General features: G+C 67.7%; 55 protein-coding genes (1 of these 55 running past the window's edge). 22 read left to right on the forward strand and 33 right to left on the reverse strand.

All coding sequences use genetic code 11. From position 1 onward, the window contains the following. Positions 1-121: 121 nt before the first annotated feature. From BLQ77_RS10520 to lpdA, 4 genes are all read left to right on the forward strand, one after another. Positions 122-355, forward strand: a complete 234-nt coding sequence (locus BLQ77_RS10520) for a hypothetical protein (RefSeq protein ID WP_089958666.1) — start codon at positions 122-124, stop codon at positions 353-355. Further along, positions 352-744: an MAPEG family protein gene (locus BLQ77_RS10525; protein ID WP_008883056.1), complete on the forward strand. Its 393-nt coding sequence runs from the start codon at positions 352-354 to the stop codon at positions 742-744. Before BLQ77_RS10520 ends, BLQ77_RS10525 begins: the two co-directional genes overlap by 4 nt. 2 nt (positions 745-746) lie before the next feature. Next, a complete protein-coding gene (locus BLQ77_RS10530; RefSeq protein WP_089958669.1) occupies positions 747-1,136 on the forward strand; it encodes an MAPEG family protein in 390 nt (129 codons plus the stop codon). 100 nt (positions 1,137-1,236) lie between these two features. Beyond that, entirely contained in the window at positions 1,237-2,631 is a 1,395-nt protein-coding gene (gene lpdA, locus BLQ77_RS10535) for a dihydrolipoyl dehydrogenase (RefSeq protein ID WP_089958671.1), read from the forward strand. Positions 2,632-3,125: 494 nt separating this feature from the next. Here lpdA and BLQ77_RS10540 read toward each other — a convergent pair whose 3' ends face one another. The 4 genes from BLQ77_RS10540 to BLQ77_RS10555 are packed head-to-tail and all read right to left on the reverse strand — an operon-like array spanning position 3,126 to position 6,028. Then, complete coding sequence (locus tag BLQ77_RS10540; RefSeq protein ID WP_008883226.1) at positions 3,126-3,728, reverse strand: pyridoxamine 5'-phosphate oxidase family protein; 603 nt, start codon at positions 3,726-3,728, stop codon at positions 3,126-3,128. Next, complete coding sequence (locus BLQ77_RS10545; RefSeq protein ID WP_089958674.1) at positions 3,715-4,449, reverse strand: lysophospholipid acyltransferase family protein; 735 nt, start codon at positions 4,447-4,449, stop codon at positions 3,715-3,717. Before BLQ77_RS10545 ends, BLQ77_RS10540 begins: the two co-directional genes overlap by 14 nt. After that, positions 4,449-5,354, reverse strand: a complete 906-nt coding sequence (locus BLQ77_RS10550; RefSeq protein ID WP_089958677.1) for a cell division protein FtsX — start codon at positions 5,352-5,354, stop codon at positions 4,449-4,451. The genes BLQ77_RS10545 and BLQ77_RS10550 overlap by 1 nt, the downstream gene beginning before the upstream one ends. After that, the gene (locus BLQ77_RS10555; RefSeq protein WP_008883248.1) at positions 5,351-6,028 is read right to left on the reverse strand and encodes a cell division ATP-binding protein FtsE; all 678 of its coding nucleotides are present in this window, start codon (positions 6,026-6,028) and stop codon (positions 5,351-5,353) included. The genes BLQ77_RS10550 and BLQ77_RS10555 overlap by 4 nt, the downstream gene beginning before the upstream one ends. A 130-nt stretch (positions 6,029-6,158) precedes the next feature. Between BLQ77_RS10555 and BLQ77_RS10560 the strand changes: the two genes are divergently transcribed. After that, on the forward strand, positions 6,159-7,079 hold the full coding sequence (locus tag BLQ77_RS10560; protein ID WP_242661683.1) for a zinc-ribbon domain-containing protein: 921 nt from the start codon (positions 6,159-6,161) through the stop codon (positions 7,077-7,079). A gap of 19 nt (positions 7,080-7,098) precedes the next feature. On the opposite strand, the gene BLQ77_RS10565 is transcribed toward BLQ77_RS10560, so the two are convergent. From BLQ77_RS10565 to BLQ77_RS10575, 3 genes are all read right to left on the reverse strand, one after another. After that, positions 7,099-8,364 carry an ABC transporter permease gene (locus BLQ77_RS10565; RefSeq protein ID WP_089958681.1) on the reverse strand — a complete coding sequence of 422 codons (1,266 nt, stop codon included), beginning with the start codon at positions 8,362-8,364 and terminating at the stop codon, positions 7,099-7,101. Then, positions 8,361-9,179, reverse strand: coding sequence for a taurine ABC transporter ATP-binding protein (locus tag BLQ77_RS10570; RefSeq protein ID WP_089958685.1), 819 nt, complete (start codon positions 9,177-9,179; stop codon positions 8,361-8,363). The genes BLQ77_RS10565 and BLQ77_RS10570 overlap by 4 nt, the downstream gene beginning before the upstream one ends. A gap of 116 nt (positions 9,180-9,295) precedes the next feature. After that, positions 9,296-10,288, reverse strand: coding sequence for a taurine ABC transporter substrate-binding protein (locus BLQ77_RS10575; RefSeq protein ID WP_089958688.1), 993 nt, complete (start codon positions 10,286-10,288; stop codon positions 9,296-9,298). Positions 10,289-10,617: 329 nt separating this feature from the next. Here BLQ77_RS10575 and BLQ77_RS10580 point away from each other — a divergent pair, with 329 nt between their 5' ends. Together BLQ77_RS10580 and BLQ77_RS10585 are read left to right on the forward strand one after the other, a co-directional pair. Then, the gene (locus BLQ77_RS10580; protein ID WP_089958692.1) at positions 10,618-12,006 is read left to right on the forward strand and encodes an aminotransferase family protein; all 1,389 of its coding nucleotides are present in this window, start codon (positions 10,618-10,620) and stop codon (positions 12,004-12,006) included. A gap of 13 nt (positions 12,007-12,019) precedes the next feature. Then, positions 12,020-12,718 (forward strand): GNAT family N-acetyltransferase, encoded by a 699-nt coding sequence (locus tag BLQ77_RS10585; protein ID WP_089959103.1) that lies wholly within the window; start codon positions 12,020-12,022, stop codon positions 12,716-12,718. Between the two features lie 3 nt (positions 12,719-12,721). On the opposite strand, the gene BLQ77_RS10590 is transcribed toward BLQ77_RS10585, so the two are convergent. Beyond that, positions 12,722-13,147: a MarR family winged helix-turn-helix transcriptional regulator gene (locus BLQ77_RS10590; protein WP_278184694.1), complete on the reverse strand. Its 426-nt coding sequence runs from the start codon at positions 13,145-13,147 to the stop codon at positions 12,722-12,724. A gap of 129 nt (positions 13,148-13,276) precedes the next feature. Between BLQ77_RS10590 and BLQ77_RS10595 the strand changes: the two genes are divergently transcribed. Next, positions 13,277-13,705, forward strand: coding sequence for an organic hydroperoxide resistance protein (locus BLQ77_RS10595; protein ID WP_089959106.1), 429 nt, complete (start codon positions 13,277-13,279; stop codon positions 13,703-13,705). A 140-nt stretch (positions 13,706-13,845) separates the two neighbouring features. Here the strand turns inward: BLQ77_RS10595 and BLQ77_RS10600 are convergent, their stop codons facing one another. The 3 genes from BLQ77_RS10600 to BLQ77_RS10610 all read right to left on the reverse strand — a co-directional run bounded on the left by BLQ77_RS10600 (position 13,846) and on the right by BLQ77_RS10610 (position 16,867). Next, the gene (locus tag BLQ77_RS10600) at positions 13,846-14,133 is read right to left on the reverse strand and encodes an HU family DNA-binding protein (RefSeq protein ID WP_008883113.1); all 288 of its coding nucleotides are present in this window, start codon (positions 14,131-14,133) and stop codon (positions 13,846-13,848) included. A 140-nt stretch (positions 14,134-14,273) separates the two neighbouring features. Further along, positions 14,274-15,758: an AMP nucleosidase gene (locus BLQ77_RS10605; RefSeq protein ID WP_089958700.1), complete on the reverse strand. Its 1,485-nt coding sequence runs from the start codon at positions 15,756-15,758 to the stop codon at positions 14,274-14,276. 239 nt (positions 15,759-15,997) lie between these two features. Continuing rightward, complete coding sequence (locus BLQ77_RS10610) at positions 15,998-16,867, reverse strand: branched-chain amino acid aminotransferase (protein ID WP_008883276.1); 870 nt, start codon at positions 16,865-16,867, stop codon at positions 15,998-16,000. A gap of 184 nt (positions 16,868-17,051) precedes the next feature. On the opposite strand from BLQ77_RS10610, the gene BLQ77_RS10615 reads away from it, so the two are divergent. The 6 genes from BLQ77_RS10615 to dxs all read left to right on the forward strand — a co-directional run bounded on the left by BLQ77_RS10615 (position 17,052) and on the right by dxs (position 22,361). Further along, positions 17,052-17,564, forward strand: a complete 513-nt coding sequence (locus BLQ77_RS10615; protein ID WP_089959109.1) for a MarR family winged helix-turn-helix transcriptional regulator — start codon at positions 17,052-17,054, stop codon at positions 17,562-17,564. Beyond that, a complete protein-coding gene (locus BLQ77_RS10620) occupies positions 17,561-18,265 on the forward strand; it encodes a response regulator (protein WP_008883333.1) in 705 nt (234 codons plus the stop codon). Before BLQ77_RS10615 ends, BLQ77_RS10620 begins: the two co-directional genes overlap by 4 nt. A gap of 110 nt (positions 18,266-18,375) precedes the next feature. After that, positions 18,376-19,302, forward strand: a complete 927-nt coding sequence (locus tag BLQ77_RS10625) for a histone deacetylase family protein (RefSeq protein WP_089958703.1) — start codon at positions 18,376-18,378, stop codon at positions 19,300-19,302. Continuing rightward, entirely contained in the window at positions 19,299-19,544 is a 246-nt protein-coding gene (locus tag BLQ77_RS10630) for an exodeoxyribonuclease VII small subunit (RefSeq protein WP_008882980.1), read from the forward strand. The genes BLQ77_RS10625 and BLQ77_RS10630 overlap by 4 nt, the downstream gene beginning before the upstream one ends. 6 nt (positions 19,545-19,550) lie before the next feature. Beyond that, the gene (locus BLQ77_RS10635) at positions 19,551-20,420 is read left to right on the forward strand and encodes a polyprenyl synthetase family protein (protein ID WP_089958707.1); all 870 of its coding nucleotides are present in this window, start codon (positions 19,551-19,553) and stop codon (positions 20,418-20,420) included. A 15-nt stretch (positions 20,421-20,435) separates the two neighbouring features. Then, positions 20,436-22,361, forward strand: a complete 1,926-nt coding sequence (gene dxs / locus BLQ77_RS10640; RefSeq protein ID WP_089958710.1) for a 1-deoxy-D-xylulose-5-phosphate synthase — start codon at positions 20,436-20,438, stop codon at positions 22,359-22,361. A 24-nt stretch (positions 22,362-22,385) separates the two neighbouring features. On the opposite strand, the gene BLQ77_RS10645 is transcribed toward dxs, so the two are convergent. Then, positions 22,386-23,243 (reverse strand): SDR family oxidoreductase, encoded by an 858-nt coding sequence (locus BLQ77_RS10645; protein WP_089958714.1) that lies wholly within the window; start codon positions 23,241-23,243, stop codon positions 22,386-22,388. Positions 23,244-23,393: 150 nt separating this feature from the next. Between BLQ77_RS10645 and BLQ77_RS10650 the strand changes: the two genes are divergently transcribed. Then, positions 23,394-23,876, forward strand: coding sequence for a lytic transglycosylase domain-containing protein (locus BLQ77_RS10650; protein WP_165617074.1), 483 nt, complete (start codon positions 23,394-23,396; stop codon positions 23,874-23,876). Between the two features lie 357 nt (positions 23,877-24,233). Here the strand turns inward: BLQ77_RS10650 and BLQ77_RS10655 are convergent, their stop codons facing one another. The 5 genes from BLQ77_RS10655 to BLQ77_RS10675 all read right to left on the reverse strand — a co-directional run bounded on the left by BLQ77_RS10655 (position 24,234) and on the right by BLQ77_RS10675 (position 30,902). Then, complete coding sequence (locus tag BLQ77_RS10655) at positions 24,234-25,484, reverse strand: PAS domain-containing protein (protein ID WP_008883169.1); 1,251 nt, start codon at positions 25,482-25,484, stop codon at positions 24,234-24,236. A 121-nt stretch (positions 25,485-25,605) separates the two neighbouring features. Continuing rightward, positions 25,606-26,796, reverse strand: coding sequence for an ABC transporter permease (locus BLQ77_RS10660; RefSeq protein ID WP_008883051.1), 1,191 nt, complete (start codon positions 26,794-26,796; stop codon positions 25,606-25,608). 4 nt (positions 26,797-26,800) lie between these two features. Further along, positions 26,801-28,444, reverse strand: coding sequence for an ABC transporter permease (locus BLQ77_RS10665; protein WP_089958722.1), 1,644 nt, complete (start codon positions 28,442-28,444; stop codon positions 26,801-26,803). Between the two features lie 108 nt (positions 28,445-28,552). Further along, positions 28,553-29,659, reverse strand: a complete 1,107-nt coding sequence (locus BLQ77_RS10670) for an extracellular solute-binding protein (RefSeq protein WP_008883510.1) — start codon at positions 29,657-29,659, stop codon at positions 28,553-28,555. Positions 29,660-29,801: 142 nt separating this feature from the next. Continuing rightward, positions 29,802-30,902, reverse strand: a complete 1,101-nt coding sequence (locus BLQ77_RS10675; RefSeq protein WP_089958725.1) for an ABC transporter ATP-binding protein — start codon at positions 30,900-30,902, stop codon at positions 29,802-29,804. Between the two features lie 418 nt (positions 30,903-31,320). Here BLQ77_RS10675 and BLQ77_RS10680 point away from each other — a divergent pair, with 418 nt between their 5' ends. Genes BLQ77_RS10680 through BLQ77_RS10690 form a run of 3 tightly spaced genes read left to right on the forward strand, consistent with a single transcriptional unit; the run spans position 31,321 to position 34,314 of the window. Further along, positions 31,321-32,517 (forward strand): M24 family metallopeptidase, encoded by a 1,197-nt coding sequence (locus BLQ77_RS10680; RefSeq protein WP_089958729.1) that lies wholly within the window; start codon positions 31,321-31,323, stop codon positions 32,515-32,517. A gap of 4 nt (positions 32,518-32,521) precedes the next feature. Continuing rightward, complete coding sequence (gene argE, locus BLQ77_RS10685; RefSeq protein ID WP_089958733.1) at positions 32,522-33,676, forward strand: acetylornithine deacetylase; 1,155 nt, start codon at positions 32,522-32,524, stop codon at positions 33,674-33,676. Continuing rightward, the gene (locus BLQ77_RS10690) at positions 33,673-34,314 is read left to right on the forward strand and encodes a GntR family transcriptional regulator (protein WP_089958736.1); all 642 of its coding nucleotides are present in this window, start codon (positions 33,673-33,675) and stop codon (positions 34,312-34,314) included. The genes argE and BLQ77_RS10690 overlap by 4 nt, the downstream gene beginning before the upstream one ends. Positions 34,315-34,597: 283 nt before the next feature. On the opposite strand, the gene BLQ77_RS10695 is transcribed toward BLQ77_RS10690, so the two are convergent. Together BLQ77_RS10695 and ribA are read right to left on the reverse strand one after the other, a co-directional pair. Next, positions 34,598-35,119 (reverse strand): L,D-transpeptidase family protein, encoded by a 522-nt coding sequence (locus BLQ77_RS10695; protein ID WP_089958740.1) that lies wholly within the window; start codon positions 35,117-35,119, stop codon positions 34,598-34,600. Positions 35,120-35,140: 21 nt separating this feature from the next. Continuing rightward, entirely contained in the window at positions 35,141-36,235 is a 1,095-nt protein-coding gene (gene ribA, locus BLQ77_RS10700) for a GTP cyclohydrolase II (protein WP_089958744.1), read from the reverse strand. A 154-nt stretch (positions 36,236-36,389) separates the two neighbouring features. On the opposite strand from ribA, the gene BLQ77_RS10705 reads away from it, so the two are divergent. After that, the gene (locus BLQ77_RS10705; RefSeq protein WP_008883035.1) at positions 36,390-37,076 is read left to right on the forward strand and encodes a response regulator transcription factor; all 687 of its coding nucleotides are present in this window, start codon (positions 36,390-36,392) and stop codon (positions 37,074-37,076) included. Positions 37,077-37,290: 214 nt separating this feature from the next. Here BLQ77_RS10705 and BLQ77_RS10710 read toward each other — a convergent pair whose 3' ends face one another. Beyond that, positions 37,291-38,805: a catalase gene (locus tag BLQ77_RS10710; RefSeq protein WP_089958747.1), complete on the reverse strand. Its 1,515-nt coding sequence runs from the start codon at positions 38,803-38,805 to the stop codon at positions 37,291-37,293. Between the two features lie 822 nt (positions 38,806-39,627). Here BLQ77_RS10710 and BLQ77_RS10715 point away from each other — a divergent pair. After that, complete coding sequence (locus tag BLQ77_RS10715; RefSeq protein WP_089959112.1) at positions 39,628-40,449, forward strand: DUF2711 family protein; 822 nt, start codon at positions 39,628-39,630, stop codon at positions 40,447-40,449. A 90-nt stretch (positions 40,450-40,539) separates the two neighbouring features. Here the strand turns inward: BLQ77_RS10715 and pnp are convergent, their stop codons facing one another. Then, positions 40,540-42,690: a polyribonucleotide nucleotidyltransferase gene (gene pnp / locus BLQ77_RS10720; RefSeq protein WP_008883484.1), complete on the reverse strand. Its 2,151-nt coding sequence runs from the start codon at positions 42,688-42,690 to the stop codon at positions 40,540-40,542. Between the two features lie 247 nt (positions 42,691-42,937). Continuing rightward, positions 42,938-43,999 carry a DUF3616 domain-containing protein gene (locus BLQ77_RS10725; RefSeq protein WP_089958751.1) on the reverse strand — a complete coding sequence of 354 codons (1,062 nt, stop codon included), beginning with the start codon at positions 43,997-43,999 and terminating at the stop codon, positions 42,938-42,940. A gap of 123 nt (positions 44,000-44,122) precedes the next feature. Here BLQ77_RS10725 and BLQ77_RS10730 point away from each other — a divergent pair, with 123 nt between their 5' ends. After that, positions 44,123-44,632: a DUF3280 domain-containing protein gene (locus tag BLQ77_RS10730; protein ID WP_008883386.1), complete on the forward strand. Its 510-nt coding sequence runs from the start codon at positions 44,123-44,125 to the stop codon at positions 44,630-44,632. A gap of 81 nt (positions 44,633-44,713) precedes the next feature. Here the strand turns inward: BLQ77_RS10730 and rpsO are convergent, their stop codons facing one another. The 3 genes from rpsO to BLQ77_RS10745 form a co-directional block, all read right to left on the reverse strand. Continuing rightward, positions 44,714-44,983: a 30S ribosomal protein S15 gene (gene rpsO, locus BLQ77_RS10735; protein ID WP_008883314.1), complete on the reverse strand. Its 270-nt coding sequence runs from the start codon at positions 44,981-44,983 to the stop codon at positions 44,714-44,716. 155 nt (positions 44,984-45,138) lie between these two features. Next, a complete protein-coding gene (locus BLQ77_RS10740; RefSeq protein ID WP_089958757.1) occupies positions 45,139-46,188 on the reverse strand; it encodes a calcium-binding protein in 1,050 nt (349 codons plus the stop codon). A gap of 97 nt (positions 46,189-46,285) precedes the next feature. Next, positions 46,286-46,816, reverse strand: coding sequence for a DUF1643 domain-containing protein (locus BLQ77_RS10745; protein ID WP_089958761.1), 531 nt, complete (start codon positions 46,814-46,816; stop codon positions 46,286-46,288). Between the two features lie 113 nt (positions 46,817-46,929). Between BLQ77_RS10745 and BLQ77_RS10750 the strand changes: the two genes are divergently transcribed. Next, positions 46,930-47,901: a threonine ammonia-lyase gene (locus BLQ77_RS10750; RefSeq protein WP_089958765.1), complete on the forward strand. Its 972-nt coding sequence runs from the start codon at positions 46,930-46,932 to the stop codon at positions 47,899-47,901. Between the two features lie 22 nt (positions 47,902-47,923). Here BLQ77_RS10750 and BLQ77_RS10755 read toward each other — a convergent pair whose 3' ends face one another. From BLQ77_RS10755 to BLQ77_RS10790, 8 genes are all read right to left on the reverse strand, one after another. Beyond that, on the reverse strand, positions 47,924-48,139 hold the full coding sequence (locus BLQ77_RS10755) for a Trm112 family protein (protein WP_089958768.1): 216 nt from the start codon (positions 48,137-48,139) through the stop codon (positions 47,924-47,926). After that, positions 48,136-48,783 (reverse strand): LON peptidase substrate-binding domain-containing protein, encoded by a 648-nt coding sequence (locus tag BLQ77_RS10760; protein ID WP_040383630.1) that lies wholly within the window; start codon positions 48,781-48,783, stop codon positions 48,136-48,138. The genes BLQ77_RS10755 and BLQ77_RS10760 overlap by 4 nt, the downstream gene beginning before the upstream one ends. A 27-nt stretch (positions 48,784-48,810) precedes the next feature. Continuing rightward, positions 48,811-49,725, reverse strand: a complete 915-nt coding sequence (locus tag BLQ77_RS10765; RefSeq protein ID WP_008883320.1) for a thioredoxin family protein — start codon at positions 49,723-49,725, stop codon at positions 48,811-48,813. 120 nt (positions 49,726-49,845) lie between these two features. Then, positions 49,846-50,523: an endonuclease/exonuclease/phosphatase family protein gene (locus BLQ77_RS10770; RefSeq protein ID WP_089958772.1), complete on the reverse strand. Its 678-nt coding sequence runs from the start codon at positions 50,521-50,523 to the stop codon at positions 49,846-49,848. Between the two features lie 10 nt (positions 50,524-50,533). After that, positions 50,534-51,955 carry a cardiolipin synthase gene (gene cls / locus BLQ77_RS10775; protein ID WP_089958776.1) on the reverse strand — a complete coding sequence of 474 codons (1,422 nt, stop codon included), beginning with the start codon at positions 51,953-51,955 and terminating at the stop codon, positions 50,534-50,536. Between the two features lie 145 nt (positions 51,956-52,100). After that, a complete protein-coding gene (locus BLQ77_RS10780; protein ID WP_089958780.1) occupies positions 52,101-52,889 on the reverse strand; it encodes an exodeoxyribonuclease III in 789 nt (262 codons plus the stop codon). 135 nt (positions 52,890-53,024) lie between these two features. Beyond that, a complete protein-coding gene (locus BLQ77_RS10785) occupies positions 53,025-53,927 on the reverse strand; it encodes an EamA family transporter (RefSeq protein WP_089958783.1) in 903 nt (300 codons plus the stop codon). A 251-nt stretch (positions 53,928-54,178) separates the two neighbouring features. Beyond that, positions 54,179-54,666, reverse strand: the 3' portion of a protein-coding gene (locus BLQ77_RS10790; protein WP_089958786.1) for a pseudouridine synthase. It continues 52 nt past the right edge of the window; only the last 488 of its 540 coding nucleotides appear in the window; its start codon lies off the right edge, out of view — the gene reads right to left on this strand; the stop codon is at positions 54,179-54,181.

The following is a 54,666-nucleotide window of genomic DNA, read 5'->3' on the forward strand; positions in this document are numbered from 1 at the left end:
CCAAACTACTCGGTTGCATAGGACATCTCATTGGAGCTGTCGGGTCGGATTTCACACTCTCCGGCGTGTGCCGCGGACTAAAGAGAACCCTTTGCACCCAGTCCAGATCGGAGACCACCGCATGAACCAGCTCCTTCTCCGCTACACCAGCTTCGACGCCGGCCAATTCGACGGCGACGCCGAGAACCGCGGCAACGCCGGGCTCACCCTGCTGCAACGCTGGCAGGAGACCGACGGCGCCGCCACCTGGCTGCTCTTCAGCATCAACGATGCCGACAAGGCCAGGTCCTGGCTGAGCCAGGCCGACTCGCTGGGCCACGCGCCCGCCGAGGCCCATTTCCTGAGGACCGCATGACCCCGGAACTCGCAGCCCTCGCCGCCACGGCCTTCATCCACCTCGCCGCCGTGCTCTGGTCGCAGCGGGCGCTCGAGGCCGATGTGGGGCGCGACGGCAACACCGGCCCCCGCGACGGCGTCGAGGCCCGCCTCTCCGCGCACACGCTCCGCCTGCGCCGCGCGCTGGCCAACCACACCGAGAACATCGGCCTCTTCATCATCGCCGTGGCGCTGGTGCAGTTCACCCAGAGCAACGGCTGGCTCACCGCCATCGCCGCCTGGGTCTTCGTCGCCGCCCGCGCCCTCTACCTGCCCGCCTACGCCTTCGGCTGGGTACCGTGGCGGTCGCTGATCTTCTCGGCGGGCCTCGTCTCCTGCTTCGTCATGATCCTCGCGAGCCTGCTCTGACCATGACCCCTGAACTCACCGCCCTCACCCTCGCCGCGCTCCTGCAGGTCCTGCAGATGATGCTGTTCTCGATCCTCGCGCAGAAGCAGGTGGGCAGCAAGTACGCCGCCTCCCCGCGCGACAGCAGCCGCGAGCTCACCGGCCTCGCCGGCCGTGCGCAACGGGCGATGAACAACCACTTCGAAGGGCTGATCCTGTTCGGCATCGCCACCATGGTGGTGACCTACGCCGACAAAAGCAGCGCGCTCACCGTGATCCCGGCGCTGCTCTACCTCGGCGCCCGCGTGCTCTACATCCCCGCCTATCTGCTCGGCTGGGCGCCGTGGCGCTCGCTGATCTGGGCGGTCGGGCTGTTCTCGACCGTCGTCATGCTGGTGGCGGCGCTCCTGTGACCTTCATCTTGCCAGATAAACTCCGGGGGTGAGGCGCGGCACGCGCCGAGGGGGCAGCGCCCCCTCCCCCTCCGAACCGACAACAGAAAGGACAAACGAAATGGCACAATACGACGTCATCGTCATCGGCGCGGGCCCCGGCGGCTACGTCGCCGCCATCCGCTGCGCCCAGCTCGGACTCAAGACCGCCTGCGTCGAGGGCCGCGAGACCCTCGGCGGAACCTGCCTGAACGTGGGCTGCATCCCCTCCAAGGCGCTGCTGCACGCCAGCCACCAGCTGCACGAGGCCGAGCACAACTTCGCGGCCATGGGCCTCAAGGGCAAGGCGCCCACCGTCGACTGGAAGCAGATGCTCTCCTACAAGGACGACGTCATCGGCCAGAACACCAAGGGCATCGAGTTCCTCTTCAAGAAGAACAAGATCGACTGGATCAAGGGCTGGGCCAGCATCCCCGAGGCCGGCAAGGTCAAGGTCGGTGACGAGACCCACGACGCCAAGAACATCATCATCGCCTCGGGCTCTGTGCCCGCGTCGGTGCCCGGTGCCGACGTCGAGATCGACGAGAAGGTCGTGGTGACCTCGACCGGCGCGCTCGAGCTGCCCAAGGTGCCGAAGAAGATGATCGTCATCGGTGCCGGCGTCATCGGGCTCGAGATGGGCTCGGTCTACGCGCGTCTCGGCGCCGAGGTCGAGGTGATCGAGTATCTCGACGCCATCACCCCCGGCATGGACGCCGAGGTGCAGCGCAGCCTGCAGAAGCTGCTGTCGAAGCAGGGCCTCAAGTTCACCCTCGGCGCCGCCGTGTCGAAGGTCGAGACCAAGGGCGGCAAGGCCACGGTCACCTACAAGCTGCGCAAGGACGACAGCGAGCAGTCGGCCGAGGCCGACGTGGTGCTCGTCGCGACCGGTCGCAAGCCCTACACCGACGGGCTGGGCCTCGACGCGCTCGGCATCGCCACCACCGACCGCGGTCAGATCAAGACCGACGGCCACTGGCAGACCAGCGTCAAGGGCATCTACGCCATCGGCGACGCGATCACCGGCCCGATGCTGGCCCACAAGGCCGAGGACGAGGGCATGGCCTGCGCCGAGGTCATCGCCGGCAAGCATGGCCACGTGAACTATGGCGTCATCCCCGGCGTGATCTATACTTGGCCCGAGGTCGCCTCGGTCGGCGCCACCGAGCAGGAGCTCAAGAACGAGGGCCGCGCCTACAAGGTCGGCAAGTTCTCGTTCATGGGCAACGGCCGCGCGAAGGCGGTCTTCGCGGGTGAAGGCTTCGTGAAGATCCTCGCGGACAAGGAAACCGACCGCATCCTCGGCTGCCACATCATCGGCCCGTCGGCCGGCGACCTGATCCACGAGGTCTGCGTGGCGATGGAATACGGCGGCTCGGCCGAAGACCTGGCGCTGACCTGCCACGCCCACCCGACCTTCTCGGAAGCGGTGCGCGAGGCGGCTCTGGCCTGCGGCGACGGCCCGATCCACTCCTGATCCCGACGCTCCCGGCTCTCGCGGCCGGAGGGACCGGCAAAAAAGGGGCCCCCGCGCGCTGCGGGGGCCCTCTTCGTTTCGGCGATCACGCCCGCCTCGCTCGCGATCCAGTCGTTGCCATTCACGGGTGTCGCGCTCGCCGCTTCGGTCGTTGTAGGGCGCCACGCTCAGGGACGGGTACTGGTTCAGCGCATCGGGGAAGACGATCTGGCTGGTCGGGACGGTCCTGTCGTCGACCTAGTAAGGGCCCTCGGGCATCCCCACGCGCACGGTCGGCGTCAGCAACCCTGCCGATTGCGCCTACGCGCGCGCCCGCGGGAAGGCGCCGACACCGGCGGCACACACGGGAGAGGCGGCGAACCCGGCGAACAGAGCGCGGCGGGTGGTGAGGACGGGGTCCTTGGGCATGATGTCTCCTGAGTTCCTTGACGTCAGGAGTTCCGCCCGTCCGGCCGGCGGTTCCGTTTCCGGAACCGATCACGGCGTCGAGAGGGTCACCAGAGCGTCTGCCTGGCCCGCTCGGGGTAGGTGCGGTCCCAGGCCCCTGCCTCGATCTCGCCGCTGGTCATCTCGTCGAGGATCTCGCCCAGAGACGGGGTCTCGGCGCTGTCGTCGCGGCCCCAGAGGCCCGAGCGCAGCAACGCCTTGGGGCATTGCGCGTAGACCTCGGCGATCTCGATCACCGCGACCGTGGCGGGCAGCATGCTCTTGCGCGCGAAGCGGCCGCGCAGCGCCTCGTCGTCGGTCAGCCACGCCTTGCCGTTCACCCGCACCACCGAGTTGTCGCCGGGCACCATGAACATCAGCGAGATGCGCCCGTCAGTGACGAGGTTGCGCAGGCTGTCGAGCCGGTTGTTGCCGCGCCAGTCGGGCAGCGCCAGCGTGCCGGGGTCGAGCTCGAGTACCACCGGGCCGTCGTCGCCGCGCGGCGTGCCGTCGGTGCCGTTCGGGCCCACGGTCGAGACGACGCAGAAGCGCGAGGCGGCGATCCACTTGCGATAGGCGGGCGTGAGCCGCCCCGCGACCTTGCGCAGCGACGCCTCGGACGGCGTCCCGTACAGCGCCTCGAGCGCCGCGATGTCCTCAATCCTTCGCATACTGCATGGCCTCCTCGTAGAGCCGGTCGCTGGCGGTTTCGACCTCCTGTTCCAGCTGACCGAGGAACGCGTCCTTCGACAGGCCGGGTTCGATCACGGGCAGGAACTCGACCACGGCGAGCCCCGGCTTGCGGTAGATGCCCTTGCGCGGCCAGAACACGCCGACGTTGGTGGCGGCGGGCACACAGGGCTGTCCGGACTGGCGGTATAGCAGCGCCGCGCCCACCTTGTAGGGCATCTTCACCTGCGGGGCGACGCGTGTTCCCTGCGGGTAGATGATCAGCTGTCCGGGCGCGGCGGCGCCCTGCGACACGTCCCTGAGCATCTTGGCGATGGCCGCCCCGCGCTTGCCGCGGTTGACCGGCACGCATCCGATCCGCAGCGCGTACTGGCCGAGGACCGGCGCCCAGAGCAGCTCGCGCTTCATGATGAACTTTGCTGCGGGCACCGCGCTGAAGATCATGATGATGTCGAGGAAGCTCTGGTGCTTGGAGGCGACGATCACCTCCTCCGTCGGCGGCGTGCCCCGGACCTCGGTCCGCAGTCCCACCATCCAGGCGGCGCACCAGCGCGTCCAGCGGCTCCAGGAGACACAGGCGACCCGCGCTCCGTGGGTCGACAGCATCGCCCACGGGAAGAACAGGATGCCGATCACCGCCATGCCACCGTACATCGCGACGAGAAAAACCAGCGAGCGCAGCCACTGGATCGCGTAACCCATCAGCTCAATCCTCCGAGTACGCGGCGCGCGGCCACCGCGGTTGCGACGAAGGCCACCGCCGCGGCCAGCGGCGGGACCAGAAGCGGCACCACCCAGTGCCAGCCCCGGAAGCCGAGCCCGGTCAGGAAGCTCGCGGTTTCGCCCGCCGGGGGCATCAGCAGCACCGCCCCGATGCCCAGCACCGTCCCCGCCGCGGCGCCCGAAAGCGCCCGCAGGGTGAAGCGCCGCACGAAGGCGCGGGCGATGTAGGCGTCGGTGGCCCCCACGAGGCGCAGCACCGCGATCACCTGCGCGTTGGCCGCCAGCGCCGCGTTGGCGGCCAGCGTCACCATGGCGCCCACGGTGGCGGCGATCATCAGCGCCGAGGCCCAGCCCAGCAACCGCAGCCGCGAGGCCGCCGCGATCAGCGGCTTGCGCCAGCGCGCGTGGTCGTCGAGCACCGCGCCGGGCACCTCGGCCTGCAGCCGCAGGCGGAGCCCGTCGGGGTCGTAGCCCTCGGGCGTTTCCAGCACCTCGATGAGCTGCGGCACGGGCAGTTGCGCCACCGGCAGGTCCGGCCCGAACCACGGCTCGAGCAGCGCCTGCTGCTCGGCCTCGCTCAGGGCGCGGGCCGAGGCGACACCGGGGGTCTGCTGCAGCAGCCGCAGCGCGGTGGCGGTCTGCTCCGCCATCTGCCCGTCGGGCGCCGAGATCCGCACCGTCGAGGCCCTTGCAAGCTCGTCGCCCCAGCTCGTGGCCAGCCGTGCCGCCGCCAGCGACAGCGCCAGCGCGAAGACCGCGAGAAAGGCCATGGCGGCAGCGGCGAAGAGCGTCAGCCGCGCGGTGAAACCGGTGGGCGGCACGACCCGGTCGGCAGCCTTGTCGCCGCGGCCGAGCGCGAACAGCGTTTGCAGCGTTGCCTTCACAGATCGACCCCCGCCGCGTTCAGCCTGCGGTTGGCGATGCGCAGCACCCGCGCCTGCACCTGCGACTTGGCGGCCCGGATGAGCTGCAGGTCGTGGGTCGCGATCAGCACCGTGACGCCCATGCGGTTGAGCTCGATCAGCAGGCGCAGCAGCCGCTGCGACATCTCCCAGTCGACGTTGCCGGTGGGTTCGTCCGCCAGCACCACCTCGGGCGACATGATGACGGCGCGGGCCAGCGCCGCGCGCTGACGCTCGCCGCCGGAAAGCTCGGGGGGCAGCGCGCCGGCGCGCTCGGTCAGCCCGACCCAGGCCATCAGCTCGCGCAGGTTGTCGTCCTGCTCGGGCATCGCCTGCCCCGCGACGGCCATCGGCAGCGCGACGTTCTCGGCCACCGAGAGGTGGTCCAGGAACTGGCAATCCTGATGCACCACGCCGATGCGGCGGCGGCTCATGGCGATGTCGTCGCGGTCCATCTGCCGGACATCCTGCCCGAACAGACGCGCGACGCCAGCGGTGGGACGCAGCGCGCCGTAACAGAGCTTGAGAAGGGTGGTCTTGCCCGCCCCGGACGGGCCGGTGAGGAAGTGAAACGACCCCGGCGCCAACTGCAGGGACAGCTCGCTCAGAAGCTCGCCGCCGCCATAGCTGTACGCCACGTTGTCCAGTTCGATCACGCCCGTTCCATCCCCGGAAAAACTCGGCCTGTTGTGCATGAGCCGCGCCGCATATGCAATCCGCGCCGCCCCGGGAAAATGGGCTTTTCCCATAGGGGTCGGTAACCTATTGTCGGCAAAGGAACGAGGCGTGAACGGTGCAGTTGATCATGGGGACGAGATGCGGCTGATTTGCCCGAATTGCGGCGCGCAATACGAGGTGCCAACGAACGTCATCCCCGAGGGCGGGCGCGATGTGCAATGCTCGAACTGCGGCCACACCTGGTTCCAGGCCCATCCCGATGACGACGCCGATCTGACGGGCGAGCTTGGCCACGGGCTTCCCGACGACGACTGGAAGGCCGACCTTCCGCCCGAGACCCCCGCCCCGGAGCCCGAGGCGGAGCCGGACCCCGAGACCATCCCCGAGCCTGACCCCGAGGAAGAACCCGAGCCGTTGCCCGTGGCCCCGCGCCCGCGCAAGCCGCGCAGCCTTGATCCCTCCGTGGCCGAGGTGCTGCGTGCCGAAGCCGAGCGCGAGGCCCGCAACCGCGCGGCCGACACGCTCGAGACCCAGCCCGAGCTCGGCCTGCAGCCCCCCGACGAGGACGACGCGGCCCGCCGTGCGCACGCGGCGCGCGAGCGCATGTCGGCGCTCCGGAGCGAGGACACCACGGCCTCGCTGGTCGGCGACGAGAGCACGGCCGCAGCGGCCGCCTCCGCCACCACCGCTGCCAGCACCCGCCGAGAGTTGCTGCCGGACATCGAGGAAATCAACCAGACCCTGCGCGCCACCGAGCGCCGCGGCATGGAGACGCCGCAGGGCCGCGCCGTGCTCGAGGACGAGGAAAAAACCGAGCGCAGCGGCTTTGCCAACGGCTTCCGGCTGGTTCTGGCCATCGTGATCATCGCGATCGCGCTCTACCTGCTGGCGCCCAGGATCGCCGGGATGTTCCCCGGTGCCGAACCCTTCCTGACCGCCTATGTCGCCAAGATCGACGCGCTGCGACTCTGGCTCGACGGCCAGGTGACCGCGATTGTGCAGATGTTCGGAGACGCGCCCGCCGAGTGAGCGCGCAATGGCGGGGCGCTCAGCCCCGCCCCTTCCACGGCACCAGCGCCTTTTCGGCAAGCCGCATCAGGATGTCGATGCCGAAGCCGATGACGCCGATCAGGATGATCCCCATGATCACGATGTCGGTAAGCTGGAACTTCGACGCCACCATGATCATCATGCCCGCGCCCTTCTCGGCCGCCACCAGTTCGGCGGCCACGACGGTGCCCCAGCACACGCCCATCGCCACCCGCGCGCCGGTGAAGATGTCCGGCAGCGAGTTCGGCACGATGACGTGGCGCATGATCTGCCACTTGCTCGCGCCCAGCGAATAGGCGGCGTGAACCTTCGAGATACTCACGCCCGAGACGCCCGAGCGCGCGGCGATGGCCATGATCCAGAGCGCGGCGAGGAACAGCAGGATGATCTTGCCCAGCTCGCCGATGCCCGCCCAGATGATCACCAGCGGGATCAGCGCCAGCGGCGGCACCGGGCGCATGAACTCGACGATGGGGTCGAACCAGCCGCGGAACCAGTCGCTGAGCCCCATGGCGTAGCCCAGCGGAATGCCGATCATAGCGCCGAAGAAGAAGCCCGCGATGACCCGGAACAGCGACCAGCCGAGGTGCTCCCAAAGGGTGCTGCCGCGATAGCCCTCGCGGGCGATCTCGCCCAGCCGCGCCATCACCGCCTCGGGCGGCGGCAGCCAGATCGGCTCCATCTGCCAGCCCTTGGCGGGCTCGAAGTTGAGCGTGCCCTTGGGCGACATGCCGACGCGGCCGTACTCGGTGATGACCTCGCCGCCCGGCGCGATGGGCTCGCCGTTGACGGCCACCACGGTGTGTCCCTCGTCGCGGCCGTGCTCGTCGTTCTGGTCCACCCGCACCAGACCCGAGCGCCAGGCGCCCACGGTGGCGGAGTCGTTCCTGGCCCAGCCCTCGCCCGGGTCGACCTCGGGCGCATCCACCTCCTCGCCCACCGGGAAGACCCGGATGGTGACGGTGGCGTCGTCGGGCGCAACGCCCTCCGCCTCGGCGGTGTAGGTGAAGGTGGCGTCGCCCACGAAGGGCCCCGGCGCGTGCAGGAAGCCCGGCACCCAGTTCGACCCGGTGAAGGCGCCCCAGAGCAGGAAGATGGTCAGCACCGAGACGACGCTGGCGATGCGGTTGGGCCGCACCGCGCTTTCGTCGCCGAAGGTGACGGTCTTGCGGGCGGTGAAATCGCCGGTGGTGCGATGCACCAGCAGCTTCACCAGCAGGAAGGAGCCCACGAAGATCGCCACGTAAATCAGGAAGACGATCATGTCGCGGCCCCCCCGGTCACTTCGGCGCGGCCCATGATCTCTTCCTCCATGTCCCAGATCATCCCGAGGATCTCCTCGCGGGTGCGGGCGAACTCTGGGTGCTTCTTCACCGCGCGCAGGTCCTCGCCCACGCCGATGTCGGCGAAGGGCAGACGGTACTCGCGGTGGATGCGCCCGGGACGCGGCGCCATCACCAGCAGGCGCTCGCCGAGAAGCAGCGCCTCTTCCACCGAGTGGGTGATGAGGATGATGGTCTTGCCGGTCTCCTTCCAGAGCTTCAGCACGAGGCTTTGCATCTTCTCGCGGGTCAGCGCGTCGAGCGCGCCCAGCGGTTCGTCCATGAGGATCACGTCGGGCTCATTGGCAAGGCAGCGGGCCAGTGCCACGCGCTGCTGCATGCCGCCGGACAGCTCGTAGACCGCCTTTTCCTTGAAGTCGCGCAGTCCGACCACCTCGAGCAGGTGGTCGACGTTGGCGCCCCAGTCACGCTCGCGCCGCCCGGCCATGCGGGGCCCGAAGCTCACGTTGTCGCGCACGTTCATCCACTCGAAGAGCGCGCCCTGCTGGAACACCATGCCGCGCTCGGCGGCGGGGCCGGTGACGCGGTGGCCGTTCAGCCGGATCTCGCCCGAGGTGGGCGCAAGGAAGCCCGCCACGATGTTGAGAAGCGTGGTCTTGCCGCAGCCCGAGGGGCCCAGCACCGAGAGCAGTTCGCCCGCGCCGAGCTCGAGCGTCACGTCCTTGAGCGCCTGCACCGAGCTGCCGTTGGGCAGGTCGAAGCGCATGGAGATCTGGTCGATGGAAAGTCCGTTCATTCCCGTCCTTCACGATGTCAGGTGCCGGGGCCGCAGGGGGCCGGCAAGGGCGCCCCTGCAAAAATCTCGTGCAAGATTCTGCGCGGGCCGGACGACAGGCCGCCCCGCGCGCCGCATCACATTCCCGAAGCCGCCTCGAGCGGGCCGGTGTTGACCGCGTCGGCGTAGCTGTCGAGCGCCGCGTCGATGGAGCCGGCGGCCACGAAGACATCCGCCACGCCCTTCATGAACTCCTGCGCGCCGCCGCCCAGCCACTTCTCGGTGAGCTGCTCCTCGACGCTCGGGAACACGAAGGTGCCGATGGTCTCCCGGGTGGCCTCGAGATCCATGCCGGCGTCCTTGGCGATAACCGGCAGCATCTTCTCGTGGTTGGCCTCGTCCGCCCACATCTCGTTGGCGTCGCGGGTGACCATCAGGAACTTCGAGACGAGGTCCGAGTTCTCGGCGACCCAGCCCGCCGGGCCCGAGGTCACGTCGAATACGAGGATGCCCAGCTCTTCCTTCTCGGCGCCGGTCAGCAGCACGTTGCCGTGCTCCTTCATGCGGCGCAGCGAGCCGCCCCAGCCGCAGGCCATGTCGACCGAGGCCTGCGCGATCGCGGCGGCGCCGTCCGGCGGCGCCATGTCGACGATCTCGAGGCTGTCGAGCGGGACGCCGAAGTGGTCCATCTGCTTGAGGAAACCGTAGTGGGCGGCGGTGCCCAGCGGCACGGCGACCTTCTTGCCGGCCAGCTCGCTTGCCGAGTCCTTGTCGATCTCGAGCGCCTCGGCCACGACGCAGTTGTCGTTGTCGGCGTAGCTCACCGCCACGTCGAGCACCTGCAGGTCCTGCCCGGCGCTGACGGCCACGACGAAGGGCGGCACGCCCTGGCTCACCGAGAGCTGAACGTCGCCCGAGGCCATCGCCGCCGACATGGCGGTGCCGGTGTCGAAGCTCACCCAGTTGATGTCGACGCCCATGGCCTCGTCGTAGAGGCCCTCGGCCTTGGCGTATTCGAACGGCATCGGCCACTCGAGGAAATAGCCCACGGTGACGGTCTCGGCATGTGCCGCACCGGCGAGCAGCGCAGCGGCTGCGGCGCCAGCCATCAGGCCCTTGAATCTGGTCATATGGAGACTCCCCTGTTCTGTTGCCCGGCTCATCACGGCCGCGCTTTTTTTCGCGGGCCTGTCCTCCGACCCGGCCCCCCGCACCATTCCCATCGGAAAACCGGCACCCGATCAATGTTTTTCCGGAGAATTCTGCCGGAAAGATCGTCGGGTTGCCCAGTGAACGGGCCGATGCCCCGGCCGCGCCGCGGCGCTCGATTTCCATGCGGCGGCGCAGCGATCCCTGCTGCCCCCGGTGGTTGGGGTGTTGCCTAGGCTGACCATGTGTGTGCTAACATTCGCTGCAACACGGCCCGCGCGCCGTTCCCTTGCAGACCGGGAGTCACGAAATGGACGGCACCACCACCCAGAACGATCTCAGCCACGTCGTCGAGGCCGACAAGCGCCACGTCTGGCACCATCTCGTGCAGCACAAGGCCTTCGAGACCTCGGACCCGCGCATCATCGTCGAGGGCAAGGGCATGCGTGTCTGGGACCAGCACGGACGCGAGCACATCGACGCCGTCTCGGGCGCCGTCTGGACGGTGAACGTGGGCTACGGCCGCAAGAGCATCGTCGACGCCATGTCCGAGCAGCTGATGAAGCTGAACTATTTCGCCGGCGCCGCGGGCTCGGTGCCCGGCGCGCTGTTTGCCGAGAAGCTGATCTCGAAGATGCCGGGGATGAGCCGGGTCTATTACACGAACTCCGGTTCCGAGGCGAACGAGAAGGCCTTCAAGATGGTCCGCCAGATCGCCCACAAGCGCTATGGCGGCAAGAAGCACAAGATCCTCTACCGCGAGCGCGACTACCACGGCTCGACCATCGGGGCGATGTCCTGCGGCGGCCAGGTCGAGCGCAACATTCAGTACGGCCCCTTCGCGCCGGGCTTCGTCGAGGTGCCGCATTGCCTTGAATACCGCGCCCAGTGGGACCTGACGGGCGAGGCCTATGGCCAGCGTGCCGCCGATGCCATCGAGGAAGTCATCCTGCGCGAGGGCCCCGACACCGTGGGCGCGCTCTGCCTCGAGCCGGTGACCGCCGGTGGTGGCGTCATCGTCCCGCCCCCGGGTTACTGGGAACGCGTGCAGGAGATCTGCCGCAAGTACGACATTCTGCTGCACATCGACGAGGTGGTCTGCGGCGTGGGCCGCACCGGCACGCACTGGTTCGGCTACCAGCATTACGGCATCGAGCCCGACTTCGTGACCATGGCCAAGGGCGTCGCCTCGGGCTACGCCGCCATCGCCTGCTGCGTGACCTCCGAGCGGGTCTTCGACCTCTTCAAGGACGATGCCAGCGATCCGATGAACTACTTCCGCGACATCTCGACCTTCGGCGGCTGCACCGCAGGCCCCGCCGCGGCGCTCGAGAACATGCGCATCATCGAGGACGAGAACCTGCTCGAGAACACCACCAGGATGGGCGACTACATGCTCGACCGGCTGGGCGAGCTCATGGACAAGCACGCCGTCATCGGCGACGTGCGCGGCAAGGGCCTGTTCCTCGGGGCCGAGCTGGTCAGCGACCGCGACGCCAGGACCCCGGTGACCGAGGCGCAGATCGGCGCCGTGGTGGCGGGCTGTGCCACCGAGGGCGTCATCATCGGCGCCACCAACCGCTCGGTGCCGGGGCTCAACAACGTGCTCTGCTTCGCGCCCGCGCTGATCGCCACAAAGGACGACATCGACCAGATCGTCGGTGCCGTCGACAAGAGCCTGGCGAAGGTCTTCGCCTGACACGATGAACACGATGGACGAGACGAAGACCAACGATCACGGCCAACCGGTCGGCCAGCCGGTCGGCGGAGACTTCCCGCGCCCCCTGCCCCCGCGCAGCCCCAACGAGGGCCGTTTCGTGCGGCTCGAACCGCTGACCGTGGCCCATGCCGCGGGGCTCTTCGGGGCCTTCGCCGAGGACGCGGGCGGCCGTGGCTGGACATACCTGCCGCGCGGGCCCTTCACCGACCTCGCCGATGCCGAAGCCTGGGCCGCCACCGCCGAGCAGAGCCGGGACCCGCTCTACTTCGCCATCTGCGCGCCCGATGGCACCCCGCTGGGGTTCTGCTCCTACCTGCGGATCGACCCGGCCAACGGCGTGATCGAGGTGGGCTTCATCCACCTGTCCCCGCGCCTGCAGCGCACCGCCGCCGCCACCGAGGCCATGTTCCTGATGATGGCCCGCGCCTTCGACGAGCTCGGCTATCGCCGCTACGAGTGGAAATGCGACGCGCTCAACATGCCGTCGCGCCGCGCCGCCCAGCGGCTCGGGTTCAGCTACGAGGGCACCTTCCGGCAGGCGGTGATCGTCAAGGGCCGCAACCGCGACACCGCGTGGTTCTCGATCATCGACGGCGAATGGCCCTCGCTTCGGGCGCGCTTCCAGGCGTGGCTGGATCCGTCCAACTTCGACGCCGACGGCCGGCAGATCCTGCCGCTGTCCGAGGCCTGAGCCTCAGCGCTCCGACGCCGCCTGCCGCGCCTGCCGCAGGCGGTCGCTGAGGCCGTGGATCTCGTCGCGCAGACGCACGAGGTCCTCGACCGGCAGCCCGATCCGTTCCGCCAGACAGCCCGGCACATGAGCCGCCCGCGCCTGCAGCGCCCGTCCCGCCTCGGTGAGGCGGATCAGCACCCGCCGCTCGTCCTCGGGGTCGCGGCTGCGCAGGATCTGGCCCTGTGCCTCGAGCCGCTTGAGCAGCGGCGTGAGCGTGTTCGATTCCAGCCGCAGCTCGCGCCCGAGCGCCCCCACCGTGCGCCCGTCCTCGGCCCAGAGCGCCGTCATCACCAGATACTGCGGATAGGTCAGGCCGATGTCGTCGAGCAGGTCGGCATAGGCCTGCTGCATCGCGTGCTGCGCCGAGTAGAGCGCGAAACAGATCATGTCGGGAGGTGTCAGCTGCATTTCCGGAAAATAGATCGCACGCGACAGGATCGCAAGGGAGTTGACTCGCGGTGGCTCGCCCCCTATTTATATCGCACACGATATAATCGCAAACGAATGGAAAACCTCATGTCCGTCGATCCCAAGTACTGGGCCGAAGCCACCGCGTTTGGCGGCGGCCGCAACGGTCACGCGAAACTGGCCAGCGGAATGCTGACCGTCACCATGTCGAGCCCCAAGGAGCTTGGCGGCGACGGCAAGGGCCACAACCCCGAAGAGCTCTTCGCGCTTGGCTACGCGGCCTGCTACCTCAGCGCGATGCGCTTCGCGGCGCAGAGCGAGAAGCTCGGCACCGTGCCCGATGATGCCTCGGTGAACGCCCATGTGGGGATCGGCCCGCGCAGCGACGGCGGTTTCGGCCTGAAGGTCACGCTCGAGGTCTCCCTGCCGGGGCTGGAGCGCGACGTGGCCGAGAAGATCGCCGAGCGCGGCCACTTCATCTGCCCCTACTCGAACGCCACCAAGGGCAACATCGAGGTCGAGATCGTCGTCCTCTGAAGCCCCCTCTCCCGCGCGCCCGCACCTGCAGGCGGGTCGCGCGCACCGGGGTAATGCACGCCAGGTGCTGAAGGCAAAAAGAAAGGACCGCCGAAGCGGTCCTTGGAATCCGAAGCCTCCCGAAGGAGCTTCCGAAAGGATCAGCCGTTGACGCTGTCCTTGAGGGCCTTGGCGATGGTCATCTTGACCTGCTTGTCGGCCTCTTTCTTGAACTGCTCGCCGGTCGCGGGGTTGCGGACCATGCGCTCCGGGCGCTCGCGGCAATAGATCTTGCCGACGCCAGGAAGGGTCACTGCACCACCGTCGGCGACTTCCTTGGTGATGATGCCGGTGATCGCGTCCAGCGCGGCGGACGCGGTTTTTTTGTCTGCGCCCATCTCCTCGGCCAGTGCGGCCACAAGCTGGGTTTTGGTCATCGGTTTCGCCATTTCATGGTCTCCTTAACTGCCCGAAGTAATGGGCCTCGTCGCGTAAGCGTAACATTATATGGAGTTCAAACACAACGAATAGTGGGTGTTTGCAAGGGAAAACTGCGCATATTGCGGTGTTTCGGCGGTGTTCCTCCACTTCAGAGGAAAGCTGTTTCCTCAAAGCTACGCAGCTTCCGGCTATGCAGCCTCTCGAGCGGCATTCCGCGAAGCCGTTCCATCGCGCGAATGCCGATCATCAGGTGCCGCGCGACCTGCGTCTTGTAGAAGTCGCTGGCCATGCCGGGAAGCTTCAATTCGCCGTGCAGCGGTTTGTCGCTGACACAGAGCAGCGTGCCGTAGGGCACCCGGAAGCGGAAGCCGTTGGCGGCGATCGTCGCGCTTTCCATGTCGAGCGCCACGGCCCGGGATTGCGACAGCCGCTGCACCGGGCCGGACTGATCGCGCAGCTCCCAGTTGCGGTTGTCGACCGAGGCCACGGTGCCGGTCCGCATCACCCGCTTGAGGTCGTAGCCGTCGAGCTGGGTCTCCTCGGCCACGGCGGTCTCGAGCGCGACCTGGATCTCGGCCAGCGCTGGGATCGGCACCCAGACGGGCAGGTCGTCGTCGAGCACCTTGTCCTCGCGCAAGTAGGCGTGGGCCAGCACGAAGTCGCCCAGCGACTGCGAACTGCGCAGCCCGGCGCAGTGCCCCACCATCAGCCAGGCATGCGGGCGCAGCACGGCGATGTGGTCGGTGGCGGTCTTGGCGTTCGAGGGCCCCACCCCGATGTTCACCAGCGTGATGCCCGCGCCGTGCGGGCGCTTGAGGTGGTAGGTCGGCATCTGCGGCATCTTGGGGCTGAGAGGCAGCGCGGCCTCGGCATCGGTGATCTCGGCGTTGCCGGTCGAGACGAAGCTGGTGTAGCCGCTGTCCGGATCGGCGAGCTGCTGGCGGGCATAGGCCTCGAACTCGCTGACGTAGAACTGGTAGTTGGTGAACAGCACGTGGTTCTGGAAGTGCCTGGGATCGGTCGCGGTGTAATGCGCGAGCCGCGCCAGAGAGTAGTCGACCCGCTGCGCGGTGAACGGCGCGAGCGGCCCGGCGCCATCCTCGGCGGGCTTGGCGACACCGTTCACGATGTCGTCGTTGGTCACGCTCAGGTCGGGCACGTCGAAGACGTCGCGCAGCACGAAGCGCCCCGCCCCCTCCTGCGGCACCGTGAGCTCGGGATAGTTGGCGACGGCGAAATGCACCGGCATCGGCGTCGTCGAGAGCCCCACCTGCACCGGCACCCCGTGGTTCTCGAGCAGCAGGCGGATCTGCTGCTTGAGGTAGTGCCGGAACAGGTCCGGGCGGGTGATGCTGGTGGCGTGGGTGCCGGGCGCGGGCACGTGGCCAAAGCTCAGGCGGCTGTCGACCTTGGCGTGGCTCGTGGTGGTGATGCGCACCTCGGGATAGAAGGCGCGGATGCGCACCCCGGGGTGCCCGTCGCTCATCGCCGCGAGGAACCGGTCGTGCAGGAAGCCCGCGGACAGGTCGTAGAGCTCGCAGAGACGATCCACCGCGGCCCCCGCATCGGAGAAGAGTTCGGGCTCCGGAGCCTCCGGGCTGACGATCTCCAGTGGGGCGTACGAGTCCTGCATGCTTGCCTCTCTTTCGGCCTGTTTCCCGGCAAACTGGCATCAAGGAGAGGGGCGTTCAAGCGGCAGTGTGACCGTTAACCATGAAACCGCTGCGTCACGGCACATCCCAGGGGCGAAAACCGCCCTGCCCTCGCCCTGCACTCGCCGTGCCCCGGACCGGCACCCCGACCGCCCCCCGAAACGCGAAACGCCCCGCGACCGGTGTCGCGGGGCGTTCGTCAATTCGCCTTGTGGCGCGATCAGGCCCGGACCAGCGCCTCGTAGGAGGCGGCGATGTCCAGCACCAGGTTGCCGACGGTGAAGGTGTAGTCGCCGATCTGGCCAACCGGGGTGACCTCGGCGGCGGTGCCGGTCAGGAAGCAGCCCTCGAAGTTCGAGAGTTCCTCGGGCATGATGTGGCGCTCATGCACGGTGATGCCCTTCTCCTTCATCATCTTGATGACGGTCTGACGGGTCAGGCCGTTGAGGAAGCAGTCCGCCAGCGGGGTGTGAACCTCACCATCCTTCACGAAGAAGATGTTGGCGCCGGTCGCCTCGGCCACGTAGCCGCGGTAATCCATGAACAGCGCATCCGAGCAGCCCTTGGCCTCGGCCTCGTGCTTGGAGATGGTGCAGATCATGTAGAGACCCGCGGCCTTTGCGTTCACGGGGATGGTCTCGGGGCTCGGGCGCTTCCAGCGCGCGATGTCGAGCTTGGCGCCCTTGGTCTTGGCGTCGCCGTAGTAGTTGCCCCACTCCCATGTCGCGATGCCGAGGTGGACCGGGTTGCGCGACGAGGCGACGCCCATGTCCATGCCCGCACCACGCCACGCGATCGCGCGGACATAGGCGTTGGTGAAACCGTTGGCCTTGAGGACCTCGTCCTTGGCCGCGTCGATCTCTTCGGCGGTGTAGGGGATCTCGAAGCCGAGCTCGCCGGCCGAGAAGATCAGCCGCTTCGAGTGCTCGTGGCCGAGGAAGATCTTGCCGTTGTAGGCCCGCTCGCCTTCGAAGACCGAGCTGGCGTAGTGCAGCGCGTGGGTCAGTACGTGCACCTGCGCGTCCCGCCACTCCACCAGCTTGCCGTCCAGCCAGATCTTACCGTCGCGGTCGTCATATGCACCTTCCATAACCATTCTCCTTCTGGCGCGCATGCAGTTCAGTTTGACTTAGCTTTTCATTTGTTGCGCTATTTACGTCCGACGCGGACATAATATTGCGGAAAAACTGCGACTCGCTAACAGTTCAGTATTGGAATGTCAACAACGCTGACTTAAAGTGCCCAAAACTTGGGAGACAGAGGGGGACATGAGCATGGCGGACGGTCCTGGCACGCAGGCACATGTTGGGGAGGCACTCCTCTACCTTACGGACGAACAGCTCCGGCAGGGTATCGAGGCAATGTACTTTGCTTATCGGGCGTTTACCGCCGATCCCGACCGCATCCTGCAGGGGCTCGACTACGGGCGCGCTCATCACCGCGCGGTGCACTTCATCAACATCGTGCCCGGCACCACGGTGAACAACCTGCTGTCGATCCTCGGCGTCACCAAACAGTCGCTCAATCGTGTCCTGCGCACCCTGATCGAGGACGGTCTGGTCGAAAGCCGAGTCGGCCGCGCCGACAAGCGCGAGCGGCACCTGTTCCTGACCGAAGCGGGCAAGGAACTCGAACACCGGCTCTCGGACGCGCAGCGCGCCCGCATGCGCGCCGCCTACCGGCAGGTCGGACCCGAGGCCGTGGCCGGATTCCGCAAGGTGCTCGAGGCGATGATGGATCCCGAAATGCGCCGCCACTACTCCGGCCTGCGCGAGGTGCGCGGATGACCGACCCGGACGCGCATATCCTGATCGTCGACGACGACGAGCGGATCCGGGGACTGCTGCAGAAGTTCCTCATACGGCATGGTTTTCTGGTCAGCGCCGCACGCGACGCGGCGCACGCCCGCCGCCTGCTCGAAGGGCTCGAGTTCGACATGATCGTGCTCGACGTGATGATGCCCGGCGAGGACGGCGTCAGCCTCACCCGCGCCATCCGCGAGCGCGGCTCCCGGACGCCGATCATGCTGCTGACCGCGCGGGGCGAGACCGAGGACCGGATCAAGGGGCTCGAGGCGGGGGCCGACGACTATCTCGCCAAGCCCTTCGAGCCCAAGGAGCTGCTGCTGCGCATCAACGCGATCCTGCGCCGGGTGCCCGACACCCGCGCCGAGGAGGCCGCGCCGAAGCTGCTGACCCTCGGCCCGATCCGCTACGACATCGAGCGCGGCGAGATGTGGCGGGGCGAAGAGCTTGTCCGGCTCACCGCCACCGAGAGCCAGCTCATGCGGATCTTCTCGGCCAAGCCCGGCGAGGCGCTGAGCCGCACCAAGCTGGTCGAGGAGCTCGGCCGCGACAAGGGGCAGGCGCAGGAACGCGCGGTCGACGTGCAGATCACCCGGCTTCGGCGCAAGATCGAGAGCGACCCGAAGCAGCCGCGCTACCTGCAGACGGTGCGCGGCGCGGGCTACATGCTGGCACCCGACTGATCCCTCCTGCCGGTTTCTGCCGGCTCGTAACAATTGCAGGAAATCGCGGGTTGCCCACTGGCGGCAGGTACGGAATCCTGTCGCGCATTGACGTCAGGGGGAGGACCGTCATGACGACCGCACTCATCACGCACGCCGACTGCCACGACCACATCACCCCGGACGGCCACCCCGAGCGGGTGGCCCGGCTCGACCACCTGCTGCACGCGCTGGCACCGCTCGACCTGCTGCGCCTCGCCGCCCCCGCCGCGAGCGACGCCGATATCGCAAGGGTCCACCCGCAGCGCTACATCGACCGCATCAAGCGCGCCGCGCCCGAGCAGGGACAGGTGGCGCTCGATTCCGACACATGGGTGTCGCCGGGTTCCATGCAGGCCGCGCGCCGCGGCGCGGGCGCCGCGATTCGCGCCGTCGACGCGGTGATGTCGCGCGAGGCGACGAACGCCTTCTGCGCCACCCGTCCGCCCGGCCACCACGCCGAACGCGAGACGCCCATGGGCTTCTGCCTCTTCGGCAACGCCGCGCTCGCGGCCAAGTACGCGCTCGACCACCACGGGCTGGAGCGCGTCGCGGTGGTGGATTTCGACGTGCACCATGGCAACGGCACGCAGGACCTGCTCTGGGACGAGGAGCGAATCCTCTTCGTCTCGTCCCAGCAGTTCCCGCTCTGGCCCGGCACCGGCGCCGCCACCGAAACCGGCGCCCACGACAACGTGGTGAACCTGCCGCTGCGTCCCGGCAGCGGCGGCTCCGAGATGCGCGACGCCTACCGCGGCGGCGCCTTCCCGCGGCTCGAGGCCTTTGAGCCGCAGATGATGATCATCTCGGCCGGGTTCGATGCACATCACGACGACCCGCTGGCGCAACTCGCGTGGCAGGCCGAGGATTTCCGCTGGCTCACCCACGAGCTCTGCCGCATCGCCACCACCCATTGCAGGCGACGGGTGGTCTCGGTGCTGGAAGGCGGATATGATCTCGCTGCCCTCGCCGCATCCGGACGGGCACATGTGGAAGAACTGATCGAGGCAGGAAAATGAGCAGCGATACGCCGGTCGAGGAGATGAGTTTCGAGCAGGCCATGGCCGAGCTCGAGCAGGTTGTGGGCCAGCTCGAACGCGGCGAGGTGCCGCTGGACCAGTCGATCGCCCTCTACGAGCGCGGCGCCAAGCTCAAGGCGCGCTGCGAGAAGAAGCTCAAGGACGCCGAGGAGAAGGTCGCCGCGATCACCCTCGACGCCAATGGCGAGCCCGCCGGACTGAAGACCGTCGAGGGGCTCTGACCTTCCATGTTCCGTGACAGCCTTGCGGCCGGCGCCAGCGCCGTCGCCGCCCATTTCGACCATGTCATCGGTGCGCTTGCCACGCTGCCGGTGACCGAGGCGATGCGCTACGCCACCGTCGGCGGCAAGGGCCTGCGCGGCTGGCTGGTGCTCGAGGGCGCGCGGCTGCACGGCGTGCCGCAGGCACAGGCGCTGTGGCCCGCCTGCGCCATCGAGGCGATCCACGCCTACAGCCTCGTGCATGACGACCTGCCCTGCATGGACGACGACGACCTGCGCCGCGGCCTGCCCACGGTGCATCGCAAGTGGGACGAGGCCACCGCCGTTCTGGCGGGCGACGCGCTGCAGGCGCTTGGCTTCGAGCTGGTCGCGGACCCGCGCTGTCACCCGGACGCCGGCGTGCGCGCCGACCTGACGCTGAGCCTCGCCCGCGCGGCGGGGGCCCGTGGCATGGTGCTGGGACAGGCGCTCGACATGGCGGCCGAGACCGCCGACACGCCGCTCACCCTCGACGAGATCACCGCGCTGCAGGCGGGCAAGACCGGGGCGCTGATCACCTGGTCCGCCGAGGCTGGCGCGCGGCTGGCGCAGGCCGATCCGGGCCCGTTCACCTCCTATGCCCACCGGCTCGGCCTCGCCTTCCAGATCGCCGACGACATTCTCGACGTCGAGGGCGACGCAGAGACCGTCGGCAAGGCCGTCGGTAAGGACGCGGGCCGCGGAAAGGCCACGTTTGTTTCACTGCTGGGGCTCGACCAAGCGAAAACCCGCGCGGAAACCCTTGTGACCGAGGCCTGCGACGCTCTATCTCCCTATGGAGAGCGGGCCGATACCTTGCGGGAGGCCGCCCGCTTCGTTATCTCCCGCCGGAATTGAGTGCCGAGGGACGCCATGACCCATAGCCCGGAAACGCCGCTGCTCGACCGCGTCATCACGCCAGCCGATCTCAAGCGCCTGTCCGATGCCGAGCTGGAACAGCTCGCCCACGAGCTGCGTGCCGAGACCATCGCGGCCGTGTCGCAGACCGGCGGCCACCTGGGCGCCGGCCTCGGCGTGGTCGAACTGACCGTCGCCCTGCACGCGGTGTTCGATGCACCGCGCGACAAGATCATCTGGGACGTCTCGCACCAGGCCTACCCGCACAAGATCCTCACCGGTCGCCGCGACCGCATCCGCACGCTGCGCATGAAGGACGGGCTGTCGGGCTTCACCAAGCGCTCGGAATCGCCCTTCGACCCGTTCGGTGCCGGCCACTCCTCGACCTCGATCAGTGCCGCGCTCGGCTTCGCAGTGGCCCGCGATCTGGGCGGGGTCTGCGACACCGGCTCGGGCGACGCCATCGCGGTGATCGGCGACGGCGCCATGTCCGCGGGCATGGCCTACGAGGCGATGAACAACGCCGGCCATCTCGGCAAGCGGCTGATCGTGATCCTCAACGACAACGAGATGTCGATCGCGCCGCCCACCGGCGCCATGTCCTCGTACCTCTCGAGACTCTACGCCGAGGCGCCGTTCCAGGACCTCAAGGCCGCCGCCAAGGGCGCGGTCTCGCTGCTGCCCGGGCCATTCCGCGAGGGCGCCAAGCGCGCCAAGGAAGTGCTAAAGACGATGACCGTCGGCGGCACCCTCTTCGAGGAGCTGGGCTTCGACTACATCGGCCCGCTCGATGGCCACGACCTGCACCAGCTGCTGCCGATCCTGCGCACCGTCAAGGCGCGCGCCACCGGCCCGATCCTGCTGCACGTGCTCACCAAGAAGGGCAAGGGCTACGCTCCCGCCGAGGGCGCCGCCGACCGCGGCCACGCCCGCGCCAAGTTCGACCTGGTGACCGGCGAGCAGAAGAAGTCGCCCTCGAATGCTCCGTCCTACACCAAGATCTTCGCGCGCGAGCTCACCCGGCTTGCCGCCGAGGACAGCCGTATCTGCGCGGTGACCGCGGCCATGCCCGACGGCACCGGGCTCGACCTCATGGCCGAGCGCTACCCGAGCAGGGTCTTCGACGTGGGCATCGCCGAGCAGCACGGCGTCACCTTCTCCGCCGGGCTCGCGGCAGGTGGGCTGAAGCCGTTCTGCGCGATGTATTCCACCTTCCTGCAACGCGGCTACGACCAGGTCGTGCACGACGTGGCGATCCAGCGCCTTCCGGTGCGCTTCGCCATCGACCGCGCGGGGCTCGTGGGCGCCGATGGCGCGACCCATGCCGGCGCCTTCGACATCGCCTTCATGGCCAACCTGCCGGGAATGGTCGTCATGGCCGCCGCCGACGAGGCCGAGCTCATGCACATGGTCGCGACCGCCGCCGCCCATGACGAGGGGCCCATCGCCTTCCGTTACCCGCGCGGCGAAGGCAGCGGCGTCGAGATGCCCGAGAAGGGCGAGCCGCTCGAGATCGGCCGTGGCCGCCTCGTGCGCGAGGGCGCCCGTCTGGCGATCCTCAGCTTCGGCACGCGGCTCTCCGAGGTGATGAAGGCCTGCGAACGGCTCTCGGCGCGGGGTATCTCGCCCACCGTGGCTGACGCGCGCTTTGCCAAGCCCCTCGACCGCGAGTTGATCCTGAAGCTTGCCGCCGAACACGAGGCGCTGATCACGATCGAGGAAGGCTCGGTGGGCGGTTTCGGCAGCCAAGTGGTGCAACTTCTGACCGACGAGGGCGCGCTGGATCACGGGCTGAAATTCCGCTCGATGGTGCTGCCCGACACCTTCATTGACCACGCCAGCCCCAACGACATGTACGAGGCTGCCGGTCTCGACGCACGCCACATCGAGGAAAAGGTGCTCACCACCCTCGGCGTCGACGTGCTCTCGCGGAAAGCCTGAGCAGGGCGGCGCAGGCGCCCCGCCTCAGCCCTGTTCTTCGTCCAGCAGCGCGCGCAGGCCGGCACGGTAGTCCGGGTAGCGCAGCTGCACCCCCAGCTCATCCTTGATGCGCCGATTCGAGACGCGCTTGTTCTCGGCGTAGAAGCTGCGCGCCATCGGGCTTATCTCGGCCGCGTCGAAGGCGATCTCCGGCGGCGGCGCCACGTCCAGCAGCTCGGCCGCGTGCAGCAGCACGTCCTGCGGCGGCGCCGGGTCGTCATCGCAGAGGTTGTAGGCGCTGCCGGGCGCGGGCTTCCGGATCGAGGCCTCGAGCACCTGCGCGATGTCCTCGACATGGATGCGCGAGAACACCTGCCCCGGCTTGACGATGCGCCGGGCGGTGCCGTTGCGGACCTTCTCGAAGGGGCCGCGGCCCGGGCCGTAGATCCCCGCCAGCCGGAAGATGTGCAGCGGCAGCCCCGGAACGGCGCGCCAGTCGGTCTCGGCCTGCAGACGCCACTGGCCGCGGCGTGTGCCGGGGGTGAGCGGCGTGTCCTCGTCGACCCAATCGCCGCCGTGATCGCCGTAGACCCCGGTGGTCGAGAGGTACCCCGCCCAGTCCAGAGCTGGGGCCCGCGCGGCGATGGCGTCGCGGCAGAGCCGCAGCGACGGGTCGCCGTCGGCGTCGGGACCGGCGGAGACCAACAGGTGGGTGGCGCGCCCCAGTGCCTCGGCGACGGCGGCACGGTCCCAGGCGATGGGCTCGACGCCCTCGGCGCGCAGCGCGTCTGCCTTCCCAGGATCGCGGGTGGTGCCGAGCACGGTCCAGCCCTGCGGAAGGAGGCGGCGCGCCAGCGCGCGCGCGGAGTAGCCGTGGCCGAGCGAAAGAAGCGTGGATGTCATGCACGCAAACTGGGTTCTGCCGCGGCGATTTGCAAGCGGGTGCGGTTTCGGCGGCGAAGCGCCCATGCGCTGGACCGCGCGGCCCTGCGGGATAGGCAGATTTGCGATGTTGGGCTAGAAATCCGCGACGTCGTTGCCAGGGATTCGATGATGACCAGCTACTCGCGCCGTACGGGGCTCCTGCTCATTCTTGGAGCGCTTGCCGCCTGCAGCAGTGGGCCTGCTCGCGAAGAGGCCAAGCCCGGGCGGCATGATCCGCCGCTCTACCCCAACGAAACGCCCGAGCTGCGCCAGCTCATCAACAAGTGGTCCGATCACTACGAGGTGCCGCGCCCGCTCGTGCACCGTCTGGCGATCCGCGAGAGCACCCACACCCCGACAGCGCGCAACGGTCCCTACTACGGGCTGCTCCAGATCCTGCCGCAGACCGCGCGGACCATGGGATTCCAGGGTGAGGCACGCGATCTGCTCAACGCGGACACCAACCTCCGGTTCGGGGTGAAGTACCTGCGGGGCGCGTGGCTTCTGTCCAACGGCAGCCAGGACAGCGCCATCGGCTGGTATGCGCGGGGCTACTACTACGAGGCCAAGCGCCGCGGTATGCTGGTCGAGACCGGGCTGCGACCGGGCTGAGGCGGTCGTTCCGGCACGGCTCGATCCCGAGCGCGGGCGACGTTTGATTCTCCGTCGCGTCCTGCCGGAGGCTTGGGTCCGAGGCCGCGCCGAGCCTTCAATCCGAGAGCACGCGCTCGCGTCACCGGTCTCGATGGCTGGCGCCATGGATGGCGTTTCGGCCGGCTGGCGGCCAAAAGGGCTGTTGGAACGATCGCGAGCGACGGGGCTGTTGACCCGATGGCGAACCAAAGGGCTACGGTGCTCTCAGATCCGCCCGCCTAAGCCAGCGTCACGCCGGGCGGCAAGGAAGTCCGCAGCGCGCCCTCCCCTACCAGCCCCGGGCCGAGCCGCGACACCCGCAACGATAACCCGACCTCAGGTCACCGCCCGCAGCATGGCTGTGTTCGACTGGATGATCGTGTTGAGTTCCACGATCCGCGCCAGCCGGGCCTCGATCTCGTCCTGCCCCGCGTCGAGCTGGTCGACGATGCCCGAGAGCGAGTCGCCGGAGCCGTTCAGCGCCGCGCTCTCGATCTTGCACATCATCCGGGTCGAGCTGAGACCGGTGACGTAGCGCTTCATGTCGAGCACGCTGCGGCCGAGCCGCGTGGCCTCGGCCTCGACCACCTTCAGCGATTCCTGGGCGAGCTTGCGGAAATTGTCCGCCTCGAGCTGCAGCGTCGCCTTGTCCTCGCTGAGCGCGGTGGTGTCCGGCGCGCCCTTGAGATCCTCTTCGAAGAGCAGCGACATCTCGCGCTGCATGATCGCGGCGCCGACGAGGAACTGGCCGCGCTCGATGGTCTCGCGCATGCGGACATAAGTGCTGTCCTTGCCGTCCATGAAGTCGCGCACCCAGCTGGCCATCTCGTCGAGCATCGAACCGTAGTTCACCGAGATCGCGCTGATCGGGCCGCCCGCGTTCTCGAGCCGCGAGGCGAGGATCCGCATGTTCATCGGCACGGTTCGGATCGCCTTGATGATCTCGGTCATCTCGTCGGTCTCGTCCCGGATCTGGGCGATGGTCCGCGACATGGTGAGGAAGCGCAGCTGACGCGGGTCGAGCGGCACGTTGGTGCGCTTCGACCGCTCCTCCAGTTCCAGCGACAGCGCGGCGGACATGAAGGCGTCGTAATCCTCGAACCCCTTGGCCTGCAGCGCCTCGAGCAGCGCTTCGGTGCTGCGCGCGGGGCTGACGTTCTCTTCGAGCTCGGCCTTGCGCAGCTCTGCATAGAGCGCCTGCACCTCGTGGAAGAGCGGCGTATGCGGCTTGATCCGCACCGACAGGTACCCGTCCTTGATGGGCCAGGCCACCGCGAGCACCCAGTAGAAGCGCCCGTCCTTGGTGCGGTTCTTGACGTAGGCCGACACCTCCTGCCGGTTCTTCAGCCGCTCCCAGAACAGGTTGAAGACCCCCTTGGGCATGTCCGGGTGGCGCACGAGCTTGTGCGGCGCGCCCTTCAGCTCTTCCCACATGTAGCCCGAGATGCGTCGGAAGACGCTGTTGCCTTCGATGATCACGCCGCGTTCATCGGTGCGGGAATAGAACATCCCCCCCGGCTCGAACGGCACCTCCCCCACGCCGCTGCTGCGGGTCTGGGAAACGAGCTGGGAATCATGTTGCGACATCAGGACCTCGCGCAATCAGGGCGGCATTGGCCCGGAGATTGCACGAAGCGCCTTTCCAGAACGTGAACGCGGGCGGAGATTTCCGCCCGCGCTCATGACCTTGCGACAGGTCCCGCCCGGATCAGCCGGGGCTCATGCCCCGCAGGCGCTCGGACCGGCGACGCAGCATCTCCACCGAGGCCAGCAGCAGGATCGAGATGCCGACGAGGATCGTCGCCGCGGCGAGGATGGTCGGCGAGATCTGCTCGCGCAGGCCGGTGAACATCTGCCAGGGCAGCGTCTGCAGTTCGGCCGAGCCGATGAAGAGCACCACCACCACCTCGTCGAAGGAGGTGATGAAGGCGAAGAGGCCGCCCGAGATCACGCCCGGCAGGATCAGCGGCATCTGCACCCGGAAGAAGGTGGTCACCGGGTTCGCGCCCATGTTCGCCGCCGCCCGGGTCAGCGAGCGGTCGAAGCCCACCAGCGTCGCGGTCACGGTGATGATCACGAAGGGGATGCCCAGCACGGCGTGGGCCAGCACGACGCCCCAGTAGGTGCCGACGATGCCGATCTTCGAGTAGAAGAAGTACATGCCGGTGGCCGAGATGATCAGCGGCACGATCATCGGCGAGATCAGGATCGCCATGATCGTGCGCTTGCCCGGCACGTGCGACTGCGACAGACCGATGGCCGCCAGCGTGCCCAGCGACACCGAGATCAACGTCGCCACCGGAGCGATCAGCAGCGAGTTCTTCACCGCCCGGGTCCATTCCGGGTTGGTCAGGAAGTCGCGGTAGTGCTTCAGCGAGTAGCCGGCGGGGTCGAAACGCAGCATCTCCGGGGTGAAGGTGAAGAAGTCCTGCGCGTTGAACGACAGCGGCATGACCACGAGGATCGGCGTGATCAGGAAGACGAAGATTGCCCCGCAGATCACCCGGAACGTGTAGTGCCAGAGCACCTGCCCCGGGGTCAGGTAGGGCACGAGGCGGACCCGGTAGCGGCCGTAGCCGATCCAGTAGACGAACCAGCCGAAGAACCAGCCGAAGAGCGCCCCGATCACCGCGCCGGGGATGCCTCCGAGCAGGAAGCCGGCGATGGCGAAGACCGCGACCAGCCCCCAGCGGGCGGCGCGCTCGGCGCCCTTGCCGAGCACCGAGACGAAGACCAGCCCGATGATGGCGAGCAGGATCGCCCCGGCGACCAGCCCGAGCAGCACCGAGCCGTTGGCGGCGCCGATGAAGATCCCGGCGAAGGCACCTGCGGCAGCGACCACCGGCAGGGTGAAGGACAGGGGTTTCTTGCCCGCGGGCGTGAGGATGACGTCGTTCATGGCCTTACCCCAGCTTCACGTTGTCGATGCCGACGATGCGGTCGTAGGCCCAGTAGAGGAGCAGGACCACCGCTAGCAGGATCGTGCCCAGCGCGGCCGCGAGGCCCCAGTTGAGCGAGGACGAGATGTGGTAGGCGATCCGGTTCGAGATGAAGGTACCGGTGGTGCCGCCGACGATCTCGGGGGTGATGTAGTAGCCGATCGACAGGATGAAGACGAGGATCGAGCCCGCCCCGATGCCCGGCACCGACTGCGGGAAGTAGACCCGCCAGAAGGTCGTCCAGTTGGTCGCCCCCAGCGACTTGGCAGCGCGCACGTAGGATGGCGGGATCGTCGACATCACCGAGTACATCGGCAGTATCATGAACGGCAGCAGGATGTGCGTCATGGCGACGATGGTGCCGAACTGGTTGTTGATCATCACCAGCCGGTCGCCGTCGGAGACGAGGCCGATCCAGACGAGCACGTCGTTGATGACGCCCTGTTGCTGCAGCATCACCTTCCACGCGCTGGTACGCACCAGCAGCGAGGTCCAGAACGGCAGCAGCACGAGGATCATCAGCAGGTTGGCGGTCCGCGACGGCAGGTTCGACAGGATGTAGGCCACAGGGTAGCCGAGCAGGATGCAGCTGAAGGTGATGACCATCGACATGAACAGGGTACGCTGGAACAGCATGATGTAGATGCGCTGGTTCTCGGGCCGGGCCTCTACCCCATCGGGGGTCAGCTGCATGTCGACCGAGTTCAGGAAGTAGCCGGAGGTGTAGTTCGGGCTGTAGAGCTTGATGGTACGCCAGATCTCGGGCTTCACCCAGTCGCGGTCGATCTCCTCGAAGCCGTCCCGGAAGGTCACGGTCTCGAAGTCCGCACCTGCGACGAGCTCGTCCGCGGCCTTGAGCATGTCGGCGCGGGGCCCGTTGTAGGACGACATATCCCCCGCGGCGAGATCCTCGTAGAGCGCGGTGTGCACCGCGGACCAGGGCTCTTCCTCGAGCAGGTTCTTCCTTTCTTCGCGTTGCTGGTACCTGGCGAAGGTCGCGTATTCACGCGAGGTGACGGGCAGCAGCTCGTCCATGCCCTCGCGGAGCTTGAAGCGGGGCTGGCGGCCCTCTTCGCTCGCGGCCCACTCCTTCTGCTCGGCGAGCCAGTCGGGGTCGCCCAGAAGCTCGACCCATGTAGCGGCCTCGTCCCAGTCCTTGTTCAGGTCCTCGAACTGGTCCTGGTAGACCTCGCCGATGTCGTCGAGCCCGCGGCCCGACTTGCGGAACAGCGACGAGGCGCCGGTCATCTCGTAATTGAGGCGGGTCCCGAGGCGGGTGTGATTCTTCTGCTCGGCGGCGAGGAAGATATCGTAGTAGGCGGCCTCGAACGCGGCGTCGCCGGGAAGCCCTTCGCCGTCCCAATCCTCGAGCGCCTCGGTGGTCAGCGGCATGGTGTCCGAGACGATCTCGTTCTCGACCGAGCGGAACAGCATGTCCGCGATCGGCGCGATGAAGGTAACGAGCACGAAAAGCAGCAGCGGTGCGATCAGCATCGATGCCCGGATCTTTTCCATCCGCAGCGCCCGTGCCAGGCTTTTCTTCAGCGGCGTGCCATCGGCGGCCAGCATCGGGCCGGAGGCTTTGTCCTCTGCGCTTGCATCGGTCATGGGGGTCCCCGTTGTCATGTTATTTCCGTGCGGTCTCTTGCGGATGCACTGTTGCGGGCAGGTGCCCGTCGCGGCGGGGGCGGACGCCTGGTCCGCCCCCACGCTGACTTACTTGGCCAGCCAGGCCTGGAATTTCGCGTCGATGTCGTCGCGATAGTCAGCCCAGAATTCGTACTGGGTCACGAAGACATTGGTGGCGTTGGCCGGATCGGTCGGCATGTGCGGCGCCATCTCGATGCCGAGCTCGGCGTGCTTGCCGACCAGCGGCGCGGACGAGGCACGGGCCGGGCCGTAGGAGATGTAGGCGGCCTGATCGGCCAGGCGCTGGGTGTCGGTGGCGAAGAGCAGGAAGTCCTTCACGCGGGCCAGACGGTCCTCGGGCAGACCTTCGGGGATGATCCAGCCGTCGAAGTCGAGCATCTGTGCGTCCCACAGCATGCCGATGGGCTGATCCTGCTCGGCGATGGCCGAGAACAGGCGACCGTTGTAGGTCGATCCCATGATCACTTCGCCATCGGCCAGCAGCTGCGGCGTATCGGCACCGGCCGACCACCAGACCACCTGGTCCTTGATGCTGTCGAGCTTGGCCAGCGCCTGGTCCTGCCCTTCGGGGGTCGCCAGCACGTCGTAGATCTCGTCCTTGGGGACGCCGTCGCAGAGCAGGGCCCATTCGACGTTGCCGATGGGACGCTTGTTCAGCGACCGCTTGCCCGGATAGGTTTCCAGATCGAAGATCGCGCAGATGTCGCTGGGCGGGGTGTCGCCCACGAGATCGGTACGGTAGCCCACGGTGGTCGAGAACACGATCTGCGGGATGAAGCAGTCGGACACGATGGAATCGCCGAAGTCGTCCGTGGCGGACGAGCCGTCTTCGCCTGCCGCCAGGATCTCGTCGTGGTCGACCTCCATCGCAAGGCCTTCGTCGCACAGGCGGATTGCGTCGGCCGCTTCCACGTCAACGAGATCCCAGGTGATGTTGCCGGCCTCGTTCATGGCGCGCAGCTTGGCCACCGCCTCGTTCGAGGATTCGTCCCACGAGATCTGAAGCTCGGGGTGCATCTCAAGGTAAGGCTCGGAATAGGCCTTGATCTGGCTGTTCTGGTAGGCGCCGCCCCACGACACGATGGTCATGCTGTCGGACATTTCCTGCGCCGCCACTGCACCCGCGGCGACCGTCAGCGCCGTCGTTGCCAGAAGGGTTTTGCTGAATTTCATACTATTGGCTCCCATTTCAACCCGTTCACTATGTACGAACCGCACGACGGGTCTACGCGACGGTCCTGTCCGGCGGGAGGCGGGATCGCCCGCCCCTTCCGATGTACTGCAACCCGGCCGGCGCAAGGCGCCGGCGCGAGCGTCAGTCGGCGTCGAGCGCGCGACAATCCTCCGGCAACCAGCCGATGGTGATCTCTTCGCCCGGGCGCAGGCGGCGCTGGTCAGGACGGTTACGCGTCTTGATGACGAACTCGTCGTTGCCTGCCACCGAAAGCCGGGTGCGGAAGATATCACCCATGTAGATGAATTCCTTTACCGTGGCCTTCAGGGTATGGGACTCATCGCCAAGCTGCGGGTCAAGCTCGACCCGTTCGGGCCGGATCGACACGCGGGTGCGGTCGCCGACCTTGCTCACGTTGACGGGGCGGGCGTCGATCATCTCGCCCCCGTCCAGCTGCACGGTGCAGCGGTCTCCGCTGATCTCCTTCACCACACCTTCCAGCGTGTTGTTCTCGCCGATGAACTGCGCCACGAAGCTGTTCTGCGGCGCCTCGTAAAGCTCGTCCGGCGGCGCGAGCTGCTGGATCCGGCCGTCGTTGAACACCGCCACGCGGTCCGACATGGTCAGCGCCTCGGTCTGGTCGTGCGTCACGTAGACCGTGGTGATGCCAAGCTGGTGCGCGAGGCTGGTGATCTCGAACTGCATCTTCTCGCGCAGCTGCTTGTCGAGCGCGCCGAGCGGTTCGTCCATCAGCACCAGCTCCGGCTCGAACACCAGCGCGCGGGCTAGGGCGATCCGCTGCTGCTGACCACCCGAAAGCTGCGCCGGACGGCGGCCGCCAAAGGCGCCCATCTCGACCATGTCGAGCGCCCGCTTGACCTTCTGCTCGCGCTCGGACTTGCCGATCTTGCGCACCTCGAGCGGGAAGCTGAGGTTCTCTGCGACGGTCATGTGGGGGAAGAGCGCGTAGTTCTGGAAGACCATCCCGATGCCGCGCTTGTGAGGCGGGATGTTGTTGATGCTGACCCCGTCGAGCTTGATCTCGCCATGGGTGGCTGTTTCGAACCCCGCCAGCATCATCAGGCAGGTGGTCTTGCCCGATCCGGACGGCCCGAGCATGGTCAGGAACTCGCCCTTGGGCAAAGAGAGGTTCAGGTCTTTGACGACGAGTGTCTCGCCGTCATAGCTTTTCTGAACACGTTCGAAGGCGACGAATGCGTCGTTTACTCCGGTATCTGGCAAATCCGGCTCCCCGTTTATGTCTCGCGGATTGTTTCCGCTGTCTTGCCCCAAACTAAACCGCGTCCGGCGAAGTCTTGCAACCGGATAGGCGCGAAACAAAGGCTAGCCCGGCGAAGACGGGAAGCCCGGGCAGAAAAGCGGCACTCCGCAGGCGAAAAGCGCCATAGGACCGCCGCTCATCGGGAAAATCGGCGCTTCCCCTTGGGAAACTCTTCGGGGCGTCGGGCGGTCACGAAGGCCTTGAACCCGGCCTGACCCCTTGAAATCACGCAGTTTCGAGTCTGCGTTTGCATGATTTTTCGGCAGTCGCGGCCATTTTCGTCAGAATGCCCTGCTTGCGACACCGGATGTCGGTTTATGGCAGTCAGAGTTGTACACAACAGTCTAGCTGGACAGAGACCCAAGACCGGAGTTTCCCATGCGCCAGCACCGATTCCAGAAGGATCTTCCCTTCTCCGAGGCGGAATACGAACGACGTCTCGCGCTGACCCGTGCTGCCATGGAGCGCGCGGGCATCGAGGTACTGCTGGTCACCGACCCCTCGAACATGGCCTGGCTCACCGCCTATGACGGCTGGTCCTTCTACGTGCACCAGGGCGTCCTGGTGTTCCAGGACGCCGACCCGGTGTGGTGGGGCCGCAACCAGGACACCAACGGCGCGGTGCGCACGGTATGGATGGGCGACGACCGCGTCATCGGCTACGCCGACAACTACGTGCAGTCGACCGAGCGTCACCCGATGGAGGACCTCGCCCAGCGCCTGATCGGCATGGGCCACGAGGGCGCGCGCCTCGGCGTCGAGATGGACAATTACTACTTCTCCGCCAAGGCCTACATGTCGCTCGCCGCCAGCCTGCCGCAGGCCAAGCTCATCGACGCCACGGCGCTGGTGAACTGGCAGCGCGGCATCAAGTCCGCGGAAGAGATCGCCTTCATGCGCAAGGCCGCGAAGATCTCGGAAAAGATCGTCGACGGCCTGCTCGAGCGCGTCGAGCCCGGCGTGGCCAAGAACGCGGTGGTGGCCGAGATCCAGCGCGACGCCATCCTCGGCGTCGGCGACGACTGGGGCGACTACGCCGCCATCGTGCCGCTGCTGCCCTCGGGCTCGGACGCCGCCGCCCCGCACCTGACCTGGGACGGCAGGCCCTTCAACAAGGGCGAGGCGACCTTCTTCGAGATCGCCGGCTGCTACCGCCGCTACCACACGCCGTTCTGCCGCACGATCTTCCTCGGCGAGCCGCCCGACCTCTTTCTTGCCGCCGAGGCCGCCCTCGTCGAAGGGCTCGAGGCCGGGATCGAGGCCGCCCGCGCCGGCAACCGCGCCTGCGACATTGCCAACGCGCTGGCCGCCCCTCTGGAGCGCGCCGGCATCGAGCGCGGCGCCCGCTGCGGCTACCCCATCGGCCTCAGCTACCCGCCCGACTGGGGCGAGCGCACCATCTCGCTGCGTGCCGAGGACGAGACCGAGCTGCAACCCGGCATGACCTTCCACTTCATGCCCGGCCTGTGGATGTCCGACTGGGGGCTCGAGATCACCGAATCCATCCTGATCACCGAAGACGGCCCGGCAGAATGCTTCTGCGACCGCCCCCGCAAGATGTTCGTGAAGGACTGACCCGATGCTGCAAGCCACCGAAACGATCCTCGCCGAACTCATCTCCTTTCCCACCGTCTCGAGCGACAGCAACCTCGACATGATGGGCTGGATGGCGGACCGGCTCGAACACCACGGCGCCAAGGTCGAGCTCTTCGCCGATTCCTCCGGCGCCAAGGCCAACATGTTCGCCACCATTGGCCCGGACGTGCCGGGCGGCGTGGTGCTCTCGGGCCATTCCGACGTGGTGCCGGTCACCGACCAGGTCTGGCATTCGAGCCCCTTCGCCCTCACCGAGCGCAACGACCTGCTGCACGGCCGTGGCGCCTGCGACATGAAGGGCTTCATTGCCGCCGCGCTGGCCATGGCCTCGCCGCTCTGCGAGACGCCACTGAAGCGGCCGGTGCACCTGTGCTTCACCCATGACGAGGAAATCGGATGCATGGGCGCCCGCGCGCTGGTGCCCGAGCTGCAGCGCCGCGGCTACCGCCCGCGCATGGCCATCGTGGGCGAGCCCACCGACATGCGCATCATCGAGGGCCACAAGGGCTGCTGCGAGTACACCTGCCGCTTCCACGGGCTCGAGGGCCACGGCTCCGCCCCAGAGCGCGGCGTCAACGCGGTGGAATACGCGGTGCGCTACGTCACCCGGCTGATGAGCCTCGCCGAGACGCTGAAGACACGCACGCCGGCCAATTCGCGCTTCGACCCGCCCTGGACCACGATCAACGTCGGCCGCCTGCAGGGCGGTGTGGCGCACAACGTGATCCCCGGCCTCGCCGAGCTCGACTGGGAGATGCGCCCGGCCCAGCAGGGCGACGCCGCCTTCGTCAAGGACGCGCTGCAGGCCTATGTCGAGACCGAGCTCCTGCCCGCCATGCGCAAGGTCAACCCCGCCGCCCGCATCGACACGCAGGTGATCGGCGAGGTCGCGGGACTCGAGCCGATGCCCGAGAACGCCGCCCGCGATCTCGTGGCGCAGCTCACCGGCAACCACGACACCGGCGTCGTGCCCTTCGGCACCGAGGCCGGCCTGTTCCAGGAGATGGGCATGTCCGTGGTGGTCTGCGGCCCGGGCTCGATCGCGCAGGCCCACAAGCCCGACGAATACGTCTCGCGCGACCAGCTCTCGCAATGCCTGACCATGCTCGAGGGCATCGCGAAAAGCATCGCCGCGTGAGCACCGCCGCAGCGCGCCACCAGCGCCTGCACGCGGAACTGCGCAGCCGGATCTGCCTGCTCGACTACCCGCCGGGCACCCGCCTTTCCGAGACCGCGCTGGCGGACGAGTTCGGCACCTCGCGCACGCCGCTGCGCCGGGTGCTGGCCCGGCTCGAGGACGAGGGCCTCGTCGAAAGCCGCCACGGCGTCGGCACGCTGGTGACGGACGTCGATCTCGCGCGCATGGAACAGGTCTACGGCCTGCGCCTGCACCTCGCCGAGCTCGTCGGCCACCTCGACCCGGCCCCGGTCACCGCCGAGGTGCTGGCCGGCATCGCCGGCTACGTCGCCCGCGGCACGGCACTTGTCGCCAGCCCCGACGCCCGCAGCTTCGCGCAGCTCAACATGGACTACCACGGCTTCGGCCTGTCGCTCACCGACAATCTGCCGCTGCGCTCCACCGCCGAACGGCTCTATTTCCTCACCGCCCGGATCTGGCTGCAATCGATCCCGCGCATGGACCTCGCCTCGGAATGCGCGATCTTCCTCTCCGAGATGCAGGACACCGCCGCCGCGCTCGCCACCGGCGACACCCAGGCCGCCGCCGCCATCCGCCGCACCCACATCGCGATGAGCGTCACCCGCATGGCACGCTGACCCCGCCGTCCATCTTGCCGGGATAAACTCCGGGAGAGCCGCTGCACGCGACGCGGGCGGTGCCCGCCTGCACCCTCGCCGCCCCATCCCGACGCGCAGTCCAGACAGACCCGGACCACAACGCATGCCGCCTGGACGTCACCCCGGCCACACCCAAATCCCGATGAACACCACCCGAAGGACGCGCTGACCCCACCCTTCATCTTGCCGAATAAACTCCGGGGGAGTCGCGGCACGCGACGGGGGCAGAGCCCCCTCCGATCCCATCACCCCACGTGGCACATCAGAATCGCACGCCCCGACGCGACCCCGCCAATCCCTCCGGCACCAGCAACCGCGTGCCCGGCGCTGCCAATGCCGCGATAAGCCGGAGATGGTCACGGCGGAAGGCGATGCAGCCCTCGGTCGCATAGCCCGGCCGCCGCCACTGATGGAGGAAGATCGCCGAGCCCCAGCCCGGCACCGCCTCGGGCCAGTTCCAGTCGGTCAGCAGCACGATGTCATAGAGCGGATCGGCCCGGCGCATCCGCTCGTGGCTCGCAGCGTAAGGCGCGCGCACCATCTGGTTGTAGGCCTCGTCGCCCATGTCGTCGGACCACAGGTCCCCCGGCAGGATCGGCGCGGCCCAGGGCGCCGGACGCGGCACCCGGTCGGGCCGGTAGAGCGTTCCCACGATCATGTGCTCGCCCACCGGCGTCGCCCCGTCGCCCTCGCGCTTGGCAGCCTTCACCCCGCCGCGTCCCACGGAACAGGGCCAGATCCGCCCGGCAAAGCGCAGCCCCATGGTCGTCAGAACCATCTCCATCGTGCTCTCCTTCCCGAAGTCCTACAGCAGATGCCCGGATTTCGCTGCCTTGGTGGCAAGGTAATGCGCGTTGAACGCGGTCCTGCCGACCTTCAGCGGCACCCGCTCGGTCACCGCGAGGCCGCAGCGCTCCATCATCGCCAGCTTGTTGGGGTTGTTGGTCAGCAGCCGCACCGAACCGAACCCCATCCGGCGCAGGATCTCGGCCCCGAGCCGGAAATCGCGCTCGTCGTCCTCGAACCCCAGCCGGTGGTTGGCCTCGACGGTGTCGAACCCCTGGTCCTGCAGCGCATAGGCCCGCATCTTGTTGGCAAGCCCGATGCCCCGGCCCTCCTGGTTGAGGTAGAGCAGCACCCCTGCCCCCTCCTCGCCCATGCGCCCGAGCGCCGCGTGCAGCTGCGGGCCGCAATCGCACTTGAGCGAGCCCAGCACGTCGCCGGTGAAACAGGCCGAATGCAGCCGCGCCAGCACCGGGGCGCTGCGGTCGGGCCGCCCGACCTCGATGGCATAGTGCTCCTCCGAGCCGTCCTGCGGCCGGAAGATATGCAGCCGCGCGTTCTCGGCCCGCGACAGCGGCACCCGCGCCGAGACCACGTGATCGAGATTGGCGAGCAGCAGCATCGACGGCGCGGCGGCCACCCCGTCCACCAGTGTCAGGTTCTCGCGCAGCGCCACCGCCCGCGCCGCCTCGACCGGCAGCAGCAGGGCCGCGGGCAGCAGCCGCGCCGACTTGGCAAGCGTGAGCGCCAGCCGCTGCAGCGAGACGTCGCCGCCGCGGCGCTCCTTCAGCGGGCCCTTCATCGGCATCGACAGATCGTCCGCGGGATCGGCGATGCTGCGCACCCAGTCGAGCCCGGCATCCGCCGGCACCGCCACCCGCGCCAGGTCGCCGTCATAGACCCGCGCCTTCAGCGTCGCCGCCCGCCGCGCCGTCAGCACGAGATCGCCCTCGCCCCCGGCGTCATGGAACAGCGCCAGCCGGTCCTGCGATACCGTCTCGGCGGCCAGCATCATCATCCCCGCCCCGTCCGCCCCCGCGAGCACCACCGGCACGCCCATGCGCAGGTCGGCGCGGGCCCGCGCGAGGATCTCCATCAGGTTCGGCGAGAGGGGCATGTGGGACCTTCCGGGCAAGCGCGCTGAAACAAAGCAGCTGCGATCCTGTAACAAAAGCCCTCCGTCAACACGAGGGCGTGAGACTGGTGCAGCAAAACTTGCCCACACGCAACGGTGTTTCCATGTGATGTCGAAACGACAAGGAGACAAGCCCATGGCGCAGATCAAGAATATCCTGCTTGTGGACGACGACGACGACCTGCGCGAGGCGCTGGCAGAGCAGCTCGTGATGACCGAGGATTTCGAGGTCTTCGAAGCCGAGAACGGCGCCGCCGCCATGGCGCGGGTCAAGGAGCAGAACTACGAGCTCATCATCCTCGACGTGGGCCTGCCCGACACCGACGGGCGCGAGCTCTGCCGGCTGATGCGCAAGCAGGGCGTCAAGGCACCGATCATCATGCTGACCGGCCACGACACCGACGCGGACACCATCCTCGGGCTCGACGCCGGCGCCAACGACTACGTGACCAAGCCCTTCAAGTTCCCCGTGCTGCTGGCCCGCATCCGCGCCCAGCTGCGCCAGCACGAGCAGTCCGAGGACGCCGTCTTCACAGTGGGCCCCTACACGTTCAAGCCCGCGATGAAGCTGCTGGTCACCGATGACGAGCGCAAGATCCGCCTGACCGAGAAGGAGACGAACATCCTCAAGTTCCTCTACCGCTCGACCGAGGGCGTGGTTCCGCGTGACGTGCTGCTGCACGAGGTCTGGGGCTACAACGCCGGCGTCACCACCCACACGCTGGAAACCCACATCTACCGCCTGCGCCAGAAGATCGAGCCCGATCCCTCGAACGCCCGCATCCTCGTCACCGAGTCGGGCGGCTACCGTCTGGTGGCCTGAGCGGCAGAGCGCCCGGCCGCAATATCCGGCCTGCCTCCGGCGGGAGTTTATCCGGCAAGATGAAGACAGGGCGCCGCGGCCCCGGCTTCATCTTGCTCTTAAACTCCGGGGGAGTCCGCGGCACGCGGACGGGGGCAGCGCCCCCTTCGACAGAAATCACAAAGGGCCGCCCCGGGGATTAGGGCGGCCCTTCGCTTTTTCCTGAGGCTCAGGGTTACTCGGCGGCGCGGATCGGCGTGTCGTCGGTCACCGGCAGCGACGGATCGCCGTGCTCGCCGGTCTCGAGCGCGCGGCGCACCCCGGCCTCGTACTCCGGGTGCACCTTCTTCAGAACCGCCAGCCAGCGCTCCTTGACCCCGTCGGTGCAGGGCGCCATGCCGCCGGCCATGTTGCGGTGCAGCCGGTCGCGCTCCTCATCGTTCAGCACGTCGGCGTAAAGCGCGCGGGGCTGGATGTAGTCGATGTCGTCCTCGACCTGATCGAAGCGCGCGGCAACAGCCTCTGGGTCGATGCGCATCGGCGGCTCCTGCACGCTCTCGTCCGCCACCGGCCCATCATACTGGTTGGGCTCGTAATAGGCGTCGGGATTGCCGAAGTCGTTGGTGAAGAACCGCATCGCGCCGTCTTTGTGGTAGTGGTTCACCCGGCCGTTCCTGGGGGCGTTCGCCGGCAGCGCCTCGTAATGGGTGCCAAGCCGGTAGCGGTGCGCGTCGGCGTAGGAGAAGATCCGCGCCTGCAGCATCTTGTCCGGCGAGAAGCCGATGCCGGGCACCACGTTGTTGACGTTGTAGGCGGCGTTCTCGACCATCTGGAAGTAGTTCTCGGGGATGGTGTGCATCTCGAGCTCGCCCACCTCGATCAGCGGGTAGTCCGCGTGCGGCCAGACCTTGGTCAGGTCGAACGGGTTGAACGGCGTCTTAAGCGCCTGCTCCTCGGTCATCACCTGGATGAACATGGTCCATTTCGGGAAGCGCCCCTCGGTCACCATGTTCCAGAGCTCTTCCTGGTAGCTCTCGCGGGTCTGGCCGATGATCTCGGCGGCCTTCGCATCCGAAAGCCACTCGTGGCCCTGACGGGTATGGAAGTGGAACTTGACCCAGTGGCGCTCGCCGGCGGCGTTCCACATCGAGAACGTGTGCGAGCCATAGCCATTCATGTGGGCCGGAGAGCGCGGGATGCCGCGATCCGACATGAGGATGGTGACCTGGTGAATTGATTCGGGCTGACTCGCCCAGAAGTCGAACATTGCCTCCGGAGACCGCATGTTGGTCTTCGGATGCCGCTTTTGTGTGCGGATGAAATCCGGAAATTTGAAGGCATCCCGGACGAAGAAAACCGGCGTGTTGTTGCCGACCATGTCCCAGTTGCCGTCATCCGTGTAGAACTTGAGGGCGAAACCGCGCACGTCCCGCTCGGCATCGGCGGCGCCGCGTTCGCCCGCCACGGTGGACCAGCGCGAGAGCACCTCGGTGGTCTTGCCGATCTGGGAAAACAGGTTGGCGCAGGTGTATCTCGTGATGTCGTGGGTCACGGTGAAGGTGCCCTGCAGCCCCCATCCCTTGGCGTGCACGACGCGCTCGGGGATCCGCTCGCGGTTCTGATGTGCCAGCTTTTCAAGGAGATGGTGGTCCTGCATCAGCACTGGGCCGCGACCGCCGGCGGTCTGCGAGGTGCGGTTCGTCGGGGACGGCGCTCCGGAGGTGGAGGTGAGTGTCGGCTTCTCTGCCATGGGTCCTTCGCTTTCTCTCTGGCGAGCTGTCTGGCGTGAAAGGGTTGGCGTGGTGTGGCGCAGACCGGAAGCTGTCCGCGGCATTGTGGTGGAACGAACGGGAGCACCATTCGTTCCGACACACGTCATGCGGGAGCTCTCGCAGCCTCCCTGCCCCATCAGCGGAAAACCGGCGTTGCACTTGAGGCAGATCAGAGACGCATTGTCAGAACAGGGCTAACTCCTATATTCGAAACGTCCCGTTGCATGTGCGGGCAATCACATGCACCTCCCTGTTGGACCTGGCCGGGCTTTTTGCCCGGCCTTTTTTTGTCCGCCGCCCGGCTGATTCGGTGCGCGCCCCGGGTCGAAGACCGCTTCGGACGCAGCGTCAGAGGGGGCGATGGACCGTCGCAGAGGTAAGTTTGGAGTCATTTTTTCGGAATTCGTGAACGCCCCGGCTGTGCAAAAGGCTTGCGCACGGGATTTCATGAAAGATCAGCATACAAGGGAAATAGGGCGTTTCCTGAAATCGGACCCTCACCGGCGTCCGGATATCGGACAAAACAGGCACAACATCGCCAGGAAACCATAGGGAAACAAATACAAAATCCGGCATCACTGGAAGTGTCCCAGATAACGTGGTGGGCTTCAGGAATCCCCGCCTGAAGCCCACCTGTCTGCGGCCGTCCGTGAGTGGAGCTTGCAGATCCTATCTAGCATTACTCCACCATAAGAAGATTAACAAAGTCGTAATTTTCCCTCCGTTACGAACAAGGCGTGATGCAATGCGATTTCCACCCGCGTTGTGGACCGCCATACGCACATGATATGGGCGATGCGATGAATGACGTCTTTTCCGAGAAGCTGCAGGCCGACGTGCCGCGCCGGCTTGAACACCCCTATGACAATGTCCCCGTCCTCGACTGGTGGAAGTACGACTACGATCATGTCTTCGTGGTCCTGAACCCGTTCTTCCGCGTTCCGGGCTACACCCCGGAGACCGCGAGCTACGGGCCCGTGCGCCTGCCCTTCGACCCCGAGATGCTGGTCGACCGCATCGAGGAGGGCGAACTGCCGGAACCGGCCAACCCCGCGCCCGAGGGGTTCGAGGACCTGATCAAGCAGACCGGCACCGCCGTGCCCTGGTCCGAGGTCGCGATGGCGCTCGGCATCTCCGACTTCGAACGCTTCGCCCGCATCGTCTGGCTTCAGGTTATCGCGGGCGAGATTTCCGAGGACGATGCCGAGATCGCCGCCGGGCTGGCGGAGTACTGCGCCCTAACCGGCCTCTACACGCCCGAGGAGGACCTGCTCCCCGCAGTGATGGAGCCCGCGCTCGGGCGCTATCTCGAGGCGCTGGGGCTCGACGGTGTGGTGCTGTGGAGCGAATGGCGCGAGGCCTCGCGCAGCTGCGCCACCGAGTCCTTCTCGCGCGACAACCCGGCCACCGTGCTGCCCGGCGAGAAGCTCGCGGCCGTCGCGGCGCCGGGGATGCTGCTGAGCTGGGGCTACGACGACGTGGCGGGGCTGCTCGCGCTCACCGACGAGCGCCGCCGGCAGGCCGACCCTGCCCGCTTCTTCGAGGGCTTCTGGGCCAGCGCCGACACGCCGTCGCTGGTCTTCGCCCCCGAGGACGCAATACCGGCCTCGCGCCGCAACTGACCGCGCCTCAATCCGGCCGGAAAGCCCGCCCAAAAGAAAACGCCCCGGCACGATGACCGGGGCGTTTCATTTTCCAGAGGGTGGGCAGCCTCAGTCGGCTGCCTCTTCCTTCTTCGATTTCTTCTCTTCCGGCAGCTCTTCACCGGTTTCCTGGTCGACCATCTTCATCGCCAGGCGGACCTTGCCGCGGTCGTCGAAGCCAAGCAGCTTGACGTAGACTTCCTGGCCTTCCTTCAGAACGTCCGAGGGATGGTTCAGGCGGCGGTTCTCGATCTGGCTGACGTGCACGAGGCCGTCACGCTTGCCGAAGAAGTTCACGAAGGCGCCGAAGTCGACGATCTTCACGACCTTGCCCTTGTAGACGTGGCCTTCCTCGGGCTCTGCGACGATCGAGTAGATCATGTCGTAGGCCTTCTGGATGGCCTCGCCGTTGGCGGAAGCGATCTTGATCACGCCATCGTCGTTGATGTCGACCTTGGCGCCGGACACTTCGACGATCTCGCGGATCACCTTGCCGCCCGAGCCGATCACTTCACGGATCTTGTCGGTCGGGATCTGCATGGTCTCGATGCGCGGTGCGTGGACCGAGAACTCGCCGGCTTCGGTGAGCGCCTTGGCCATCTCGGCGAGGATGTGCAGACGGCCTGCCTTGGCCTGTGCCAGGGCCTGCTTCATGATCTCGGGGGTGATGCCCGCGACCTTGATGTCCATCTGCAGCGAGGTGATGCCGTTCTCGGTGCCTGCGACCTTGAAGTCCATGTCGCCGAGGTGATCCTCGTCGCCAAGGATGTCGGTCAGGACCGCATACTCACCGCCGTCTTCCAGCACGAGGCCCATGGCCACACCGGCCACCGGCGCCTTGAGCGGAACGCCCGCGTCCATCATCGACAGCGAGCCGCCGCAGACGGATGCCATCGAGGACGAGCCGTTGGACTCGGTGATCTCGGAGACCACGCGGATGGTGTAGGGGAAGTCGGTCGGGGCGGGCAGCACGGCCTGAAGCGCGCGCCATGCCAGCTTGCCGTGGCCGATTTCGCGACGACCGGGCGAACCCACGCGGCCAACCTCACCGACCGAGTACGGCGGGAAGTTGTAGTGCAGCAGGAAGTTCGAACGGAAGTTGCCATGCAGGGCGTCGATGATCTGCTCGTCGTCGCCGGTGCCCAGCGTGGTCACGACCAGCGCCTGGGTTTCGCCACGGGTGAACAGCGACGACCCGTGGGTCCGCGGCAGCACCGAGGTTTCCGAAACGATCGGGCGGACCTGGTCGAGCGCGCGGCCGTCGATGCGGCGCTTGTTCTTCACCACGTCAGCACGGAGCACGTTGGACTCGAGCTTCTTCAGCGCGGAGCCGAGGTTCGCGTCCTCGAGCTGCTCTTCGCTGAGCTGGCCCTTGATCTCTTCCTTGACGGCGGAAACGGCGGCAACGCGTTCCTGCTTGTCGGAGATCGCGTAGGCCGCGCGCATCTTCTCTTCACCGAAGCCCTTCACCACTTCGAAGAGCTCGGAGTAATCCGGCGCCTGGAAGTCGAACGGCTCTTTCGCGGCTTCTTCGGCCAGCGAGATGATGAGGTCGATGACCGGCTGGATCTGCTCGTGCGCGAAGGTCACGGCGCCCAGCATCTCGTCCTCGGTCAGCTCGTAGGCTTCCGATTCCACCATCATCACGGCGTCCTTGGTGCCGGCGACGACGAGGTCGAGACGCTGCTCGGGGTTGTTGCGCAGCCCCTGCATGTCGTCGACGGTCGGGTTCAGCACGTATTCGCCATCCTCGAAGCCGACGCGGGCACCGGCGATCGGGCCCATGAACGGCACGCCCGAGATGGTCAGGGCGGCGGAGGCGGCGATCATCGCGACGATGTCGGGATCGTTGACGAGGTCGTGGCTGAGCACGGTGCACATCACCAGCACTTCATGCTTGAAGCCGGGGACGAACAGCGGACGGATCGGGCGGTCGATCAGGCGGGCGGTCAGCGTTTCCTTTTCGGTCGGCCGCGCCTCGCGCTTGAAGAAGCCGCCGGGCACCTTGCCCGCGGCATAGTATTTTTCCTGGTAGTGGACGGTCAGCGGAAAGAAGTCCTGACCCGGCTTCGGCTCTTTTGCGAAGGTCACGTTGGCCATGACGCTGGTTTCGCCAAGCGTGGCGATGACCGAGCCGTCGGCCTGACGGGCAACCTTGCCCGTCTCAAGAGTGAGGGTCTCTTCGCCCCACTGCATGCTTTTCTTCGAAATGTTGAACATGGTCGTATCCTGTAAGGGAGCGCTCGCAGGCCCTCCTGCGTCTCCCGTTTGCGTGGCGGCCCCATTGCCGCCGCCCCCTTATCCTCTTGCACGCGCCCGGGGGCTGAAGGCGTCACGTCTCAGATGGGAGGGGCCATACAAGAGTTTGGCCAACAGGGAAAGGAAAATACATGCGCAAGGGCGCCGGGACGCCTATGAATAGGGCATTCCGGGCGCCCTGCCTCGCGGCCCCAGTCGCGGGAACGGCTCAGAAGGTCCAGATATCGGCGAGCACCCGCGCGGGCCTTTCCTTGACCCGCTCCGGCGCCGGGCTGTCGTAGACCGCCAGCCATTCGCCGGGCTTCAGCCACGGCACGATGCCCTCGGGGTGATCCACCGCACCGCGATAGGGCAGCTCGGCCAGCGTCTCGACCTTGGCGGGCTCCACGAGGCCCGAGGTCACGTCCGCCACCGCGTCGCGCCAGCGCAGCACCTCGGAGGGCCCGTCACCCGCCAGCGCCGTGCCCGTCAGAACAATCAGGTCGTCGCCATCGAAGCTGAGGTCTCGGACGCCCTGCCCGGTGGTGTTGATCAGGTGCTTGCGGTAGCGCATCCCGTCGGCCAGCCGGCGCGGCTTCAGGTGGCCGTTCTTGGTCACCCTCATCTCCATGTCGAGGATCACCGCGCGGCCGCGCAGCACCGGGCCACGCAGCCCCAGCCAGACCCGCAACCCCTTGACCGCGATGCCCTCGATGTCGAGCCCGTTCTCCTTGCTCGGGATCGAGAGGAAGCGGTCGAGGTGCGGGTCGCCCTTCAGCCATTTCTTCAGCGCGCTCTTCTTGCCCTGTTTCACGTGGGCCATCCGGCGCGCGCCATCCCGGGCGACCGGGCGCGGCGCCCCGTCTTCCATCACCAGCGGCAGGCGCCCGAGAAAGGCGCGGTTCTCGTCCCAGTCGATGTCCGCCATGCGGTCGAGCGCGGTCTTGGGGTCGTCGTCATCGTCGGGCTTCTCGCGCTTGAGCGATTGCGAACCGCAGATCCAGATCCAGTCGCCGTCCACCGCCAGACCCTCGATGTCCATTTCTCCATCGGGGCCGTCGGGAAGCTCGACCAGCTCGCCCAGGTTGAAGTGGACGTGGTTGCCGTAACCCGACTTGTCCGGGGTCAGCCGGTCGATGCCGGCGGTCTCGTCGCAGGACAGGAACAGGGTCTCTCCGTGCACCGTGACGGTGGAGAGGTCCTTGTGGATCGGGTCGTCCACGGAAACGAAGGCCTCCTTGTCCTTGAAGGTCAGGAGGAGGGTCTCGGCTGGCTGCAGATCATGGCTCATGGCCTTTCTACGCGGAACCACCCGCGCGGGTTCCGGACGCCCGCTCGATACCGAGACCATCGGCTGTGCGGACCGGAACGCCCCTTGGCGCTAGACTGGCGTCACCCCACCCCGGAGGTACCCATGCCACGTTCTGCCCTTTCCGTCACGCTGACCGGCCTCGCATGGCTCGCGTCCGCGCCCCTTCACGCCGATCCGACGCCGGTCGCGGTCTTCGACATGAGCTTCATCAACTTCAGCCAGGAAGTCGACTACGGCGCCACCAACGAGGCCGAGCACGCGCGCATCGCCATGCTCAACCAGCACCTGCGCGAGCGGCTGGACGAGAGCGGCAGGTTCCGGGTCGTCGACCCCGCCCCGGTGAGCGCCGAGCTCGCAATGCACGGCGACGCCTTCACCTGCAACCATTGCGAGGCGGCGCTGGCCCGCAAGCTTGGCGCGGGCCTGTCGATCACCGGCGCGGTGCAGAAGATGTCGGTGCTGGTCCAGACGGTGATCCTGCGCGAGCGCGACAGCGATACCGGCGAGATCGTCGCGCTCTACCAGACCGACATTCGCGGCAACACCGACATCGCGTGGAAGCGCGGGCTGGATTTCCTCATCGACAACCGGCTGCTGACCGACCACCCGTGAGCGCCGCGCAAACGAAAACGCCCGCTCCTGACGGAACGGGCGTTCGAATCCGGTCGGGCGGCAAAGCCGTCCGCGAATGCCTTAGCGGCGGATGCCGAGGCGCTGGATGAGGTCGAGATAACGAGCCTCTTCCTTGCCCTTCAGGTAGTCCAGCAACTTGCGGCGCTGAGCCACGAGCTTCAGAAGGCCACGACGCGAGTGGTTGTCCTTCTTGTGGGTCTTGAAGTGCTCGGTCAGGGTGGTGATGCGGCTGGTGAGGATGGCCACCTGAACTTCCGGCGAACCGGTATCGCCTTCCTTGGTGGCGAATTCCTTCATCAGGCGGTTTTTCTCTTCGACGGTGATCGACATCGGGGTCTCCTTTGGGTTGGTGTGAATGGCGCAAGCCGGGATGTCGTCCAGCAGGGCCCGTGGAGATACCCGCCCCCTCGTGGAGCGGATGCGCGCGTATAGGGCAATTCGCGCGGTTTGGAAAGGCGATTCCGCGGGCGCCCCGACCGGCGCGGTCAGAGCCCGCCCAGCGCCGGCATGGCGCTTTCGCCCACCAGCACGATGCTGGCCAGCGGCGGCGCATCCGCGAGCGGCATGGTCGCCAGCACCTCGCCGTCGAGCACGATCTCGACCATGCCCTCGACCGTGTCGCTGTCGCGCAGCTCGAGCTCCGGCTCGGCCTCGTCGTCGCTGTCGTCGTAGATCACCAGCATCTGGTCCTCGGAGGCGTCAAAGTCCATGAGCTGCGCGGCCTCGGCCTCGTCGATCCAGTCGCCAAGCGCGAAGAGGTCGGCGCCGCTGCCGCCGGTCGCGACGTCGCCCGCCCCGATCTCGAGCGTGTCGTCGCCGTCGCTGCCGTTGAGATAGTCGAGCGCGTCGGTGTCGGTGCCGACGCCGTCGCGCAGCACGCCCGAGAGCAGATCGTTGCCCCCGCCGCCGAAGAGCGTGTCCTCGCCCGCGCCGCCGATCAGCGTGTCGGCACCTTCACGCCCGTGCAGCGCGTCGTTACCCGCGCCGCCCAGCAGAGTATCGGCGCCGAGCCCGCCTTGCAGCTCGTCCGCGTCGTCACCGCCGTCGAGCGTGCCGCCGCCATCATGGGCATAGAGGAGGTCGTCGCCTCGGAGCCCGAGAAGGGTATCGCCGCCGCTGTCGCCATGAAGGCTGTCGTTGCCGTCGTCACCGATCAGCGTGTCGGCCCCTTCGCCGCCCACGAGCTCGTCGTCCCCGCCGAGCCCGTCGATCAAGTCGTCACCCGCGCCGCCGCCGATGACATCCGTGGCATCGGTGCCCGCGATCAGGTCGTCGCCATCGCTGCCCGTGAAGATGAGCCCCTGCCCCGCGGCGCCATCCTCTGCGGCACTGTCCTCGGTCCAGTCCTCGGGCGTACCGTCGTCGCCGAACTCCATGCCCGGCAGGCCGAAGGCAGAGCTGACCTCGTCGGCGACCTCCTCGGTGTCTTCGGGCCGGACATCGTCGCCCGCGTCGTCCGAGGCGCTGTCATGGGTGCCGAAGACCGCCAACGAGCCCAGCACCATCATCCCCATCAATCCGGCCAACCAGAGCATCCGCGAACCTCACGCAAGGGCGAGGCCGGATATTCCGCGATCGGATCTTCCTTTTCAAAGCCATTCGCCTCACAGGGTTAATCGACGCGGAAAGATCTCAGGATGCAGCCGGACGCACCGCGTAGCGCGCCTCGGCGGGCCATGGTGTCGGCGCCACCTCGTAAGAGACGTAGAGCGGATGGCGGGGGTGGCCGTCGCGGGTCAGGCCGAGGTGATGCAGCTCGCCCTCAAGGGCAGCCGCGATCCCGGGCCCGCGCCCCAGATGCGCGCCGTGCACGCCCCACGCCCCCAGCGTCATTCCCGCCTCGCCGTGCCACGCCAGCAGCAGCCCGTCGTTCTCCTCGCCCACCGGCTCCGCCGCACGCCGCAGGTCCGCCGGGCGGGTCGCCCGCCACGCAAAGAGGTTCGCGATGCGCATCGCCCCGAAGCCGAGCAGCACCGCGCGGCGCTGGCAGCGCTCGATGGTGGGGTCGTTCCGCAGCTCGTCGGCGGTCGAGGGGTTGAGCATCACGTAGAGCAGCGGGCGCCCGGTGCCCCAGCGCCGTTCAAGCCCGTAGCGGTAGCGCTCGCAGGGGGAGTAGACGGCGCGCGACGCGACGCCGTCGGCCTCATGGCAACGTTCGATCATGGCGCCGGAGACTGCCGCCGCGGCGAGCGCTCCGCAAGCCCCTCCACGCGCCCCGTTGACACCCCCGGACCCGCGGCGCACGTTCGCCACGACACATCAAGACGGGACATTCCATGGACATCGACCGGATCGACGCCGCCGCCGCACGGCTGGCGGGCCACGCACGCCGCACGCCGCTGCTTTCCTCTCCCTTCCTCGACGAGATCGCGGGCCGCCGCGTGCTGGTCAAGGCCGAGTGCCTGCAGCACACCGGCAGCTTCAAGTTCCGTGGGGCGTGGTCGGCGATCTCGAAACTCACTCCCGAGGAACGCGCGGCGGGCATCATCGCCTTCTCCTCGGGCAATCACGCGCAGGGCATTGCCGCCGCGGCGAAGATGCATGGCGTGCCCGCCGTGATCGTGATGCCCTCGGACGCGCCCGCCGCGAAGGTTGCCGGCACCCGCGGCCTCGGCGCCGAGGTGGTGCCCTATGACCGCGCCACCGAGGACCGCGACGAGATCGGTGCCCGTCTCGCCGCCGAGCGCGGGCTGACGCTGGTCAAGCCCTTCGACGAGCCCGAGGTGATCGCCGGACAGGGCACCTGCGGGCTCGAAATCGCCGAACAGGCCGCCGAGGCCGGTGTCACCGAGGCCGATGTCATCGTCTGCTGTGGCGGTGGCGGGCTGACCTCGGGCATCGCGCTGGCGCTCGAGGCGCGGGCGCCGGGGATGCGGGTGCGGCCCGCCGAGCCCGAGGGCTTCGACGACGTGACCCGCTCGCTCGCCTCGGGCGAGATCGAGAGCAATGCGCAGCTGTCCGGCAATATCTGCGACGCGATCATCACGCCGCGTCCCGGCAACATCACCTTCCCGATCATGAAGCGGCTCTGCGGCCCGGGTCTGGTGGTCACAGAGGAAGAGGCCCTGCGCGCCATGCACGCGGCCTTCCGTCACCTGAAGATCGTGGCCGAGCCCGGCGGCGCCGTGGCGCTGGCCGCGGCGCTGTACCGTGGCTCCGAGATCGAGGGCGACGCGGTGATCTGCACCGTCTCTGGCGGCAACGTCGACCCCGACGTCTTCCGCCGGGCGCTCGACACCACGTTCTGAGCGATGCGCAGGTCCGGCAGGCTCAGTCGTCGAGCCGCCGGGCCTCGTCGAAGAGCATGACCGGGATGCCGTCGCGGATCGGGTAGGCGATCCGGGCGTTCTTGCTCACCAGTTCCTGCCGCTCGGGGTCGTATTCCAGCGTCGCGTGGGTCGCCGGGCAGACCAGCGCCTCGAGCATCCGCCGGTCGAAGGGGGTGCTTGCGGGGCCTGCCACCCCTGCCGTCACTGCGTCGTTCATTGCATCGTTCCTTCTCCGCCGCCGCCGCGCAGCGCGTATTCGATGAGGGTCACCAGCGTCTCGCGCCGGGTCTCGAGAGACGGCGCCTCAAGCAGCGCCTGCTTGTCCTCGGGCTCGAACTCAAGGAGCATCGAGAGCGAGTTGATCAGCAGCTCGTCATCCGCGTCCTTGAGCGTGGCCCAGTCCGCCGACAACCCGCGCGCCTCGAAATAGCGGTCGAGCGTGTCGAGGAAGCGCTTGCGGTTGAAGGCCTCGTCCGCCTCGGTGCCGCCGAGATCACGCTCGAACCCGTCCCAGCTCACGTCGCAGCGACGGTAAGGCGTGAACCCGTCCACCTCGTGCAGCACGCGGAACCGCGACAGCCCGAAGAGCGTGATCATGTAACGCCCGTCCTCGGTCTCGGAGAACTGGGTGATGCGCCCGGCACAGCCGATCCGGTGCAGCCCGCAGCCGCCTTCGCGGGCCGCAAGCCGGTCGGGCTGAATCATGCCGATCACCCGAGAGTCCGTCTTCAGCGCGTCATCCAGCATCGCGAGGTAACGCGGCTCGAAGATGTGCAGGGGAAGCCGGGAGCGCGGCAGCAGCAACGCACCCGGCAGGGGAAAGATCGGGACCGTGCCCGGAAGATCGATGCGTCTGGACATGGACACCGAGCTAGTCCGCTCGGGCCATCAGGCAAATATCATCGAGCTGAGTTTTCTCCGGCCGTTCAGCACCACCGGATCATTGGCCTTGAGCGCCTCGAAGATGGTGAAGAGCTGGGTCTTGGCCGCGCCCTCGTTCCACTCGCGATCGCGGCGGAAAAGCTCGAGAAGCTGATCGACGGCACCGGCGGCATCGCCCTTGGCATAAAGCGCCTGAGCAAGGTCGAACCGGGCCTGGTGATCGGCCGGGTCGGCCTCGACCTGCGCGGTGAGGTCGGCCACCGGGCCGGCATTCTCGGCCTGGCGCGCCAGCGCGAGCTGGGCGTGGGCCGCCTCGAGCTCGGCGGATTTCGAGATCTCCATCGGCGCGCCGTTCAGGATCGCCTCGGCCTGGTCGAGATCGTCCATCGCGATATGCGCCCGCACGAAACCACCGTAGGCCGCAGCATTGACCGGGTCTTCCTCGAGGATCGCGGCAAAGGTCTGCGCCGCATCTGTCGCGGCCCCCTGCTCGAGCATCTCCTCGGCGGCGGCCACCGCCTCGTCGAGCCCGCCGCTCGCGTCGCCGCCCGAAACCTGCACGACACGGTCGATGAAGGCCTTGAGCTCGGAAGCCGGCAGCGCGCCCTGAAAGCCGTCCACCGGCTGGCCCTTGTAGAAGGCATAGACCGTCGGGATCGACTGGATACGCAGCTGCGAGGCGATCATCTGTGCCTCGTCCACGTTCACCTTGGCCATCACCACGGCACCGCGCGCGGCCGTCACAGCCGCCTCGAGCGCCGGTCCAAGCTGCTTGCAGGGGCCGCACCACGGCGCCCAGAAGTCGACGATGACGGGGACCTCCTGCGAGCGGTCCACGACCTCGGCCATGAAGTCGGCTTCGGAGACATCCTTGATAAGGTCGCCCTGCGGCGCCTCCGGCTTGCTACCCAGTTCCAGCATCTTTTCCTCCGCTGCTTGCGGTTCTGTCCTGCTGACAGATGGCGCATGGTCCGCAATGATGCAAGGCCCGTGGCCGGCACTGTAACATCCGCAGCCCCCGTCGCGGGGCCCGAGGCCGGCTCAGTCGAGGTCCAGCTCGGCCCAGATCGGCAGGTGGTCCGAGGCCACGCGCGCCGGCCCTTCGCGCATCACGCCCATCCGCTCGATGCGCAGCGCGTTGCCATAGGCGAAGCCGTCCAGCGCCGCCACCGGCCGCGCCGCGTGGTAGCTGCGCCCGGGCAGCACCAGCTTGAAGTCGTTCTCCCACGGCTCGTAGCCGCGCACGTCGGACCATTCGTTGAAATCGCCCGCGATGAAGGCCGTGCTCTCGATGCCGCTCAGGTGCTCCCGGATGGCGGTCATCTGCAACAGCCGGAAGCGTCGCATCAGCCCGAGGTGGGCGCCCACGAAGCTGATGCCCTCGACCTCGACCAGCACCGCGCCGCGCGGCTCCAGCCCCGGCAACTCGAGCCGCCGCACGCCGCCGCGCTGCAGCCCCTTGCGCACCAGCATTGCGTTGCCGTGCCAGCCGATGCTGACGTCGTTGACCGAGACGTCGGCCACCTCGTAATCCGTCTCCTGCTCGATGAGGAAGCGCGGGATCGCCGTCGGCCGCGGGCCGAGCCGCAGGTCGGCCTCCTGCAGCATGACCACGTCAGCGCCGATCCTGTTCAGCACCTTGAGGATCCGCGCTGGATCGCGACGGCGGTCGAGACCCATCGCCTTGCGGATGTTGTAGCTTGCAACCTTCAGACGCATCGACCCGCTCCTATAGCACCGGCGCGATCAGGCGCGTCACCCGCGCCCCGATCCGCAGCCAGAGCGGCTGCTGGTCCAGCGACTGGCCGAGCGGCTCGGCATTGGCGAAATCGGTCTGGAGCATCGCCTCGACACGGGCGGCGAAGGGCTCGTCGAACACCGCGGCCATGGTCTCGAAGTTCAGACGGAACGAGCGGTTGTCGAGGTTGGCGGTGCCGATGCCCACGAAATCGCCGTCGGTAAGGATGACCTTCTGGTGCAGGAAGCCGGGCTTGTAGCGCCAGATCTGCACGCCGGCCTCGCGCACCTCGTCGAAATACGAGAAGGCGGCCAGCCACGTCGTCCAGTGGTCGCGCCCCTCGGGCAGCAGCACCCGCACGTCGCAGCCCCGGAGCGCGGCCATCTTCAGCGCGGTCAGGATATCGCCGTCGGGCACGAAATAGGGCGTGGCAATCCACACCCGCTCGCGCGCCTCCGTGATCGCATTGAAGAAGAACAGCGCGCCGGTGTCGAGCGTGTCCACCGGCCCGCAGGGCACGACCAGCGCGTCGGCACCGTCGGGATCGGGCTCGGGCGTCCAGAAAAGCTCGGTGCCGAGCGCCTCGTCGGTCGCCCAGTGCCAGTCCTCGACATAGGTGAGCTGCAACTGCGCCACGGCGGGCCCGGCGAGCTTCAGGTGTGTGTCGCGCCACTGCCCGAAGGCCGGGTTCAGCCCGCGGTAGGTGTCGGACATGTTGAGCCCCCCCATGAACGCGGTCTCGCCGTCCACGATCACCGTCTTGCGGTGGTTGCGGAAGTTGATCTGCAGCCGCGAGGTCGGGCCGCGCACGTCGCGCGGGTTCAGCACCTTCACCCCGGCGGCGACCAGTCGCTCGCGGTAGGACGCGGGCAGCCCGTAGCAGCCGACGCCGTCGAAGATCATCCGCACCTCGACACCGCGCGCGGCGGCGGCGATGAGGTGGTCGGCGAAGGTCCGTCCGGTGCCGTCGTCGTCAATGATGTAGTACTGCACCAGCACGTAACGCTGCGCCTTGTCGATCTCTGCGAAGATCGCCGCGAAGGTGTCGTCGCCGTCGACCAGCAGGTTCAGCGCGTTGCCCCCGGCGACCGGCATCTCGGCCAGCGTCTCGAAGGCGCGGAACGCCGGCTTGCGCTGCCGCGGCGCCACCGAGCGCGCATAGGCGCCGAGCTTTCGGATCAGCGCGTGGCTGACCTTGCGGTGCCGGGTGTAGCCGTGCAGCTTGTGGTGCCCGAAAATCAGGTAGGAGGGCAGCGCGAACCACGGCGCCGCAAGCAGGAACACCACCCAGGCCACGGTGCCCTGCGGCGTGCGCGCATGGCTGAGCACCCGCCAGATGGCCAGCCCCACGGCAAGGGGCAGCAGGACGGCGAAGATGACGGAGATCAGGATACGCAGGTCGCTGACGATCATGGGATCACTTCTACAGGGAATTTCTTAACCCTGACAGGGGCGAAGAGTTCCCCGGCGAGGTTTCCGGCCCGCCCGTCGCACCCCCTTCCCGCCACCCTGTTCACCGGCACGTCGTCCGGCGTGGCGCGCACCCCGGCAGCGCCGTTCAGAGGTCGAAGGTCGCCAGCACCGGCGCATGGTCCGAGGGCTTTTCCCAGCCGCGAGCGGCGCGCAGGATGCGGCTCGAATGGCCGGCGCCCGCGATGTCAGGCGTCGCCCAGACGTGGTCGAGACGGCGGCCCTTGTCGGCCGTGTCCCAGTCCCGCGCCCGGTAGGACCACCACGAATAGAGCTGGCCCTCGGGGATGTCCTTGCGGGTGATGTCGACCCAGTTGCCCGCCTCCTGCGTCTCGGCCAGCGCCGCGACCTCGACCGGCGTGTGCGAGACCACCTTCAGCAGCGCCTTATGGGACCAGACGTCATCCTCGCGCGGGGCGATGTTGAGATCGCCCACGAGGATCGACTTGCCGAAACGCTCGGCCCGGAACCAGTCGCGCATCTCGGCGAGGTAATCGAGCTTCTGCCCGAACTTCTCGTTGAGCTCGCGGTCGGGGATGTCGCCACCGGCGGGGACGTAGAAATTGTGCACGGTCACGCCGTTCTCGAGCTCGGCTGCGACGTGGCGGGCGTGGCCCAGCTGCGCGAAATCGCGGTCACCCACGTCCCGGATTGGCAGCTTCGACAGGATGGCGACTCCGTTATAGCCCTTCTGGCCCCGCGCCACGATATGGCCGTAGCCCAGCGCCCGGAATGCCTCGAGCGGGATCTTCTCGACCGGGCTCTTGCACTCCTGCAGACAAAGCACGTCCGGCGCCTCCTCAGTCAGGAGCTGGCAGACCAGCGACTCGCGCAGGCGGACGGAATTGATGTTCCAGGTGGCGAGCGTGAAGGACATTGCGGTCTCCTGAGGCGGTCACGGGTTGGGCGGTCACGTGCCGGTTGGGCATGGGCCGGGTGGGCATGGGCGCGGGGAACGTCGCACCGGGCGGGGCCGGGCGCAACCCCGCCCGTGGCCTCCCGGTACCGGGGCTCAGAGCACCAGCACGAGGACGAGGATCGATAGCCCGAGGAAACCGATGCCGGCCAGCTCGCGCCGGCTGACGCTCTCCTTGAAGAACAGCACCGAGGCCATGAGCGAGAACAGCAGCTCCACCTGCCCCAGCGCCTGGACGTAGGCCGCGGTCTGCAGGGTGAAGGCGATGAACCACGAGAGGCTGCCCGCCATCGAGGTCAGCCCGAGCCACACTGCGACCTTCCGAGCGTTCCAGACCGCCGCGATCTGGCCGGGCTCGGCCACGCGCAGCCAGAGCGACATGGCGATGACCTGGCTCACGACGACGCAGACATAGGTCACCGAGGCGCGCAGCACCGGGTCGTCGCCGGCGATCTCGAGCGAGGCGGCGCGATAGCCCACCGCCGAGAAGGCGAAGAAGAAGCCCGAGGCGAGGCCCAGCGCCACCGCCCGGTTCGCCACCCGCCGCATCAGGCCGCCCGAGAGACCGGGCGTGTCGGACAGCAGCAGCACGCCCACGAGCCCGATCAGGATCGCCGCCCAGCCGGCGCGCGAGATCACCTCGCCCAGCACGACGGCGCCGAGAATCGCGGTCTGGATGACCTCGGTCTTCTTGAAGGTGATGCCCACCGCGAAATTGCGCTGCCGGAAGATCGCCACGACGCAGATGGTGGCAAGGATCTGCCCCAGCGCGCCGATCCAGGCGTAAATCCAGAACGCCCAGTCGAGTTGCGGCCAGCCCTGCCCCGTGGACCAGAGGTAGATCCCGGTGAACAGCAGCGCCGGCGGCAGCGCATAGGCGAAGCGCGCAAAGGTCGAGCCGGTCGACGTCAGCGCCCCCATGCTCAGCACCTTGTGGAGCATGAAGCGCAGGGTCTGAAAGAAGGCGGCAGAGAGGGTGACGGCGATCCAGAGGTCCATGGGCGCAAGCTATGACGGGCTTTGCGGCGAATGACCAGATCGCTTGGCACCGCAAGGGGATAGGATGCGCGCGCGCTCGAACTCCGTACCTGCGTCGCGGTCGGATGGGGGCGCTGCCCCCGTCTCCTGCGGAGACTCCCCCGGGATATTTCTGGCCAATGGAAACCGGGAGCGCCGGGCCGCGTGTTTCCTCTGGCTTCAAATATCCCCGCCGGAGGCTCCTGCCGGTGTCGCCGGCGCGGGGGCCGGGATCAGAGCGCCCGCCATTCGCCCGGCGCGAGCCCTGCCACCGACCAGTCGCCGATCGACCAGCGCACCAGCCGCAGGCAGGGCAGGCCGACATGGGCGGTCATCCGGCGCACCTGGCGGTTGCGGCCTTCGGTGATGGTGAGCTCGAGCCAGGCATCGGGCACCGACTTGCGGAACCTGACCGGCGGCACCCGCGGCCAGAGATCGGGCGGCGGCAGGCGGCGCACCGTGGCGGGTCGGGTCGGGCCGTCATTGAGGGTGACGCCGCGGCGCAGCTGCGCGAGCTGGTCGTCGGTCGGGTCGCCCTCGACCTGCACGAGGTAGGTCTTGGGCTTGCGGAACTTCGGATGCGCGATGCGGGCCTGCAGCGCACCGTCGTCGGTGAGCAGCAGCAGGCCCTCGCTGTCCCGGTCGAGCCGCCCCGCGGGATACACCCGCGGCACCTCGACATAATCCGAGAGCGTCGCCCGCGGGCTGTCGGCGTTGCCCT

It is taken from the genome of Salipiger thiooxidans, from assembly GCF_900102075.1.
Taxonomy (GTDB): Bacteria; Pseudomonadota; Alphaproteobacteria; order Rhodobacterales; family Rhodobacteraceae; genus Salipiger; species Salipiger thiooxidans.

Bases quoted from the DNA above. Each gene is read 5' to 3' on its own strand.
- BLQ77_RS10630 (WP_008882980.1), top strand. From the start codon at position 19,299: ATGAGCAGCGATACGCCGGTCGAGGAGATGAGTTTCGAGCAGGCCATG.
- BLQ77_RS10530 (WP_089958669.1), top strand. From the start codon at position 747: ATGACCCCTGAACTCACCGCCCTCACCCTCGCCGCGCTCCTGCAGGTC.
- BLQ77_RS10520 (WP_089958666.1), top strand. From the start codon at position 122: ATGAACCAGCTCCTTCTCCGCTACACCAGCTTCGACGCCGGCCAATTC.
- cls (WP_089958776.1), bottom strand. From the start codon at position 51,955: ATGATCGTCAGCGACCTGCGTATCCTGATCTCCGTCATCTTCGCCGTC.
- BLQ77_RS10750 (WP_089958765.1), top strand. From the start codon at position 46,930: ATGGACATCGACCGGATCGACGCCGCCGCCGCACGGCTGGCGGGCCAC.
- BLQ77_RS10610 (WP_008883276.1), bottom strand. From the start codon at position 16,867: ATGGAAGGTGCATATGACGACCGCGACGGTAAGATCTGGCTGGACGGC.
- BLQ77_RS10705 (WP_008883035.1), top strand. From the start codon at position 36,390: ATGGCGCAGATCAAGAATATCCTGCTTGTGGACGACGACGACGACCTG.
- BLQ77_RS10615 (WP_089959109.1), top strand. From the start codon at position 17,052: ATGGCGGACGGTCCTGGCACGCAGGCACATGTTGGGGAGGCACTCCTC.
- BLQ77_RS10760 (WP_040383630.1), bottom strand. From the start codon at position 48,783: ATGTCCAGACGCATCGATCTTCCGGGCACGGTCCCGATCTTTCCCCTG.
- lpdA (WP_089958671.1), top strand. From the start codon at position 1,237: ATGGCACAATACGACGTCATCGTCATCGGCGCGGGCCCCGGCGGCTAC.
- BLQ77_RS10665 (WP_089958722.1), bottom strand. From the start codon at position 28,444: ATGACCGATGCAAGCGCAGAGGACAAAGCCTCCGGCCCGATGCTGGCC.
- BLQ77_RS10650 (WP_165617074.1), top strand. From the start codon at position 23,394: ATGACCAGCTACTCGCGCCGTACGGGGCTCCTGCTCATTCTTGGAGCG.
- BLQ77_RS10770 (WP_089958772.1), bottom strand. From the start codon at position 50,523: ATGCGTCTGAAGGTTGCAAGCTACAACATCCGCAAGGCGATGGGTCTC.
- BLQ77_RS10730 (WP_008883386.1), top strand. From the start codon at position 44,123: ATGCCACGTTCTGCCCTTTCCGTCACGCTGACCGGCCTCGCATGGCTC.
- BLQ77_RS10525 (WP_008883056.1), top strand. From the start codon at position 352: ATGACCCCGGAACTCGCAGCCCTCGCCGCCACGGCCTTCATCCACCTC.
- BLQ77_RS10745 (WP_089958761.1), bottom strand. From the start codon at position 46,816: ATGATCGAACGTTGCCATGAGGCCGACGGCGTCGCGTCGCGCGCCGTC.
- BLQ77_RS10695 (WP_089958740.1), bottom strand. From the start codon at position 35,119: ATGGAGATGGTTCTGACGACCATGGGGCTGCGCTTTGCCGGGCGGATC.
- argE (WP_089958733.1), top strand. From the start codon at position 32,522: ATGCTGCAAGCCACCGAAACGATCCTCGCCGAACTCATCTCCTTTCCC.
- BLQ77_RS10580 (WP_089958692.1), top strand. From the start codon at position 10,618: ATGGACGGCACCACCACCCAGAACGATCTCAGCCACGTCGTCGAGGCC.
- BLQ77_RS10585 (WP_089959103.1), top strand. From the start codon at position 12,020: ATGGACGAGACGAAGACCAACGATCACGGCCAACCGGTCGGCCAGCCG.
- BLQ77_RS10785 (WP_089958783.1), bottom strand. From the start codon at position 53,927: ATGGACCTCTGGATCGCCGTCACCCTCTCTGCCGCCTTCTTTCAGACC.
- BLQ77_RS10780 (WP_089958780.1), bottom strand. From the start codon at position 52,889: ATGTCCTTCACGCTCGCCACCTGGAACATCAATTCCGTCCGCCTGCGC.
- dxs (WP_089958710.1), top strand. From the start codon at position 20,436: ATGACCCATAGCCCGGAAACGCCGCTGCTCGACCGCGTCATCACGCCA.
- BLQ77_RS10600 (WP_008883113.1), bottom strand. From the start codon at position 14,133: ATGGCGAAACCGATGACCAAAACCCAGCTTGTGGCCGCACTGGCCGAG.
- BLQ77_RS10680 (WP_089958729.1), top strand. From the start codon at position 31,321: ATGCGCCAGCACCGATTCCAGAAGGATCTTCCCTTCTCCGAGGCGGAA.
- BLQ77_RS10710 (WP_089958747.1), bottom strand. From the start codon at position 38,805: ATGGCAGAGAAGCCGACACTCACCTCCACCTCCGGAGCGCCGTCCCCG.
- BLQ77_RS10645 (WP_089958714.1), bottom strand. From the start codon at position 23,243: ATGACATCCACGCTTCTTTCGCTCGGCCACGGCTACTCCGCGCGCGCG.
- BLQ77_RS10740 (WP_089958757.1), bottom strand. From the start codon at position 46,188: ATGCTCTGGTTGGCCGGATTGATGGGGATGATGGTGCTGGGCTCGTTG.
- BLQ77_RS10545 (WP_089958674.1), bottom strand. From the start codon at position 4,449: ATGGGTTACGCGATCCAGTGGCTGCGCTCGCTGGTTTTTCTCGTCGCG.
- BLQ77_RS10605 (WP_089958700.1), bottom strand. From the start codon at position 15,758: ATGCAGGACTCGTACGCCCCACTGGAGATCGTCAGCCCGGAGGCTCCG.
- BLQ77_RS10755 (WP_089958768.1), bottom strand. From the start codon at position 48,139: ATGAACGACGCAGTGACGGCAGGGGTGGCAGGCCCCGCAAGCACCCCC.
- BLQ77_RS10655 (WP_008883169.1), bottom strand. From the start codon at position 25,484: ATGTCGCAACATGATTCCCAGCTCGTTTCCCAGACCCGCAGCAGCGGC.
- BLQ77_RS10575 (WP_089958688.1), bottom strand. From the start codon at position 10,288: ATGACCAGATTCAAGGGCCTGATGGCTGGCGCCGCAGCCGCTGCGCTG.
- ribA (WP_089958744.1), bottom strand. From the start codon at position 36,235: ATGCCCCTCTCGCCGAACCTGATGGAGATCCTCGCGCGGGCCCGCGCC.
- BLQ77_RS10620 (WP_008883333.1), top strand. From the start codon at position 17,561: ATGACCGACCCGGACGCGCATATCCTGATCGTCGACGACGACGAGCGG.
- pnp (WP_008883484.1), bottom strand. From the start codon at position 42,690: ATGTTCAACATTTCGAAGAAAAGCATGCAGTGGGGCGAAGAGACCCTC.
- BLQ77_RS10725 (WP_089958751.1), bottom strand. From the start codon at position 43,999: ATGAGCCATGATCTGCAGCCAGCCGAGACCCTCCTCCTGACCTTCAAG.
- BLQ77_RS10635 (WP_089958707.1), top strand. From the start codon at position 19,551: ATGTTCCGTGACAGCCTTGCGGCCGGCGCCAGCGCCGTCGCCGCCCAT.
- BLQ77_RS10595 (WP_089959106.1), top strand. From the start codon at position 13,277: ATGTCCGTCGATCCCAAGTACTGGGCCGAAGCCACCGCGTTTGGCGGC.
- BLQ77_RS10590 (WP_278184694.1), bottom strand. From the start codon at position 13,147: ATGATCTGTTTCGCGCTCTACTCGGCGCAGCACGCGATGCAGCAGGCC.
- BLQ77_RS10715 (WP_089959112.1), top strand. From the start codon at position 39,628: ATGAATGACGTCTTTTCCGAGAAGCTGCAGGCCGACGTGCCGCGCCGG.
- BLQ77_RS10540 (WP_008883226.1), bottom strand. From the start codon at position 3,728: ATGCGAAGGATTGAGGACATCGCGGCGCTCGAGGCGCTGTACGGGACG.
- BLQ77_RS10570 (WP_089958685.1), bottom strand. From the start codon at position 9,179: ATGAACGGACTTTCCATCGACCAGATCTCCATGCGCTTCGACCTGCCC.
- BLQ77_RS10765 (WP_008883320.1), bottom strand. From the start codon at position 49,725: ATGCTGGAACTGGGTAGCAAGCCGGAGGCGCCGCAGGGCGACCTTATC.
- BLQ77_RS10670 (WP_008883510.1), bottom strand. From the start codon at position 29,659: ATGAAATTCAGCAAAACCCTTCTGGCAACGACGGCGCTGACGGTCGCC.
- rpsO (WP_008883314.1), bottom strand. From the start codon at position 44,983: ATGTCGATCACCGTCGAAGAGAAAAACCGCCTGATGAAGGAATTCGCC.
- BLQ77_RS10565 (WP_089958681.1), bottom strand. From the start codon at position 8,364: ATGATCGTCTTCCTGATTTACGTGGCGATCTTCGTGGGCTCCTTCCTG.
- BLQ77_RS10625 (WP_089958703.1), top strand. From the start codon at position 18,376: ATGACGACCGCACTCATCACGCACGCCGACTGCCACGACCACATCACC.
- BLQ77_RS10660 (WP_008883051.1), bottom strand. From the start codon at position 26,796: ATGAACGACGTCATCCTCACGCCCGCGGGCAAGAAACCCCTGTCCTTC.